The sequence below is a fragment of the Paenibacillus contaminans genome (assembly GCF_003285015.1).
Taxonomy (GTDB): Bacteria; Bacillota; Bacilli; order Paenibacillales; family NBRC-103111; genus Paenibacillus_V; species Paenibacillus_V contaminans.
Window position 1 is genome coordinate 1 of record NZ_QMFB01000039.1, and the last position, 57,671, is coordinate 57,671.

Annotated in this window: 35 protein-coding genes and 2 pseudogenes (1 of these 37 running past the window's edge); 31 read left to right on the forward strand and 6 right to left on the reverse strand. The window is 53.8% G+C overall.

Translation table 11 applies throughout. From position 1 onward, the window contains the following. Positions 1-964: 964 nt before the first annotated feature. Entirely contained in the window at positions 965-2,656 is a 1,692-nt protein-coding gene (locus tag DQG23_RS36630; protein WP_113036006.1) for an extracellular solute-binding protein, read from the forward strand. Between the two features lie 256 nt (positions 2,657-2,912). Here DQG23_RS36630 and DQG23_RS41975 read toward each other — a convergent pair whose 3' ends face one another. Beyond that, positions 2,913-3,104, reverse strand: coding sequence for a hypothetical protein (locus tag DQG23_RS41975; RefSeq protein ID WP_146762456.1), 192 nt, complete (start codon positions 3,102-3,104; stop codon positions 2,913-2,915). On the opposite strand from DQG23_RS41975, the gene DQG23_RS36635 reads away from it, so the two are divergent. The 9 genes from DQG23_RS36635 (at position 3,069) to DQG23_RS36675 (ending at position 15,087) form a co-directional block, all read left to right on the forward strand. Then, positions 3,069-3,965, forward strand: a complete 897-nt coding sequence (locus DQG23_RS36635) for an ABC transporter permease (RefSeq protein WP_113036007.1) — start codon at positions 3,069-3,071, stop codon at positions 3,963-3,965. The two genes, DQG23_RS41975 and DQG23_RS36635, sit on opposite strands and share 36 nt — an antisense overlap. A gap of 14 nt (positions 3,966-3,979) precedes the next feature. Next, positions 3,980-4,864: a carbohydrate ABC transporter permease gene (locus DQG23_RS36640; RefSeq protein ID WP_113036008.1), complete on the forward strand. Its 885-nt coding sequence runs from the start codon at positions 3,980-3,982 to the stop codon at positions 4,862-4,864. A gap of 168 nt (positions 4,865-5,032) precedes the next feature. Then, on the forward strand, positions 5,033-5,794 hold the full coding sequence (locus tag DQG23_RS36645; RefSeq protein WP_158560890.1) for an SDR family NAD(P)-dependent oxidoreductase: 762 nt from the start codon (positions 5,033-5,035) through the stop codon (positions 5,792-5,794). Positions 5,795-5,840: 46 nt separating this feature from the next. Beyond that, the gene (locus tag DQG23_RS36650) at positions 5,841-6,824 is read left to right on the forward strand and encodes a mannonate dehydratase (protein WP_113036010.1); all 984 of its coding nucleotides are present in this window, start codon (positions 5,841-5,843) and stop codon (positions 6,822-6,824) included. Between the two features lie 72 nt (positions 6,825-6,896). Next, positions 6,897-7,838, forward strand: coding sequence for a phytanoyl-CoA dioxygenase family protein (locus tag DQG23_RS36655; RefSeq protein WP_113036011.1), 942 nt, complete (start codon positions 6,897-6,899; stop codon positions 7,836-7,838). Further along, positions 7,839-10,472, forward strand: coding sequence for a glycoside hydrolase family 38 N-terminal domain-containing protein (locus tag DQG23_RS36660; RefSeq protein WP_113036012.1), 2,634 nt, complete (start codon positions 7,839-7,841; stop codon positions 10,470-10,472). Positions 10,473-10,631: 159 nt separating this feature from the next. Continuing rightward, positions 10,632-12,062 (forward strand): hypothetical protein, encoded by a 1,431-nt coding sequence (locus DQG23_RS36665; protein WP_158560891.1) that lies wholly within the window; start codon positions 10,632-10,634, stop codon positions 12,060-12,062. A gap of 117 nt (positions 12,063-12,179) precedes the next feature. After that, the gene (locus DQG23_RS36670; RefSeq protein WP_113036013.1) at positions 12,180-13,556 is read left to right on the forward strand and encodes a glycosyl hydrolase family 28-related protein; all 1,377 of its coding nucleotides are present in this window, start codon (positions 12,180-12,182) and stop codon (positions 13,554-13,556) included. Positions 13,557-14,046: 490 nt separating this feature from the next. Beyond that, positions 14,047-15,087 (forward strand): aldose 1-epimerase family protein, encoded by a 1,041-nt coding sequence (locus DQG23_RS36675; protein ID WP_113036014.1) that lies wholly within the window; start codon positions 14,047-14,049, stop codon positions 15,085-15,087. Positions 15,088-15,467: 380 nt separating this feature from the next. Here DQG23_RS36675 and DQG23_RS36680 read toward each other — a convergent pair whose 3' ends face one another. After that, entirely contained in the window at positions 15,468-15,656 is a 189-nt protein-coding gene (locus DQG23_RS36680; RefSeq protein ID WP_113036045.1) for a hypothetical protein, read from the reverse strand. A 37-nt stretch (positions 15,657-15,693) separates the two neighbouring features. On the opposite strand from DQG23_RS36680, the gene DQG23_RS42685 reads away from it, so the two are divergent. From DQG23_RS42685 to DQG23_RS43915, 9 genes and pseudogenes are all read left to right on the forward strand, one after another. Continuing rightward, on the forward strand, positions 15,694-16,068 hold the full coding sequence (locus DQG23_RS42685) for a hypothetical protein (protein WP_192894685.1): 375 nt from the start codon (positions 15,694-15,696) through the stop codon (positions 16,066-16,068). A 76-nt stretch (positions 16,069-16,144) separates the two neighbouring features. Next, entirely contained in the window at positions 16,145-20,152 is a 4,008-nt protein-coding gene (locus DQG23_RS36690) for a leucine-rich repeat protein (RefSeq protein ID WP_113036015.1), read from the forward strand. Positions 20,153-20,687: 535 nt separating this feature from the next. Beyond that, positions 20,688-21,842: an HD domain-containing protein gene (locus DQG23_RS36695; protein ID WP_146762458.1), complete on the forward strand. Its 1,155-nt coding sequence runs from the start codon at positions 20,688-20,690 to the stop codon at positions 21,840-21,842. 585 nt (positions 21,843-22,427) lie between these two features. After that, positions 22,428-24,626, forward strand: coding sequence for a helix-turn-helix domain-containing protein (locus tag DQG23_RS36700; RefSeq protein ID WP_113036017.1), 2,199 nt, complete (start codon positions 22,428-22,430; stop codon positions 24,624-24,626). Positions 24,627-24,878: 252 nt separating this feature from the next. Beyond that, positions 24,879-25,721 carry an ABC transporter permease gene (locus DQG23_RS36705; RefSeq protein ID WP_113036046.1) on the forward strand — a complete coding sequence of 281 codons (843 nt, stop codon included), beginning with the start codon at positions 24,879-24,881 and terminating at the stop codon, positions 25,719-25,721. A gap of 23 nt (positions 25,722-25,744) precedes the next feature. Then, a complete protein-coding gene (locus DQG23_RS36710) occupies positions 25,745-26,623 on the forward strand; it encodes a carbohydrate ABC transporter permease (protein WP_113036018.1) in 879 nt (292 codons plus the stop codon). Between the two features lie 78 nt (positions 26,624-26,701). Next, on the forward strand, positions 26,702-28,312 hold the full coding sequence (locus DQG23_RS36715) for an extracellular solute-binding protein (protein WP_113036019.1): 1,611 nt from the start codon (positions 26,702-26,704) through the stop codon (positions 28,310-28,312). 4,825 nt (positions 28,313-33,137) lie between these two features. Further along, a pseudogene (locus DQG23_RS43910) lies at positions 33,138-33,704 on the forward strand (Ig-like domain-containing protein); the annotation flags it as partial. Between the two features lie 231 nt (positions 33,705-33,935). Further along, positions 33,936-34,520: pseudogene (locus DQG23_RS43915) on the forward strand (chitinase N-terminal domain-containing protein); the annotation flags it as partial. A gap of 87 nt (positions 34,521-34,607) precedes the next feature. Here the strand turns inward: DQG23_RS43915 and DQG23_RS36730 are convergent. Then, positions 34,608-35,843: a BNR-4 repeat-containing protein gene (locus tag DQG23_RS36730; RefSeq protein ID WP_113036022.1), complete on the reverse strand. Its 1,236-nt coding sequence runs from the start codon at positions 35,841-35,843 to the stop codon at positions 34,608-34,610. A 349-nt stretch (positions 35,844-36,192) separates the two neighbouring features. Here DQG23_RS36730 and DQG23_RS36735 point away from each other — a divergent pair, with 349 nt between their 5' ends. From DQG23_RS36735 to DQG23_RS36745, 3 genes are all read left to right on the forward strand, one after another. Then, positions 36,193-37,203, forward strand: coding sequence for an aldo/keto reductase (locus DQG23_RS36735; RefSeq protein WP_113036023.1), 1,011 nt, complete (start codon positions 36,193-36,195; stop codon positions 37,201-37,203). After that, entirely contained in the window at positions 37,200-37,913 is a 714-nt protein-coding gene (locus DQG23_RS36740; RefSeq protein WP_113036024.1) for an SGNH/GDSL hydrolase family protein, read from the forward strand. Before DQG23_RS36735 ends, DQG23_RS36740 begins: the two co-directional genes overlap by 4 nt. Before the next feature lie 138 nt (positions 37,914-38,051). Next, complete coding sequence (locus tag DQG23_RS36745) at positions 38,052-40,895, forward strand: family 78 glycoside hydrolase catalytic domain (protein ID WP_113036025.1); 2,844 nt, start codon at positions 38,052-38,054, stop codon at positions 40,893-40,895. A 523-nt stretch (positions 40,896-41,418) separates the two neighbouring features. Here the strand turns inward: DQG23_RS36745 and DQG23_RS36750 are convergent. Then, a complete protein-coding gene (locus tag DQG23_RS36750; RefSeq protein WP_113036026.1) occupies positions 41,419-42,315 on the reverse strand; it encodes an AraC family transcriptional regulator in 897 nt (298 codons plus the stop codon). 198 nt (positions 42,316-42,513) lie between these two features. On the opposite strand from DQG23_RS36750, the gene DQG23_RS36755 reads away from it, so the two are divergent. From DQG23_RS36755 to DQG23_RS36775, 5 genes are all read left to right on the forward strand, one after another. Then, complete coding sequence (locus tag DQG23_RS36755; protein ID WP_113036027.1) at positions 42,514-43,308, forward strand: phytanoyl-CoA dioxygenase family protein; 795 nt, start codon at positions 42,514-42,516, stop codon at positions 43,306-43,308. A gap of 268 nt (positions 43,309-43,576) precedes the next feature. Further along, a complete protein-coding gene (locus tag DQG23_RS36760; protein ID WP_192894686.1) occupies positions 43,577-44,728 on the forward strand; it encodes a trans-sulfuration enzyme family protein in 1,152 nt (383 codons plus the stop codon). A gap of 156 nt (positions 44,729-44,884) precedes the next feature. Next, on the forward strand, positions 44,885-45,763 hold the full coding sequence (locus DQG23_RS36765; protein WP_158560892.1) for an AraC family transcriptional regulator: 879 nt from the start codon (positions 44,885-44,887) through the stop codon (positions 45,761-45,763). 63 nt (positions 45,764-45,826) lie between these two features. Next, positions 45,827-47,686 carry a heparinase II/III domain-containing protein gene (locus DQG23_RS36770; protein ID WP_158560893.1) on the forward strand — a complete coding sequence of 620 codons (1,860 nt, stop codon included), beginning with the start codon at positions 45,827-45,829 and terminating at the stop codon, positions 47,684-47,686. Between the two features lie 98 nt (positions 47,687-47,784). After that, positions 47,785-49,128 carry a DUF455 family protein gene (locus DQG23_RS36775; RefSeq protein ID WP_113036030.1) on the forward strand — a complete coding sequence of 448 codons (1,344 nt, stop codon included), beginning with the start codon at positions 47,785-47,787 and terminating at the stop codon, positions 49,126-49,128. Between the two features lie 210 nt (positions 49,129-49,338). On the opposite strand, the gene DQG23_RS36780 is transcribed toward DQG23_RS36775, so the two are convergent. Together DQG23_RS36780 and DQG23_RS36785 are read right to left on the reverse strand one after the other, a co-directional pair. Next, positions 49,339-50,019: a DNA-binding response regulator gene (locus DQG23_RS36780; protein ID WP_113036031.1), complete on the reverse strand. Its 681-nt coding sequence runs from the start codon at positions 50,017-50,019 to the stop codon at positions 49,339-49,341. 709 nt (positions 50,020-50,728) lie between these two features. Then, the gene (locus DQG23_RS36785) at positions 50,729-51,538 is read right to left on the reverse strand and encodes a sugar phosphate isomerase/epimerase family protein (RefSeq protein ID WP_113036032.1); all 810 of its coding nucleotides are present in this window, start codon (positions 51,536-51,538) and stop codon (positions 50,729-50,731) included. A gap of 500 nt (positions 51,539-52,038) precedes the next feature. On the opposite strand from DQG23_RS36785, the gene DQG23_RS36790 reads away from it, so the two are divergent. The 4 genes from DQG23_RS36790 to DQG23_RS36805 form a co-directional block, all read left to right on the forward strand. Next, positions 52,039-53,820, forward strand: a complete 1,782-nt coding sequence (locus DQG23_RS36790; RefSeq protein ID WP_158560894.1) for a sensor histidine kinase — start codon at positions 52,039-52,041, stop codon at positions 53,818-53,820. Beyond that, positions 53,817-55,448 (forward strand): response regulator transcription factor, encoded by a 1,632-nt coding sequence (locus DQG23_RS36795; protein WP_113036034.1) that lies wholly within the window; start codon positions 53,817-53,819, stop codon positions 55,446-55,448. Before DQG23_RS36790 ends, DQG23_RS36795 begins: the two co-directional genes overlap by 4 nt. A gap of 92 nt (positions 55,449-55,540) precedes the next feature. Next, on the forward strand, positions 55,541-56,614 hold the full coding sequence (bglB, locus tag DQG23_RS36800) for a beta-galactosidase BglB (RefSeq protein WP_238178220.1): 1,074 nt from the start codon (positions 55,541-55,543) through the stop codon (positions 56,612-56,614). Between the two features lie 316 nt (positions 56,615-56,930). Continuing rightward, positions 56,931-57,671, forward strand: the 5' end (the start) of a protein-coding gene (locus DQG23_RS36805) for an ABC transporter ATP-binding protein (RefSeq protein ID WP_113036035.1). It continues 1,035 nt past the right edge of the window; 741 of the gene's 1,776 nt are visible here — the first part of the coding sequence; its start codon is at positions 56,931-56,933; its stop codon lies off the right edge, out of view.

A 57,671-nucleotide genomic window follows, 5' to 3' on the forward strand; every position in this document is an offset into this window, starting at 1 on the left:
CTGCGAATGAGCGAGCATTCGTGAGAAAACCGCTACGAACAGAGGGAGTTGCGTTTGCCTCATTATGTCACCAGAACACGGGTTTTCGGTTAGAAATAGTGAGGTTTGCCTCACTGATAGTAAACTGTGCCTCATTATGATGATCACGATCTGTTGCACGATCAGATGCCTTACATCCCTGAAATATATAGTATAAGAGTTGAAATGCTACTAGCCGCAGTTGGACGGCGGGCAAACTACTTTACGTGGCTGAATTATTTTGAAGCGCGGCAAGGAGACAAACCAAGAGGAATTGACCGGTGAAGCGGACGTAGCTCTTTCTCGAAATCTCAGACTTCCATGCCTCTGCGCGGCACCACTGATGAATGAAATATCGTTATTTCAGGGCAGAAAGTATATCCTCCGCTGATGTTCGATTTCCCGGTAAACGCGCTTGTCCTTAGCTTATGCATATGAAGTCGCTTTCTTCGAAAGCGTTTAGGACGGCGAAGCCGTTTATCCTCGCCGAACATTTAAGAATGGGGAGTTAGCAAAGGAAAAGTAATTGTTAATGAGGCAAACGAAACGATTTCCAGCCGAACAACCGCCCATTCGAGGAAAAGTTCATTATTGCCTCTATACGCCTGAGTGAGGCGGCCATTACTGCTCGATAACCGGCAGAAGTTCTTTATGAGTCTGCGAGGAAGAGAGATATTGCCATTGTGCTCGATGCCCCCGATAAATACTCATTTCTGCACCTCGGTTCCTGCAAGAGGGGCCGTTTCGCTCCCGAACGATACTTAGGTCCTCCGTCCAACGATCATCACTTTGAACGAAAATATGCAATTTAGGCGAACCCACAGGAATCGTCCATTCTGGCCGAAACGGAAGCTATGTTTTTGCCACGGGCGGGGGTAGATTGAAATTGTTTTCAGGGCCTGCCAAGGGCAACGGACTGAAAAACATTTTTCGAGGGGGTAATACAATGCCGAGAAGAAAGACCAAGGTATACGGATTGGCTGCCATTTCGCTCATGCTGGCCGGAACCAGCTTGGCGGGGTGCAGCGGCTCGAACGAGCCGGCAGGTTCAGCGAAGCCGTCGGCGGCAGCTGCTTCCGGATCGCCGTCAGGATCGCCTTCAGTCAAACCGGACGAGAAGAAAAACGCGAAATACGATCCTCCCATCGAGGTCACTATGGTGAATCAATCGTACGGCGCCATCTCGTTCGCCGAAGGGGAGGACATGAACAACAACCGCTGGCGCACGTACATTAAAGACAATTACGGCATAACCGTCAAAACGCTTTGGGATGCGCCCGGCGACCAGCTCGATCAAAAGACGAATCTGATGATCGCCACCGGCGATATTCCGGATATTTTCCTGGTTACGCCGACGCAGCTCGTTCAATTGAACAGAGCAGGGCTAATTGAAGACTTGACCGATGTGTACAAGAACAGCGCGCCGCAGAACGTAAAAGACGTCGTCGAGCAGGCCGGCAAAGAGGTGCTGGAAGCGGCGACGATCAAAGGCAGGCTGATGGCCCTTCCGTTCACGGGCTTTCAGAAGGAAACGGTGCCGGTTGTCTGGATCCGCAACGATTGGATGAAGAAGCTGAACTTGCCGGAGCCGAAAACGATGGACGACCTGCTGGCCATTTCGAAAGCGTTTACCGAAAAAGATCCGGACGGAAACGGCAAAGCGGACACCTTCGGCTTGCCGCTCGATAAGGATCTCGGGTTTCTCGGCACGATGTTTAACGGCTATCACGCCTATAAAGATATATGGATCAAGGACCCGAGCGGCAAGCTCGTATTCGGCAGCGTGCAGCCCGAGGTGAAAACCGCACTGGCCAAGATGCAGGAATTGTATAAAAGCGGACAAATCGATAAGGAGTTCGGCGTCAAGGATGCGGTGAAAATCAATGAAAACATCGGCCAAAACCTGCTGGGCATCTATTTCGGCTCGATGACCGGCGGATATTCGCTGTCCGATTTAACGCCGGGCGTGCAGTGGACGCCTTATCCGATCCCTTCGATCGACGGCAAGCCGACCTTGCTGCAGCATGCGCTGAATATCAATTACGGATTTTGGGTGGTCAAGAAAGGCATGAAGCACCCAGAAGCGCTCTATAAGCTCGCGGACGTTTGGCTGAAGCTGTTCTATGAGAACAAAGACGATGACATCTACGTGAAATACAACAGCGATCAGAAGACCGGCTTTTTCACCCAAGCGCCCGTACTCATCTATAAATCGTTTAAAAATATGGAGATCTCCACCCATCTGGAGCCGCTGCTGAAGAGCGACAAGCCGGCCACCGCGGAGGAATTAAGCAAGCTGACGCCGGAGGAGAGACTGAACTACAGCAATATTCAAAAATACAAGCAAGGCGATCAAAGCTTCTGGAAATACGCTTCCCGGAACGGAATCGGGGGAGCCGGCGACATCATAAGAGACTACGTGAAGAACAACCAGTTTATGCCGGATCAATTTATCGGCGTTCCTACGCAGACGATGGTGCAGAAAGAAGCGATCCTCGCCAAAATGCAAAATGAAATGATGACCAAGGTCATCATGGGATCGCCGCTCGAACAGTTCGATCAATTTGTGGCGGAATGGAATAAGCTGGGCGGGGAGCAAATCACCAAGGAAGTGAACGATTGGTATAAAAGCAAATAACGGCCGGCATGGGGAGCCCTGAAGGAAGGGGGCGCTGCATGCTGCACGCGGTCGACAGCCGTCACGCGCCGAAGCTGCACTGACCAGCGGTCGACTAGCGTCACGCGTCGCCGCCGCGCGCCGTAGCTGCGCCGACATGCGGTCGACCGGCGTCACGCGCCGCCGCCGCGCGCCGTAGCTGCGCCGACATGCGATCGCTCGGCGTCACGCTCCGCCGCTGCGCGCCGGAGCTGCGCTGACCAGCGGTCGCCCAGCGTCACGCTCCGCCGCCACGCGCCGAAGCTGCACTGCCCAGCGGTCGCCCGGCGTCACGCTCCGCCGCTGCGCGCAGCAGCTGCGCCGACATGCGGTCGACCGCCGTCACGCGCGGCCCCCTTGCTCCTCCCCCCGCCGTTAACCGGGAGGACGGCTTATGCTCAAGAACATAAGGATGGAATTGCCCTTGCATTTGATGCTCTTGCCCGGACTGGCGATAGTGATCGTCTACAGCTACGGTCCGATGTTCGGCATCGTGATGGCATTCCAGGATTACTTTCCGACCCTCGGCTTTACCAAGTCTCCGTGGGTGGGACTCGACAACTTCAGTTTTTTGCTCAGCTTGCCCGATACGAAGCGGGTGTTTTGGAACACGCTGGTCATCGCCACCCTTAAAATCATCGTCGGCCTGATCGTACCGCTCGTCGTATCGCTGCTGCTGAACGAGGTAAGAAAAGAAGCGTTCAAGCGAAGCGTCCAGACGCTCGTTTACTTGCCTCATTTTTTATCGTGGGTCATTATCGGGGGCATTATGATCGATATTTTGTCTCCGTCTCAAGGGATCGTCAACAAGCTATTGGTGTTTTTCGGCATGGAGCCCGTCTATTTTCTGGGAGACAGCAGGTGGTTTCGATACGTGCTCGTCCTCTCGAACGAATGGAAGGAGTTCGGCTTCAGTACGATCATTTATTTGGCCGCCTTGGCGGGAATCAACCCTTCGCTTTACGAAGCCGCGGCTATGGACGGTGCGGGCCGGCTGCGTCAAACCTGGCATATTACGCTGCCGGGCATGCGGGCGATTATTATTCTTCTGATGACGCTTAGCTTGGGCAACGTGCTGAACGCCGGCTTCGAGCAGGTTTTCGTTTTATACAGCCCCCAAGTATACGATACCGGGGACATTATCGACACGATGGTATACCGGACCGGATTGGTGCAGGCGCAGTACAGCTTGGCCAGTGCGATCGGACTGATGAAGTCGGCAATCTCTCTCCTGCTTATTGCCGCATCTTATTTTCTTGCGTACCGGTTCGCTAATTATCGTATCTTTTGACAGGAGGAACAACGATGGTTGAGCGATCATCTTTTTCCAGAAAGCTGTTTATCGTAAGCAACTATATAGGTTTATCGTTATTGGCGCTTCTTTGCCTGCTTCCGTTAATCAACACGCTGGCGCTTTCCCTAAGCTCAAGAACGGCTGCGGAAGCGGGGCTGGTGACGCTGTGGCCGATCGGCTTCAATACGGCCTCCTATCAATACGCGCTGCAAAAGCCGGAGTTTATCCGTTCGCTCCTCGTGTCGGTGGAGAGAGTCGCACTGGGGCTGATCATCAATATGGCGCTCATTATTTTGACCGCCTATCCGCTGTCGAAGGAAGTCAAGGCGCTTCGTCTGCGCACCGTGTATGTGTGGGTATTTTTCGTCACCGTTTTGTTCGGCGGCGGGCTTATTCCTTCGTATATGATCATCCAAAAAACGGGTCTGATGGATACGATCTGGGCGCTGATCATCCCGGGGGCCGTTCCGGTTTTCAGCGTGATCCTGCTGTTGAATTTTTTCCGGGGCCTGCCCAAGGAGCTGGAGGAATCGGCTTTCATGGACGGAGCGGGGCATATCACCATTATGTGGAGAATATACGTCCCGTTATCGCTTCCGGCTTTGGCGACGCTTTCGCTTTTTTGCATCGTCGGGCATTGGAACTCGTGGTTTGACGGCATCATCTACATGCATTCGGCGGCCAAATACCCGCTGCAAAGCTATTTGCAAACGATCGTCATCGACGAGCAGCTGCTGAATTTGACGGGGAGCGAAGCGGAAACGTTCCGTAAAATTTCGGGGAGAGCGTTCCGGAACGCGCAAATATTTTTGGGTGCCCTGCCGGTACTGCTCGTTTATCCGTTCCTGCAAAAGTATTTCGTAAAAGGGATCGTTCTGGGCAGCGTCAAGGAATGAGCTTGTTCAGCAAAGCATATCGTAGAAACGGCCTTCGCCTAAGTTGCAGTTGACCGCCAACACGTATCGCCGCGCCACGAATTGAGATCTGTGCGAGGTGCAGAGGTAAACGGCATTGTCCTAGACTGGCAACGGATGAAGTGCGAGAAGCATGGGAGAGGATCGTATATGAAGCTGGCAGGAAAAATAGCGATCGTCACGGGGGCGTCACGCTCGATCGGAGCGGCGATCGCCAAACGTTACGCCATCGAAGGGGCGAAGGTTGTCGTCAATTACCGTTCGCACCCTGAGCTGGCGGAGCAGGTGGCAGATGAAATCCGCGACCGGGGAGGCGAAGCGTTCGTTTGGCGCGCAGACGTATCGCAGGAGGACGAAGTGCGGCTGATGGTGGAGGAAACCGTCCGCCGTTACGGCACAGTCGATATATTGGTCAACAACGCGGCGATGGATCCGCGCCAAGCGTGGCATGAAATATCCGCGGAGGACTGGGACCGGGTTATGAACGTTAACGTCAAATCCCAGTTTCTTTGCGCAAAGGCCGTATTTCCTTATATGAAAGCGGGCAATTACGGGAAAATCATCAACGTTTCTTCCGTCACTTTTTTTACCGGGCAAAAAAACTATGTTCACTACGTCGCCTCCAAAGGCGCGATCATCGGGTTTACGCGCGCATTGGCGCGGGAGGTCGGGGAACACGGCATCAACGTCAATTGCATCACGCCGGGAGCGGTGTATACCGAAACCGAGGCGGAGAAAATCGGTCTCGAGGCCTCCGACGCCGCAGGCGAGCTGCTCGCGGGACTTCAATGCTTGAAACGCCGCGAAACAACGGCGGATTTGGAAGGGGCTTTCGTTTTCCTCGCATCGGGGGACAGCGACTTCATTACCGGGCAAACGCTGAACGCGGACGGCGGCTGGATCATGCACTAGGCGCCAAGCGCCGCTGCCGGCTATTAAAAATAACAGGAGTGATGGTATGAAACTAGCGGAAGTTTTATCAGGATACCCGAATCGTCTTTGGACGCTGTCGAAGCAGGTCGGCGTTACGCATGCGGTTGCCCGTATGCCGGAGGAAGTGAACGGCGTGATGCCGTGGGACTATATGAGCCTGCTGTATCTGAAGCAGCGTTTTGCCGGACATGGCTTGAAGCTGGAGGTGATGGAGCCGGGGCTGGACATGCAGAAGGTCAAGCAAAGCCTGCCTGGCCGGGACGAAGAAATCGAGCAGGTGAAGCAGCTGATCCGCAATATGGGAGCGCTCGGAATCCCCGTGCTTTGCTATAACTTTATGGCGCAGTTCAATTGGATGCGGTCGTCGACAAGCATTCCGACAAGAGGCGGGGCCATGGTTACGGGTTACGATCACGAAGACATGAGGCATGCTCCGCTTACGGAAGCGGGCGTTATAAGCGAAGACCGTTTGTGGAGCGGTCTGGAGTATTTCCTCAAGCGCGTCGTTCCGGTAGCAGAGGAGGCCGGCGTGAAGCTGGCGCTTCATCCCGACGATCCGCCGCTTTCGCCGATCCGTGGCATCTCGCGGATCATTACAAGCGCCGACGCCTTGAAGCAGGCGATCGATCTGGTGCCGAGCGACTACAGCGGCATCACTTTCTGCCAAGGCACCTTGTCGACGGCGGGCGAAAACATACCGGAGCAAATTCGGCGCTTCGGAAAGCTGGATAAAATCTTTTTCGTGCACTTCAGGGACGTTCGCGGGACGCCCGAAAAATTTATCGAAACGTTCCATGACGACGGGCAAACCGACATGTTCGAAGCGATGAAAACGTACTGCGAAATCGGCTTCGACGGTCCGGTCCGGGTCGACCATGTGCCTACGATGGAAGGCGAGCGCAACGACGAGCCGGGCTACGAATCGCTGGGCAGATTGTTCGCCGTCGGTTATTTGAAGGGACTTCTGGAAGGCGCGCGCAAAACGGCGGGCTCCGGTCCGGTCGAGTAGTCTAACGTAGAGTCGAACTGCAAGCAGGCTGAACGAACGGCCCTATCCAAACTTTTATGGGAAGTGATTCTAATGTATGAGAAACGTTTATTGCCTTATCGTTATGAGTTTAATAGAGATGAGCTGGATGCGATCAAAGCGTGCAACGACGCCCACGGATTTGCCGTGGTGAAGGGCGTGCTGCCCCCAGAGCTTGTCGAAGCTTTGAAGCATTCGATCCGCGAAAACTTCGCCGCCTCCTTGCATACATCCCACGTGTTCCTGACGCCGAAGCTGACGGAAGAACTGAGCACAGCCGAAGAAGAAGAGGCCGATCCGGCCGCAGAAGAGATAACGACGCGAACGATGGTCGATTTTATCGAGAAATCGGACGCCTTGGCGAGCTTGATGACCTACGAGCCGTACATGAAAATCGTGCATGCTTTGTACGGCAATCAGCCGGTTACGCTGAACCGTTCCGCCGCCATCTACAAAAAGCCCGGCGCCGGTACCGGGCCGTGGCATACCGACTGGGAGCCGCTTGAAGGCGTATACGGCGCGAATGCGGTGCTGAACAATACCGGGGCGTGCTCGAATTGGTTTTATTTGACCGGGGTCAGTCCCGAGAGCGGAGGTCTCGCGATCGTACCGGACTCGCATACGGAGGATTGGCAGGGCTTCGAAGGCTTCGAGCTCACGGAGAACTGCAGATCATTCAAGCCCGTCGGGGGAAGCGACGGTCCTTATGACCGCTTCGATTTTGCGGAATGCCTGCCGCTTTATGCGGAACCCGGGGATTTGGTCATTTTCGCGGAACGGACGTTTCACGGCGTATTTCCGCATAACGGCAGCGAAACCCGCTTGAGTTGCGCGATCAATTTCCGGCCCGGGATAAGCGGTTTTGCCGAGTGCTGGCCGCGGTCCGAATCGACGGAGCGTTTTATCGCTTCCCAACCGCCCGAGGTTCAGCCGATCGTGCAGCATTACACGGGGCTTAGCTTTACATGGAAAAGCGATCAGGGGGAGGCGAAATAGGTGGCGAACAGTGCCCTCGATTTTAGAGGCGTCAAAGAAATTCATATCATGCCGTATTCGCATCACGACTTTGCCTGGACGAACACGAGAGAATGGCATATTCGCAGATACTTGCAGTCGTTCGGCGATATGCTCGACATCATGAGAGAGAATAAGGAATTCACGTGGATGATCGACAATGTCGCGCACAGCTTGAGCCCGTTTATACGGCACTGTCCCGAAAAAATCGAAGAGATGAAGCGGCGCGTGCAGGAAGGCAGAATTTACATCGCCAACGGCGGGGCAAGCTTGGTCAGGTCCACTTATGTAGGAGAAGAAACGTTTATCCGGAACATGGTGGAAGGCAAACGCTTTTTCCAAAAGCTGTTCGGCATCGAATCGATCGATTTTTACTATAACGCGGATGTCGGCTGCGGCCATAGCCAGCTCCCGCAAATTTTGCAGCTTGGGGGCCATCGTTACTACCGGTTCCAGCGGCCCGAGCAGGCGCTCGACTACAAAAAGGTGCCGCGCCAATTTCACTGGGAAGGGCTCGACGGCACTCGGATCGTCGTGTCCAGAGGAACGTACGGCGGGTTCATGGACGGCAGGTTCACGAACAAGGACTTCGCCGCGGAGTGGGAGGAAGCGAAGCGGGAGTTTTACGATCTAGAGCTCGTCGACAAAATCGATCCGCTGCTCCAGGCGGATATCGTCTGGCTGAATTACGGCTGCGACGACTACCTGCCATTGCGGAATTTATACGACGAGCCGATCAATATATTGGGTTTCGTAGAGGAATGGAACAAACGGGAAGACGTGAAGCTGATCTTCTCGAATCCCGGCGCGTATTTCGACCGGCTGCGGACGGACGCTCTTCCCGTTTTTACCGGCGTGCTGGATCCGTGCGAATTGTCGTATAACGCGCCGTTCCGCGGTAGCCATTCGATGTGGAGAATGCGGGGCGAGCTCGACCGGCTGATCGTAAGGGCGGAAAGCTTGGCGGCGTTCGCCGCCTTGACGGGAACGGAATATCCTTACCGGCAGCTTGAATCGCTGTGGAGCCGGTTGTTCGAGATTACCGGGCATGCCATCGAATTCGTGTACCGGGACGATTTCAACGAGCTGTATTCGATCGCATCGGGGGCTAAATCCGAAGCGGGCGCTTTGGTGAAACGGCTGTCGGAGGACATCGCAGGGAAGCTGCAGACAGCGGAAGGCTCGCAGTATGCGGCTTGTAACGTATTGAACTGGGACCGCAAGGAAATCGTCAAACTGCATATTACGAGCTCTTACGGACTCGGCGGCTTCGACCTGCTCGACAGCGCCGGCAACAAGCTGGATTACCAGATCGTAAATTTGTGCAGCGGCGACAAGCGCTACAGCAATTGCGAGTACAACGAAGTGGACGTCGTGGCCGAATTGAACGTTCCGGCCATGGGATATACGAGCGTGAGAGCGGTCAGAAACGGCGGGCTGCTTGAGGAGAAGGTCAAGGCGGACTATATCGCTCCTTTGAACCGGCCTTCCGCTCCGGATCGAGTCGTCTTGAATAACGGCGTGCTCGAGCTTGTCTTGAAAAAGGGCCGGATCGCCGAAATCAAGGAAGCTGCGACAGGCAGGACGATTCGGTCCGACCGTCCGAATGCGGCAAACGGCCTGAAATTCGTGCAAACGCCGTCGTCCGCGTACTGGGTGTCGTTCTGGGAAACGACGGCGGAATTCGGGATGGAGCCGGAGAAGTGGGAGCTGGTAGAGAACGGACCGCTGCGCTGGGTATACCGCGTAAGCGGTACGGTCGGGGCGAGCGGGTTCAGCCAGGATATCGTGCTAAACAAGTCGGAGCGCGCCGTCAGCTTCGATTTGACGCTCGATGCGGCCGGCGACGAGGGGTATTTTGCGGTCGATTTTCCCGCCGAGCCGGACACGTATTTATATGCGGACATTCCGTTCGGCGTCGAAGCGAGAGAACTTGCCGGCGAGGGCTACGGCAATATTCCGGGATCGACGATTAACTACAATGAGTTTGAACGCGCGCAGAAAGGCCAGTTTTACGCGAGGAGCTGGGCACTGTTTCAATCGGGCGAGCTGCCCGCAGCGATCGTATCGGAAAACTGCTCGATCTATTACACTCATGATACGGAGAACCACGCCGTTTCACTTATCTTGAACCGGTCGATGCCGCTTGAGGTCAAGCAGGAGGGGTGGCTGCTGCAGACGCACCCGAACATAAACGGCAAAGGCGTTCACGGCTACAAATTTTCCATGTATTTTCCGGAGGAGAAGGAGCGCTTTGCGGAAATCGCCAGATTTTCGAAAGGGAAGGCGCAGCCGATCGAAACGGTCGTCAAATATAACGGCGTGTCGGAGTATGGTTTGCCGCTTGAGCGTTCGTTCGTGAAGAGCGATTGTCCGAACGTCGTCGCAACCGCATTTTATAAGGAAAACGACAAGTATGTCCTGCGGTTGTATGAATCCGAAGGGCAAAGCTCGACGGTTAATATTGCTTTGAGCTTCCCCGTTCACCGCGCTTGCGCCGCGGATTTGCTCGGGAATGAAGCGGAATTGGCTCCGGTTTCTTACGACAAGGACAGCGGCGTCATCTCGCTTTCCGTGAAGCCGTGGCAAATCGTAACGCTGCAGTTGGAGGCGTAAAGAAGCCTCGTTGTTTGTGCGCGGGACTGCCATGCCTCTTCGCAGCACGATTGAGTGATGAATTGTCAATTTCAACGGTTAACGCAAGGCCTTCATCTTTTGTCAATCAGATGTTCTTTCGCTTTATAAAAATATGATTTTTATAAGGAGCGATATCGAATGAGCGATTATCAAAAAGACATCATGAACGACAAGCTGAGCAGGCGGAAATTGCTGGCGGCGATGGGCATGGCGGGAGCGGGAGCGGCGCTCTCCGCGATCGGAATGACGGGGCATGCAAGCGCGTCGCCGGCGACCCCGGCAACTCCGGCAACCCCCGGATCTCACGGGACACCGGCGACGCCGGCGAATCCGGCAAGTCCGGCAGGCTCCGGCGGGTCGGGAGCCATGGCAGGCATGGCGGGCTGCGGCGAATACAACGTCATGGATTACGGCGCAGTAGGCGACGGCACGACCGACGATACGGCGGCGGTCCAGAGCGCGGTTAACGCGGCGGCTGCGGCGGGGGGCGGAACCGTTTGCTTTCCGTTTACGGCGAACGGTTATTTGCTCGGCGATATTACGATAACGAAGCCGGTCAAGCTGGCTGCGGGCGGCAGGGAGGTTAAGCTGACCGCGAAAGCGGCCACAGGCAAGCTGTTTACGATCCGTTCCAGCTTTGTCGAGATCAACGGCTTTTTTATTAACATGGGGAATGCCGGCAGCTCCTCCATCGCGATTTATCTCGATACGGCGGCGCAAACGATGGAGCATATTTATTTGCGCGATCTGATCGTGTGGAACGCTTATGCGGTGCTGCGGGACGGCAAAAGCAGCAATATCATCGTCAACCTTCACGTATCCAACGTCACATGCCGAATCAATAAGGGCGTTGCGGTTCATTTGACGGATGCGTTCGCCTATACGTTTTTCAAAAATGTTAATGTCGATAACGTTCCGTCCGCTCAGATCGGAATTACGATTAATTTCGCCGGTTTTATCGTCGAGAATGCGCAGGGCTTTCATTTTGAAAATTGCGATGTGACGGGCGGTAACGGCAACGCGGGCGGCGACGGATTCGTCATCAAAAACAGCGAGGCCGTTTATTTCGATACCTGCATGGCGGATACGGTGGGCGGGGTCGGGTTTCTTTTTGAGAACGTCTGGTACTTGTATCTGGTTGCCGTCGTTTCGTCGTTATGCCATAGGGGCGGCATGACCTTGAACGGCTGCAGGTTCGTAAACGGAACGAATATCGTGATGGCGGGCAGAACTTATTTGCCGGATAAAGTTGCGAACGCGGACGGAATCAAGGCGGTCGACTCGCAGCGCATTACGATGTCCAGCCTCAGCTGCCGGTACAATACCGGGAACGGCATTACCGTCGACAGCTCCTCCTATACGATGTGGAGCACGAACGATTTATTCGAAAATACGTTAAAAGGGCTGCAGGAGAAGGGCCAAAACCTGACCGCCAACACGTTTATCGGCTGCACGTTTAATGCGAACGGCTCGAACTATCAAATCGTATCCCCGTTTACCCATGTATGCAGCGCGCTGCTGCACTCGGGAGTATTCCAGGCCAACCAAGCGGGGCCTGCAAGCTTCTGACCGTCTTTATACCGCGCGCAGCTAACGGCGCGCGGTGCGGTTTTGTATGACGGCGTTCCGCCGCATCGGACAAGAAATGGATGGGGAAGTATAATCGGGCGATAGGGAGCGATTTGGATGAGCGATGGGGCGAGCAAAACGATGAATGACCGAATGTCGAGGCGAAAAATGCTGACGGCAATGGGGATGGCCGGAGCGGGAGCGGCGATGGCCGCAATGGGAGTGCCGGCAAATACGGCGGAAGCAGCTCCTAAGAACATCGGAACGGGGATGAAAGAAGACTTCGGCATTGTTAATCCGGTCGCGTTGTTTGGCGCGAAGGGAAACGGCATCGACGACGACACGGCCGCCATTCAACAGGCGCTCGATACGGGCAAGGCCGTTTATTTGCCGCGCGGGGCGTACCGCGTGACGAACACGCTTTTTTTCAAGGGATCGGGTTCGAGGCTTTTGGGGGAAGGGACCTATTCGCTGCTGGCGCTTCCCATGATTCCGAAGGGATCGGTCATTATCTCCGAGGTGCCGAGCGGACAGCCGACGGTGAAGGTGCCGGACGGCTTGCAGCATGTAGATATATCAAAGCTGACGATCAAGCGGCTCGTTTCGTCGGTTTCGGGGAATACAGGGCTCTATTTTGAAGGAAACAGCAATTTGTGCTCCGTTCGCGACGTGGAAATTTCCGGCCATTATGTGGGGCTCTGGCTCGGATCGACGGGTTATTCGACGGTCGAGAACTTATTTTCGCATGACAACTACGCGCATGGCGTGTATATGGTCAACAGCGGCATTAACGGAGCGCTGCAATGGCAGTTCAACAACGTGCTTTCGCAGCTCAATAATGCGTGGGGCATTTGCGTGCAGTCGGCGGTCAACAGCGTCGGCTTCGTGACGATGGGGAACATGTTCAGGCTGAATACGTTCGGCAACAGATCGGGCGGGATATGCTTCCTCGGCAGGGCCGACACGCCGATCAACGGGATCCGGATCGACAATAGCTTCTTCGGGGAAGACGGCGGCGACGAGATTTATCTCGACACGTACGGAGGAGGCTCCCATAAAATACAGTCCACCTACACCGAAGCGGCGGGGACAGGCCTGACGGGCGTCGGACAGGCGACGCCTCCTTCCGGGGCGGGGCATGGGCTGAAGGTTACCGCGAACGTTTACTCGGTCACCGTATCCGATTGCTTTTTCATCAACCATTCCTACAATGGCGTGGACTGCTCGGCGGAACAATCCGTCATTACGGGCTGCGACCTTCGCATTAACGGCTGCGCCGGCGCAGCCGGAACCCAGGTTGGCATCAATATCGTCAGCGGCCAGTCGCTTATCACGGGCAATAAGTCGATGGGGCAGCAATTCGGCGTTTTCCTGAACAACGACGGATATCATATGGTCGCGCAAAACAGGCTGTCCCAAAATACCGTAGCGCCTGTCGCCGCCGCCGTGGCGATTCCGAATTCGATTATTGCGCCGAATATAACGGCGGGATAGCAGGAAGGTTTGACCGGCTAAGAGGCTGCGCACGATGCGAAAAATACCGCGCAGCTCTTGGAGCTGCGGTGCAGCTTAGCATGGCGGCATCTCGCCGCATATGCGTTAAAAAGATCCGCCGGTTCGTTGTGAATCGGCGGGTTTTTGATTTGCCGGCCGATAGTTGGAAAGCGGTTGTGAGATACCCCTCGGCAGCGTCATCAATGAAAACCGTGAAGTTAGCTGCATTAACGGTTAACCACGTTATGTTAGGGTGCGACGGGTAATTCGATGTCCCGTTAACTTCATTCTGGACATTTTTGGGTGCGGCATGGCAATATGTAAGTCATAATAACCGCTCAGTAACCCCGTAAGGCTGTGAGCGCTAAAGAAGCGGCTGAACGAAACGATACGATACGATACGAGTACGAACCGAATGCGAATCGATCAATTTACGCATCGGCGTTCACGCTTACGCTTGATACAATTAGCTTTTCTAGGAGGAGCAACTATGCAGCTATTCGGCAAGCAATGGACGCGGCGCGAGCTTGAAGCGCGGGTAGGCCGGCTGGAGCAAATCGGCGGCGTTCAAAGATTGAAACGGCTGGAGGGGCATGAAACGGATGTCGAGCTCATCCACGTCAATACCGGCGCCGGGCTTTCCTACTACGTCAGCCCGATGAAGGGATTGGACATTTCCCTCACGGAGTTTGCGGGCGTGCCGATCAGCTGGCAGGCCGCGAACGGGGATGCGCATCCGGCCTACTATGACGATCGCGGGGCCGAATGGCTGCGCACGGCTTCGGGCGGGCTGTTGATGACGTGCGGTTTAACGCAGGCGGGGGCGCCGAACGAAGATAACGGAGAAAAGCTGGGCTTGCACGGCCGCGCGCATCACCTCCCGGCCAAGCAAGTAGCGGCTAGAGGAGAATGGATCGGCGACGAGTACGAAATGTGCGTGTCCGGAATCGTTGAGGAAACCGCGATGGCCGGCAACCATTTGCGGATGACGCGCGACATTTCCAGCAAACTCGGCGATAACCGTATCCGCATCCGGGACGTTGTGGAAAATGCCGGCTTCGCACCTGCTCCGCATATGATGATGTACCATTTCAACTTCGGGTTTCCGCTGCTTGCGGAGGAAACGACGATTGAACTGCCCTCGGAGGGATATTCGATGCGCGATGCCGCTTCGCGCGCCGATGAGTACGGAACATGGCAGGCGCCGGATCCGAACGTTGCCGAGCAGGTGCTGTTTCACCGCATCGTTCCGGGCGAACGGATTACGGCGAAGATCCGGAACCCGCAGTTTCCGGTTGCAAACGGCTTGGCTTCGCTCCCGCTGGAGGCGCGCTTGAGCTGGCATACGGCCAATCTGCCGCAGCTTGTGCAGTGGCGCATGCCCGGCGCCGGCCTCCATGTGCTCGGCATCGAACCGGCTAACTGCCTGACGTTCGGACGAGCAGCCGAACGGGAGGCAGGCAGGTTAGTTATGCTCGGCCCCGGGGAGAGCGTGACCTATGAATTGGAGCTGGAGCTAAAGGTGCTTTAGAGTAAATAAGCTTCCAAAATCCACGGTTTATGGGAATGGAGGCTTATTTATTGATTTAGTGTTAAAAGAAAAATAAACCATTAGACTGAAGAATATATTTGACTCGGAAATTATAGTTGTAGACTGGGAAAATAAAGTATTAGGCTGACATGGCGGTGCTGAACGGGCAGGATAATTTAATCATTTCGCCGAATAATTATCACCAACAAACGGAATTACAAGAAAGGTGTTTAACATTTGTTTTTGATTGGAATATTCCCGACACACCCCGCGGAAAGAAAGAGGTTATGGTGAACCGGAGGCTGCTCTCCAAGGCCGGGAAAGAGTGTCGGAAGTGCCAATATGGCAGCGTCTCGTAGATTCCAGTTCAATGTCTCATATTATGAAACAACATCGAATTTCAAAGTATTTCGATGTACTACGATATGTTCACCTGTTGATTTATTCATTACTTGAGACACTTCTTCGGTATGTGTTATCTCAATCCAATCATTTTGTATATCTACCAATAATTTTACTTCCACATTATTTTCTCCGTATTTTAAACCACTATAAGATAATTTCGTCATTGTCTTCATTCCTTTCTTCATGATGAATATGTGTCGAATGCGATTTTCCATAAACAGCGTGCTGCGTCATGTGATTTATTTTCATCCTCGGCTGCTCACTATTGTTCCAACTCACTTGCCGGTAATGAACTTCCTCATGATCGACGGCTCCGGAGACCCGAACGGCGAGCCGTTCGCCCAGGCGACGGAAGCGCTGTACAGCTTTGCCTACGCGGTGAAGATGTCCTACAGAAGCGACGATGTGCCGGCCGGCTACTACGAGTACACGGTGTTGACGCTCGAGGGCGTGTGGGATTTGGTAGACTGGACGAAACTCCCGACGGACAGGACGAATCTGGACGAGGAGCCGGCCAGCTTGACGGAGTCTGCTAGGTTGAGGACGGTGCTTCGTTTTCAAGTGGAGAGACGGTAATCTTTCATAGTTCTTTCATAGCCATCTGATAGACTGGAAGCTGGTCCGTCAAGTCTAATAGGAAGGTGTGGGAATTATGTATCTCTTACGTAAATCATGCATGCTCATTCTGGCTGTGTCGCTGATGCTGTCCGGCATCTTGTCGATGGCCCCGGCACCAAGCGCCGAGGCCGCCGTGGACGGCTTCGAATATGAGGATATCGGTGGCGGAAAAGCGAGAGTCACCAGCTATACAGGAGCGGGCGGGGAGGTCGTCATTCCCGATCAATTAGGCGGATTGGACGTGACCGAGATTGGAGAGAGTGCATTCTTTAGGAAGTCGCTCACACAGGTGACCATCCCGAACACGGTGACGTCGATCGGAGCCTCTGCGTTCCGGAGCAACCAACTGATAGAGGTGTCGATTCCGAACGGGGTCACGTCCATTGGAGCAAGTGCGTTCCAACAGAATCGAATCGAGGAGCTGACGATTCCGGCCGGCGTCACGTCGATTTCCGATGAGGCATTTTACTTGAATCAGTTGTCCGAATTAGTCATTCCGGATCACGTAACAGCCATTGGCGCACGAGCGTTCCGAGAAAATACGCTGACAGAGCTGGTGATTGGCGATGGCGTGACGACGATTGGCGAAGAAGCGTTCTATCACAATCAATTGACGAATCTTACCATTCCAGACGCGGTAACGACGATCGGGAGACAAGCATTCCAGGAAAATGATCTGGAGCAGCTGACGATCGGCAATGGGGTGACAACCATCGGCATAGGAGCGTTCCATCGCAATGTACTGACAGAGCTGACGATCCCGGGGACGGTAACGACGATCGGGATGGAGGCGTTCAAAGAAAATCAGCTGACAGAGTTGACGCTCTCCAGCGGACTGACGACCATCGAGGAGGGAGTGTTCAAGAACAATCAACTGACGGAGCTGACGATCCCGGGGACGGTAACGACGATCGGGAGAGAGGCGTTCCAAGTAAATCAGCTGACCCGGCTGACGATCGAACCCGGGGTGACGAGTATTGTCGAGCGTGCCTTCGCTAACAATCAGATTGATGAGATGGTCTTGCCAAACACATTAACGTCCATCGGCAGAGAGGCATTCGCTTACAATCAACTAACGGAGCTTGCGATTCCTGCCAGCGTGACGACATTCGGAGAGGCGGCATTCCTTAGAAACCGATTGACCCGGCTGACCGTCCCGGACGCAATGACGACGATCGGCAAGGATATGTTCAAACACAATCAACTGACCGAGGTGCACTTTCCGGCCACGGTCACGGAAATCAGCGAGAGTGCGTTCGGATACAATGCGCTCGCGGAGCTCACGATTCCAGGGCACATCGCGTTGATCGGCCGGCATGCGTTCGCAAACAATCCGCTGACCAAGCTGACGATCGAGGATGGCGTGGCAAAGCGGATCGGATACTTCGCGTTCTCCTATGGTTCACTCGAGGAGCTGATCATTCCGGCGAGTGTCACACATGTGGAAAGTGGGGCATTCTGGAGCAATCGAATCGCTTACGTGATGTTTCTCCATCCGAATACCGATATTGCCGGTAACGCCTTCGCCATTAATTGGGATATTGCCATATATGGTGAGGATCCTTCTACAGCAAAGACGCTCGCCGAGAATATCGGCGTCCCGTTCATGGCGTCATCGAATGCTGAGCTGGCGAATCTGGAGCTGGATATACCGGGGCTGACCTTCGATCCGAACGAGCGAGAGTTCAGATTGTGGACGAATGCGGCTTCCGTCGTGGCGACGGCGAAGAGTGCGGTGCCATTTTCGGAAGTGAAGATCAATGGGGTGACGGTTTCGTACGGGGCGAGCGCGGCGCCTATGGTCCTCGATGTGGGGACGGAGACAATCGTGGTGGATGTGACGGCGCCGGATGCTTCCACGGCACAATACGACGTCGTGCTGCAGGTGGAACGAACGGCCCCGGCGCTCGAATTGTTGGCGAGTCCGGCGGGCGCGACGAACGGGGACGTGACCGTCACCGCTGACGTATATGATGCGGACAGCGGAATCGAGAGCTTGAAGTGGGCGGTAGGCGCGCAATCGGCGGCCTTCTTCGCGGGCGGGGGGAGCGTGTTCGAGGAGGAGTTTACGGTGGACCGCAATGGCACGTACACGGTGTACGCGCGCGATCGAGCGGGGAACGAGACGGTGGAGACGATCGCAATCGCGAACATTCACCGTGTCGGGCCAACGGTGGATGTGACGGCGAATCCGTCGGGGCCGACGAACGGGGACGTGACGGTGACGGCGGACGTGTATGACCGCGGCGTCGGGATCGCGAGTCTGCGTTGGGCGGACGGCATGCGGGCGGCAAGCTTCTTTGCCGGCGGCGGCGGGCAAGAGTTCACCGAGGAGTTTACCGTGGGCGGTAACGGGACGTATTCCGTGTACGCGCGCGACCATACGGGGAACGAGACGGTGGAGACGATAGCGATTGCAAATATCGATCGGTTGGCGCCGACGGTGCAGCTGACGGCAAGTCCGACGGGACGGACGACCGGGGCGGTGACGGTGACGGCTGCCGCCTACGGAACGGGGAGCGGGATCGTGAGTCTGAAGTGGGCGGCTGGCACGCATGCGGCGACCTTCTTCGTCGATGGCGGCACCGCGTTGACCGACCGATTCACCGTCAGCACGAACGGCACATACACCGTCTACGCGCGCGACGAGGCAGGGAACGAAGCGGTGGAGACGATCGCCATTGCCAATATCGTTCCGCCGCCAGGTCCGGACGAGCCTGATGAGCCTTCAGAGGAGCCTGCTTCCGAGCCGGAGCCCAAGACTGAGGTGAAGCTCGAGGGCGGCGTCATTGTGATCCGCGTCGGCCCTCGGGATATCAAGGAGGTTAAACAAGAGGACGGCACAATCGTGGAAAAGGTGATCCTGCCCGCAGAGGTCGAGAAGCAAATTCCGAAGCTGCTGGAACTGGCGGAGCGCCCGCTTGTCCGGATCGTGATCGACGAACGGGCGTCTGAAGTCCAGCTGAAGCTGCCTGCGGGAGCGCTGCGCGATACGCTGGCCGTCCGTTCGGACGTCGTGTTCGAGGCGCGGCTGAACGGCTCGAGCTTCCAGCTGGAAGTGAATGTGCTGGATCTGGAATGTCTGGCTACGCAGTTCGGCACAGACGTGGACGGCTTGGTGGTGAACATCGTCATCCGGGCGGTGGCGGGCGCGGAGCTGGCCGCGCTGACGCAAGCGGCGGGTGAGCAGGGCATGAAGCTTCTCAGCGATGCGATTGAGTTCCAGCTCCTCGTATCGGGCGGCGGGCAGGAGCTGGAAGTGACCGACTTCGGCGGCGTGTATATGGTGAAGTCGATTGTTCTGGATGAAGGCTTGGCCGAGCGGAATGTGATGGCAGTCTTGTATGATTCGGAGAGACGGACGTTCACCTTCGTTCCGACCGTCGCCGCGCGGCTCGGCGACGAGCGCTCGGAGATGGTGATGCGGATGCCGCACAATAGTATTTACGCGGTGATGGAAGCGGAGCCGATTCGGTTCACCGACATGTCGGCGCATTGGGCGGCCCCAGAGGTCGAGTATATGGCGTCGAAGCGGATCGTCAGCGGCGTGTCGAATACGGCGTACGCGCCGGATCGCGCCATTACGCGCGCGGAATTTACGGCGCTGCTCGTGCGGGCGCTCGGATTGCGCGTCCAGCCGGTTGCTTCGGGCGATGTGTTCGCGGACGTTACGGCAAGTGCCTGGTATGCGTCCGTGGTGGAAGCGGGTGTCCAGGCCGGGCTCGTCCGAGGGATGAGTGAGTCGAGCTTCGCGCCGGAGGAAGCCGTTACGCGGGAGCAGATGGCCGTCATGCTGGCGAACTCGCGCGCGATCGCAACCGGGGAGACGGCGCGGTCCGGCGCGGCGGCGAGCGTGCTGAGAAGGTTTGTCGATGCCGCGGAGCTCTCACCTTGGGCGGTCGATGCGATGGCTACGGCTGTTGCCGCAGGTTGGATCCAAGGCATGGGCGCCTATCGGCTCGCGTCGGCCGACATGGCGACACGCGCGCAAGCGGCGGTTATGCTGGAGCGGTTGTTGCGCGAGATCGGATTCGTGGAATAAGCGATGATCATCTTCTGAAGAGGGCCCGGGGGCCCTCTTTTACTTCTCGCGCGCCTAGCAAAGCTGGGCACAACAGGCAACTGATGGAGAGAGCCAAAGGTTGAAACCCCGTGACAAAGTAACTCCTGCGGGAGTGCGAGCAAATCAGCAGGCCGTAACTTGAAGTGAATCCTGCCGCATCGTCAAAGAAAGAGTTAAGAATTGTCGGGTGACAAGAACAATATCTCATTAAAAGCCGCGTAAATAGCGGCTTCTTGTGTTTGTGGGATAAAGTTCTTGTCAAAACCAAATGACAAGAACTTTATCCCATTCCCGAAATTGACAAGAACATTATCTCATTCCCGACAGGTCGCCTTAACGAAATAAGATGGGATATTATCAAGTATCAATTGTGTCTCCTGGGCAAGTTGATTGAAGTAACGGGCAGGATAGTTCCAATATGTGGTATTGTATAATAGTGATAAATCAACGACCCCGCCAGGTAACAATGCCTTACGGAAAGTCGTGTGGGAGTGTTAATTGGATGTAACACTGAGTGGAAGGAGCAAACATGATTTTAGATCCAGTACATGAGAATATTATTATTACGGATAATGTCATTAATGATTTGATACAAGCTTCGGCATTCCAAAGATTGAAGGGATTAAAGCAACAAGGAAATACTTATTTTTTACTTTCCAATACTACTCATAATCGTTACTCCCATTCACTAGGTGTTTATGAAAATATGCGGAAGATGATAAATCAACTTACAAAGAATGACATGTTATTCACTGACAATGAGATCGAGATAGCCTTAATATCTGCCCTAATGCACGATATAGGACATGGTCCTTATTCACACTGCTTTGAACACATTACTGACATTCACCATGAAAAATGGACAGTAAGAATAATAAGAGAGAATGCTGAGATCTCCAGTATCTTATCGGGATCTACAGGATTATTAGAAGCGGTAATCGCAGTAATTGAACGAACAGGGGAGTATCCACTAATTGAAGAATTGCTCTTCTCTCAGATTGGTGCTGATAAATTAGATTATCACCTAAGAGACTTATACTTCTCTGAAATAAGCCAAGAACCATATAGCTTAGAAGGACTTATTGGAGGGTTACACTTCCATTCGGGAAAGTTGGTATTGGACTCAAATGCTATTCAAGAAGTAGAGAAATTTATACTTATTAAAAGAAAGCTTTTCGAACAAGGATTTAATCATCCAGATGTTATCGGTAAAGACGTATTATTGAAACTCTTATTTAGAAGAGCAAAATATCTATTTGAACATAAAGAACTTGATAAGTTTCCTGCAATATTAACCTCTTTATTCGTCGGTGAATATTGGACCTTAGATAATTACCTCCAATTAAATGATCAGGTTATTTTTAATATTGTACAAGATTGGTCAGAAAACAGAGACTTAGTGATGTCGGAACTAAGTAATAAGTACATATCTAGCATAGAAGCTTCTATTAAGTGGATAGAACTAAATGATGATTTAGTAGAACATATTAAGTTAACGGATCCATATACATCTCAGCTTTTTACGCAAGATGAAAAGTATGTTTGTTACCGGGCAGGTATTTATGTTTTGGATAAATCAGGACGATTAGTTGATATTTGTGAAAAATCGCAAACTATTAAGCAGCACTCAACTTACAAACCTAAAAAATATTTTTACTATTTAGGATAGTCTCTCCAATGACAATAGGCTGCCGAAATTGACGGCAGCCTGTTCCGCTAACGGGTACATTACTTGAGTGACTACAGCGGCAGTCTAAGACTTTATTTTTCAAGTCTTGGTCCGCCGCTGCTTCTTTTAAATGGATCAGTGTAAAACTTATTTTTCAAAAGCTGACGATTAATCAATTCAAAAACCGCATTAAATCAAAGACTCCAGTCTAAAACTTTATTTTCACCGAATATTTAGCACTTTAAGTGAGGCTTTTTTTCATCAGCGCAAAATTATTATTCTTCACAATCGCGTCCATGTGCGAAATGACAATTGAGAATTAATAGGTATGTCGGCTAAACTGATTGGCGTTAGGGTCTGGGCGAAGGACTCTCCGATGATCGTTCGATTTCCCGGTAAGCGCACCAATTCTCCCTTCAGCCGTTTTTTTGCTAAAATGTCCGTTCCACGGCGGGCTAAAATTTCATCTCCGTCTGTAGCCCGACGGGCCATGGACGTTTATCCATGTTGGTGACATAAAAACATTGTAGTGATAAGATATGACATTATGAATTGCGATCGTTTTCAGCAGGAGATGAGGGCATTATGCGTTACACGTGGGAGCTGCGGAATTCTTCCTTTAAACGACGATTACTATTCATTATCGTGTTGGTAAGTATCATTCCCGTGCTTATTCTGGGCATGCTCTCCTCGTACAATGCGGCCGAGATCGTTCAGCACGAGGTGGACCGCAATCATCAGATGGTTTTGCGCCAGATTCAATTTCAATTCGACCAGTTTTTGAAGAGTATGGACAAAACCTCCATTCAACTTGCCGACAGCAGCATTATTGAAAAGTCGGTAGAAATCGGTCCGATCAGCAACGATCTGGGGCAAACTTTTATGGCGATCGATGCGATCCAGAAAATACGCGGTACGCATGAAATCCAATTCGACGTTTCCCTTATGTATTTGAAGGAAGACCAACTGTATTCGACACGTTACGGTTTTATCAATTTAACCGATTTTCCATACCGCGATCTGTTGAAGACGATCGGTGTCCAGTTTAACTCCATGGTGGTTATTCCTCCAGAAACGGGCCACCGCCAGCATGAACTGCTGGTTCTTCGTCCGATTCCGACTTTTTATACGGATCGCCCGAACGGGATACTGATTTTTCATGTAAACCCCACTTTGTTAAACGGAATGTTAGATCGCGCCCAGCTGGGTCATAAGGGGAAAATTCTAATAGCAGACGAACGGGGGACGATCGTTTTTAGCCAGAATACCGAGGAGATCGGTTCCCGTCTAACACCGGCATCGGAGCTGTACATGTTCCGGGAGGCATCCAAGGAGGATGCTACCGGCAAGGTATCCGTCAACAACGAGGACTATCATGTGGCATCGGTTAAATCCGCCTACAATGACTGGTCCTATATTGCCATTACACCGTATAAAGAATTAACCGGAAAAGCGGCGGATGTTCGCAAATATACATTGGGTGCAGCCGGTTTGCTGACCGGTCTGGCTTTGCTTTTGGCGTTATTCGGTTCAAACCGGCTATATTCCCCCATTCAACGAATGCAGCAAAAGGTGCAGGGCGAATTCCGGGAACAGCTGCCTTATTTTCGGGACTCGATATTCCTTCAACTTGTAAGAGGGGAAATGTCGGGCAATGAAATACGCGCCAAAACGGAACGTTACGGGTTTCCGCTGAACGGTTCGCGATTTTATGTTTGCCTGGTGGAAATGGACGATTTCGCGGTATTTAAGGAAAAATATAAAGAAAATGACCGTTCCTTAATGATCTATGCGCTTCGAAAAATGCTGGAGGAGCTGTGCGAAAACGAGTTCTCTTGCGCTACGGTAGCGCCGCTGCCGAATCAAGTCGCGGTTTTGATCGGAACGGACGATGCCGGCGAACGGGCGGATGAGGCTGTGCGCCGCAAGGCTGCGGAATTCCGCGGCAATATTCGCAGCTATTTTCATCTGCCGGTCACCGTGGCGCTCAGCCGTGCAATCCTGGACTATACAGGCATCAGCGAAGCTTATCAAGAGGCGGCGGAGCTTCTGGGCTACCGGCTGTTGCTCGGCAGCGATTCGCTGATCGAGCATGATTCCATCCGGATGCCGACAGGAACGTCCGAACACTCGTTCATCGAGCATAAGAAGCAAATCGTCTCCGCGATGACCAAAGGCGATCAGGAAGAAGCGAAAGTATATTTGGCCAAGCTGGTCGAAGCGATTCCGCAGTATATGCATAATGCCGAGTCCGTTCTCGGCACCTTCGCTTATTTGATCGGCGAATTCGATCGTTTGGTGCGGGAATGGAATGAAGACGGGGGACGGCTGGATACGAAGGAATTGTATAAGCAGTTGCTCGCGATGTCCTCATTGCAGCAGACGGAACGCTGGTTCGGGGAAACGGTATTTCCGCTTGTCGCGAATGCGCTGCAGGATGCCAATATCCCGAAACGGACCAAGCTGATTCAGCAGGTGCTTCAGTATATTCATCTGCATTTCGAAAGCGACTTGTCCTTGCAGCAGGTGGCCGATACGTTTCAGGTGACGCCGCCGCAATTAAGCCGGTTGTTTCGGGAGGAAAGGGGCGAATCGTTCAGCGACTACATCCTTCGTTACCGGATCGAGAAAGCGAAGGAATGGTTGTCCAACACGGAGATGCCGATCAAAGAAATCGCCGAGCGTCTGGGGTACGCTTCCGTGCAAAACTTCACCCGCGGCTTCAAGCAGATGACGAACGACGCTCCCGGCTATTACCGGAAAAAGTCTCGTAAGGAAGTGTAACCGATACCGTCAGGCAGGGGATCCCTCTGCAGAAACCCGCGAAATCGTAGCGATTGCGCGGGTTTTTCTTGTGCGCAAGATTATTTGTCTTCAAAAACGGGCGGATCGTTGAAATGAAAATTGTGATTTATTCTCTACGGCGATATGCTGAGGCGGAATCAACAAGAACGACAATGAGGAAGGAGGTGAGGGAACGTGGTTGCCAGACGTTTGCGTAAAGATTGGCTATTGCTGCTAATCGGGGTGCCGGGTATGTTGTACTTTCTAATTTACCGGTTTGCCCCCATGTTCGGACTTGTGATCGCATTTAACGATTATAGCCCGTTTCTCGGATTTTTCGACAGCCCATGGGTCGGGATGCGGCATTTTCATACGATATTCTCCGAGCCGGAAGTGTTGAAGGTGCTGTGGAATACGCTGTTGATTTCCTTTTTGCAAATCCTATTCGCTTTCCCGGTGCCGATCGTGCTGGCGCTGCTGTTGAATGAAATCCGCAATCAGGTATATAAGCGGATCATCCAATCCGTCGTTTATTTGCCGCATTTTTTATCCTGGGTCGTCGTTTCGGGTATTTTCATCTTTTTTCTGAAGGGCGACGGCTTGATCAACCAATGGTTGAAAGACAGCTTCGGCATGGCTCCGATTCCGTTCCTGACCGAGCCTGCGCTGTTTAAGCCTTTGATCGTCTTACAGGTCATCTGGAAGGAAGCGGGCTGGGGGACGATTATTTTTTTGGCGGCGCTTGCAGGGGTGAACCCGCAGTTGTACGAAGCGGCGACCATGGACGGTGCAAACCGGTGGCGTCAAGCATGGCATATTACATTGCCCGCCATTCGCAGCACGATTATCATCTTGCTCATTTTACGGTTAGGCAGCGTGCTGGATGTAGGCTTCGAGCAAATTTTTCTGATGCTTAATCCTTTCAACCGGCCGAGCGGGGAAGTGCTGGATACTTATGTGTTCTACAAAGGCATCGAGCAATCCGACTACAGCTTTGCTACGGCGGTGGGGCTCTTGAAAGGCGTTGTCGGGCTGATTCTCGTCGGCGCGGCCAATATGCTGGCGAAAAGGATGGGTGAGGAAGGGGTCTATTGATAGAAGGAGGAGAATGACCGCCGATGAGCGTACAAGTCACACGCCGCAACAAAGGTATCGATGGGTTCGACTGGTTCAATTACACGCTTTTGTTTCTGATCGCGTTTGCGATGCTGTTCCCGTTTCTATATGCTGCTTCCATATCGTTCTCGTCCTATCGGGACTTTTTGCAATTCGGGTTCAGGCTGATCCCGCGATCATTCGTTCTCGACGCTTATCATTTTGTTCTGGAATCGCCCCGGTTCGTTCGTTCGCTGTTTGTTACGGTGGAAATTACAGCAGTCGGGACGATCATCAATCTTTTTTTCACCGCGACGTTCGCGTATATGCTGTCCCGTCCGGTCGTCGCGCAGCGCGTGATGCTGTTTCTGGTTGTGTTTACGATGCTGTTCTCCGCCGGCATGATTCCGACCTATCTGGTCGTGAAAGAGACCGGGCTGCTCAACTCGATTTGGGCGCTCATTATTCCGGTTGCGATAAGTTCGTTTCATTTGATCGTGATGCGTCAATTTTTTCAAAGTATCCCGGAAGAACTCAATGAAGCGGCGATCGTCGACGGGGCGAACGATATACAGATTTTTGCCAAAATTATGCTGCCGCTCTCCAAGCCGGCGCTTGCCGCGTTCGGACTATTCTATGCGGTTGGGCATTGGAACAGCTACTTTACGGGGATCTTGTATTTGAATGATCCGGCCCAATGGCCGATTCAGGTGATACTCCGGCAAATTGTCATCGTCAGCGACCCGGTAGCCTCTTTAAACATTCCTACGGAGTATGCGCCGCCGGGTGAAACCGTGCAAATGGCGGCCACTTTACTGGCTACGCTGCCGATCTTGCTGCCGTATCCGTTTCTGCAAAAGCATTTTGTCAAGGGGGTGATGCTCGGTTCGGTCAAAGGGTAGTCGATTTCGTCCGGCATGATTCGTATCTTAAAAGCAAGAAGCGCAAGACCGAATATTTAAATATCGGAGGGGCTTAGTATGATTCGAAACAAAAAGATAGCGTTTGCATGTTTGAGCCTTATGATCGCCTTGACGGCTTGTTCGTCAGGGGGCGGTAAAAGTCCTTCCGCCAGCCCGGCGGAAGGAGGCAATTCGGCCGCTCCGTCGCCGAGCGGGACTGCGCCCGCTGCGAGCAAGAAGAAGGTTACCGTAAGCGCGATCGACTTCCGCTATGCGACATCCCTTCCCCCGGCAACGGGACGGGGACTGGATATGATTAACGAAAAATTCAATATGGACTTTAAGCCGCAATTTGTCCTCATTAACGACTATATGCAGAAATTGAGCGCCAATGTGGCGTCAGGTGAGATTCCGGATATGATGACGATGGAAACGCCGACCGCCAACTTTTACAAATGGGCCAAGCAAGGGGCGTTCTTGCCGCTCAACGACTATATCGATAAGTATCCTTCACTCAAGCTCGTACCCGATTACGTGTGGAAATCGATGATGGTCGACGGCAAAATTTACGGAATCCCGCGTTATTTCCCTTCCACCTATTTGGCGTCGCCGGTCATTCGGAAGGATTGGCTGGATAAGCTCGGATTAAAGATGCCGACCAGCTATGAGGAATTGAAGGCGGTTGCCCTGGCGTTTACCAAAAATGATCCGGACGGCAACGGCAAAGCGGATACTTACGGCATGGCGATGGCGGAAAACATTAACAATGCTTACGAGTTAGGGGGATATTGGGAGTTCCGCTCCTGGTACCACAAGGATAACGAAGGGAACTTCATGCCGAATTTCATCTCGCCGGCGCGTAAAGATCATATCGCCTGGCTGGCCGATTTGCAAAAGGAACAGGCGTTGACGCCTAATTTTGCAGTGGTGAAGGCGACGCAGACGGCGAAGGATTTCTACTCCGGCAAAGCAGGCATTTACATAAGCTCGCCTCGCGGCATGGATGAAGCCGCGATGACCGAGCTGATGAAGATAAACCCGGGTGCCGTTCTGGAGCCGATTCCGCCGTTCAAGGCGCCGGACGGTTCGCAAGGCTTCATGGCGTTCAGGGCGTACTACGGCATGACCATGCTAAGCGCGCAATTGGCCAAAGATCCCGAGAAGCTGGAGCGGATTCTCGAATTCCTCGATTTCGGCCGGAAGTTTTATTCGCTGGAAGAGCGGAACAAGAGCAACACGGATTACGATTGGATGTACGGCAACGAAGGAACGGGGTACAAGGTTCAAGACGGAAATACGCAGCCGGAAACGGCGGACAAGGGACTCGCGCCGGCCAATTTCTACATTGATGGCTTGATGTGGGCGTCGAGCGACGATGCGAACCAGTTTTCCAAAGCGTACAAAACTCCGCAAGCGCGGGAACTGGCCGAGAAGATGGAGAAGATGCATAAGGAAACGAAGCACTTTGTCAACCCGCTTTACCAGATCTACTCGGAGACATTAATCTCTAAAGGCTCGGAGCTGGATAAATATTTGATGGAAGAGCAGACGAAGATGATTTTCGGTCAGCGGCCGATCAGCGATTGGGACAAAATGGTCCAGGAGTGGAAAGACAAAGGCGGTACGCAGATTGTCAAGGAAGTTAACGAATCGATGAAGGCAAACGGCGTAAAGGGCGAATTTAAATAAGGACTCGCTCCAGTGATTGCCGTCAGAGCTTTGTGAAGCTTTGACGGCAATTTGGAGGTGTTTCGTTCTACGCACGAGGTTTTAACTGCAGTTAACTGAAACCGGAGGTGTTTGCTGTGGAAATAGGAGGCGCAAGCAAGCTTTCAGGATGGAACGGCAGGAAACGGTTTGGGACGATGCGGGTATGGGCGATTGCGATGCTAATCGCCGCGTTGTTGTTATCGCCGGGGATGACGGCAAGGGCGAACGGAGCAGGCGGGACGGAATCCGCCTCGCTGTCCGCTGGAGGGAATTTTCCCGTGCTGTTCGAAGATGCGGCGGACAATATGCAAGCGGCGGGATGGACGTTAACCCGTTCGCCGGAAGATGGCGTCTATGTCACGGATTCGGCGAATTCTCTCGGCAATCCGAATCAGATTTCGATGAAACCGGTTGAGCCGGGACAGTATTTGTTCTACGGCGATAAGGCTGCCAGCGAAGCGGCTCGTTATACGATGATGAGCAAAACGGTTCCGATCGGCAGCGGCGAGTGGACGCTGGAATTTTCCGCACGATTCGCGGATCTGATTAAGCCGAAGCAGTTCCCGGCCGAGNGGATCTGATTAAGCCGAAGCAGTTCCCGGCCGAGCGCGGGATTTTGTTCGTCGTTTATGCCAATGAGAAACGATACCAAATCTCGCTCAACGACAAAAATAAGCTTTACGGGTTAACCAGTACGAGCGGCACCACCTTTGTCCACAAGGAGATCGATATGCCGCAGGATGACGCCTTCCATCAGTGGGCAATCACGTTCGACGGATTGGAAACGATTTCAATCAAGCTTGACGGCATTAAGATTGCAGCGTTTAAAGGGATTGCCTTGCCGGCAGCAGGCAGACTCGACAGCATTGTTGTCGGCAATTTGCCTCTCAATTGGGAGGCGGGGAAGAATGAAGTTTATTTTGACCGTTTCAAGCTTGTTAAAGGGGATCCTGACGTTTACATGCAGGATGCAGCCGATAATTTGTCGCAAGCAGGCTGGACCCGCAGTTCGGCGCCGGTCAATGGCTGGTACATTACCGATGCGGGAAATTCGCTAGGCAGCCCGAACGGGGTCAGCATGAAGCCGGTTGAGCCGGGACAATATTTGTTTTATGGGGACCAGTCAGCCAGTGCTGCAGGGAAATACGGCTATATAAGCCAAAATATGACGATTGGTGCGGGGGCGTGGTCGTTGGAGTTTTCGGCGAAATTCGCGCAATTGATGACCCCCTCGCGGTATTTGGCGGAACGCGGAGTCGTCTTTGACGTTCGCGCCAATCAGAAGCGGTACAAGATCGCTTTTAATGACGGTAACCAAATCGTAGCGCAGGTCGGTTCCGGCAGCGCAGTGGACGCGCGACGCGTAACTATGCCTGACGACGGCCAGTTTCATCTGTGGAAAATATCTTACGACGGGAATCATGCCGTATCGGTAAGTGTGGATGGAACGGTAGTTGCCCGCTTCGAGCAGATTGCAGGCACGGTTAATGCGGCGGACGGTTTGTTTATTTTCAATACGCCGCTCGATTGGCAGGCCGGTGCGAACGAGGTCTATTTCGACAGCATTCGCTTCACCCAGGAAGTGCTTGGCAACCCGAACGTGCTGATTGACGATGACGGCTCGGGTTTCCCCGCGATGAACTGGCAGGCAAATGCACCCGTCGCGGGTGCGTATTTTACAGATTTTAGAAAAACGAACGGTACGGCAGCCGGTATGAAGCAGGCGGAAGCGGGAACTTATTTGACGTATGCGGAGGCAGGGGCCGGGCAGGCAACGCAATTATCCAAAAAGGTTGCGATTGGCAGCGTGCCGTGGGCGCTCGAATTCGACGCGAAAATGAAATCGCTGGCATCGCCATCCGGAACCGACTTAAGCAAAGGGCTGGGCTTTGAAGTCGCAGCCGGCGGAGTCGTCTACCGGGCTGTTTGGAACGATGGCAACAAGCTGCGGCTGCTCAAAATCGACGGCAGCTACGAAACGGTGACGCTGAACATGCCGAGCGATCAACTTTATCATACATGGGGACTCGCATACGACGGGCGGCAAGTCATCGTTACGCTGGACGGCGCGAAGCTCGGCGGTTGGCAAGGAATTGGGCTTCAGCAGGCGGGGCCGGATCAAATCCGGGTGATCAACGATACCTCCGGGGCTGCAACCGGCAATACGGAAGCTGTATTCGATCGAATTCGGCTTGCGAAACATGTTTTGCCTCCATGGAGCCAGTTTAACCCGATGATTACCGGTGTTTCCGTGCTGCCGACTTCATCGCAAGCCGGCGGAATTGATACCGTCGTTTCCTTGTTCGACGCGGACCCGCTTTCGTTCCAGGACGGAACCTTGCAAGTGGAAGCGTCTCTGCAACAAGACGGCCAAACGATTCTGACCAAGCTGCAAGCGGCAACCGGCGCGTATGTGCCGATCCATCTGGATGGCATCGGAGCTTCCGGACGGATGACGATGCTGTTGAGGTTATTGAAGGACGGCGCGGAAATCACGAAGGTCGAGCGCAATCTGGAGGTTTATCCGTCGGTTAGCGTTCTTGCGCCCGGACAGCAGGCGACGGCGGAGCCGGGCAAGGTGTACTTGTTTACCGACATGGAGGAGATGCGGGACGAGACGCTGGGCGCGCCGCTTACGCCGACAGTCTCCGGGTGGGAAAAAGCGTCGTACCGGTATGAAGGAACAAGTTCGGACGGCGTGTTTTTGGAAAATTTCGGGGATACGCATGCGCTGTCCTTGCCGGCAAGCCTTGACGGATGGTTCGGTGTTTATATCGGCTACGTGACCGGTTCGGAGCAAATCGCGGTGTCGGACGGCGTTCAGGAGCATACGGTGTCAACAGGCGAAAGCGCCGCCTTCGATCCGGGGCAGGCCTACGGCGGCAAAGCGATCGGAGAAATGTTCGCCTTCGCTTCCGATTTCCAAAATCATAAGCTTATTCTAAAACGTGTGCCTGGCAAACAGGCGCGAATCGCATACGTCAAGCTGAAAGGGCTTACTGCGGAAGAAGTTTCGCTCTATGTCCAGCCGGACGAGGGCGAGCAGGGCAAGCGGGTCATTTACAACAATGACGGCTATAGCGATTTTACGTCCGGATTATACGCGAATGAACAGCAGTTGAAGGAGAAGGCGGTCGATATTTATTCCGGTAAAGACGTCGGTTCCTTGTATTGGGCGTTAGGCACGACGATGGCGATCTTCCGCGACAGCCCGACGGCGCTCAAGCCGTACACCAATATGACCCCGGAGCAGGAAGCGTTGATGAGGACGAGCGATAAGAAGGGGCGGGATATCATTTTGCAGCTGATAAACAGCGGCAAGGATCCTCTCGAAATCGTCGCGGGAGAGGCCAAGCAAATCGGGGTGAATACGTTTGCCTCCTTGCGTATGAACGCTTTCTACAACCATGGCGAGTATCCGTATTTAAACGGCCCCCGCTATGAAGAATTCGTGCAGAAAAATTATATGCAGCTTGGCAATGACGGCTCCAAAACGTTTCGCATGAGCTATGCGTATCCCGAATTCCGCGAATTTGTCAAAAATGTGCTGCTGGAAGCCGCTTTCGTTACGAACGGACAAGGCGAACAAGTCGTGTCGGGCGTTGAACTGGATTTTGGCCGGTATCCTAACCTGTTCGGTTATGAAACGACAGCTCTGCCGAAGGCGGAAATTATGACCGGCTTTTTGCGGGAGCTGCGCTCCGCTCTGGCGGGTAAGCAAATTGCTGTACGCGTGCCGTATTACCCGGTTGGTGCTATGGATATCGAAACCTGGGTCAGCGAAGGCTTGATCGATATTTTGATACCAAGCAGCGTCGGACATGAAGAATTCAATAGCAATCTCACCTATTTCGCCAATATGGTGAAAAATACCGGCGTAAAGCTTTACGGCGGCTTTTCGGGAACGCTTTCCGGCCACGAGTTGACCAAGGTGGAGGAGGATCTTAAAAAACGCGGTATTCCGATAACCGCAGGCTTCAACTATATCTCCAAACAGCAATATTTATGGAGAACCCATCAATTTTACGAAGCGGGCTATGACGGCGTTTATATATTTAACAATTGGAGAGGCAACGCCGGCGGCCAATATATTCTGGGTGAACTGGGCGATAAAGTGAAGGTGGAGAAATGGCATACCTTTGCTTATCCGGCGGAATGGACGCAAAATATCGTCGCTACGCAAGGAACGCCGCGCAGCTTGCTGTTCTATGACGATGCTGCGAGTTTGAAGGCGGCGGGTTGGAACGTAAATGCACCGCAGACCGGTGCTTATATAACCGATTCCGCAAACACGATGGGCAATCCTTCGGGCGCATCGACGAAGCCGGTGCCGGCGGGGCAGTATCTCGTCTATGGCGACGGGACTTCGGCCGGCAAATATGTGACGATGACCAAGTCCTTCACGATCGGAGCAGGTCCTTGGAAATGGCAATTCGACGCGAAGTTCGCCGATTTGATCACACCAAGCGCCAACTTGCCGGATCGCGGCGTTATATTCAGAATGAATGCGAACGGTCAGAAATTCATATTGGCATTGAATTCGTATGACGCAGCAAATCATACGGCCAAAGTCGTATTTCGCGGCGACGCGCTGTATCGCAACATCGGCACATATAACATCCCGATGCCGGTGGACAACGCGTTTCATGCGTGGGAAATCCGGTTCGACGGGCAATCGACCGTGTCGCTCTGGATGGACGGGACGAAGCTAGCCGAGTATGCCGGGTTTAATTTCCCGAGTACGACGGCGGACAGCATCGAGATCTCTTCGGTTCCGCTCAATGTGATATCGGGAACTAACGAGATGTTTATCGAAAACATCCGCTTTTCCAAGATTGTCGCTCCGACGAGCTTAGAGCTTGACCCGGCGGCGTTTAAACTGGGGATCGGACAAAGCCGTCAGTTGACGGCAGTCTTTACACCGAACCATGCGACGGAGCGAACGGTTACGTGGAGCACGTACGATCCGGCGGTTGCAACTGTGGATGCGAATGGCCTCGTCACCGCCGTTTCGGCCGGCGTGACCCAGATCACGGCGACGACCGCAGCCGGCGGACTGACAGCTACGAGCACGGTGACGGTTGAGCAGCCGGATATTACTCCGCCTACTACCGATGCCGTTATCGCAGGAACCGCCGGAGCGGGCGGCTGGTATACGTCGGACGTAACGGTATCGCTCCAAGCATCGGATGACGGCCCCGGAGCCGCGTCGACCGAGTATGCGTTAACCGTGATCCAAAGCGTATACGGCATACAGTCGACGGACGGGTTCATTCCGTATGAATCGCCTATCGTGCTCGGCGACGGGATTTATCAAGTGCAATATCGCTCGACCGATCAAGCGGGAAATGTAGAAGCTGTCCAAAGAATGACCTTCCAAATCGATGCGACTGTGCCGACAGCCTCAGTCGAATTAAGCACAATGGCACCGACCATTCAGCCGGTCATCGCTGCGATCACGCCAAGCGAGCCTGTCACGATTATGAACAATGGAGGATTAGACAGCTTTACGTTTTTGGCAAACGGAAGCTTTACCTTCGAATTCGTCGACGAGGCGGGCAACCGGGGGACGGCGGCGGCTGTCGTGAACAACATCGTACCGAGTGCGGGCGGGGCGCCGGGCAAGCCTGTGCTGTCGGACGATAACGGCCATGATACGGGCCTCCTGGATGGTAATTACCAGGTGAAGATGAACCTTTGGTCTGGGAATAACGGTATGCTCTACAATTTGTACGAGAACGATGTCTTAATCGATACGCAAACGTTGTCCGACCGTTCGCCGAACGCCCAATCTGCAACAACGGCGATTACGTATAAGGCAAACGGGACGTACCGGTATGTCGCGGAGCTGACGAATGCGTTCGGTACGACGCGAAGCGATGTTCTGACCGTACAGGTCAAGGATGCGTCGCCGGGCAAGCCGGTGCTTTTCGACGATAACTGGGACGGTGACGGTAATTTCAACATCAGCATGAATATGTGGTGGGGAACCAACGGTACGGAGTATCGTTTGTACGAAAACGGCGTTCTCATCGATACGCAAACGCTCTCGGAGCGGACGCCGCAAGCGCAATTCGCCGTGACGGCCATCCAGGGCAGACAGCCGGGCGCATACGAATACCGAAGCGAATTGGTCAATCGTGCAGGAATCACATCTAGCGAGACAAAATTAGTGAGAGTACGATAGTGGTTAACGGCGTTTAGGGATGCAATAATACGAAAGGGCTGTCTCAACAGGTCTGAAAAGACCTCTTGAGACAGCCCTTTGCTTCATTCACACCGTCGTCATTTTCAACGCCGTCTCATACCGGGTAAAGTGCACGTAATCCCCGTGCATCCAGAGGAGGAGCGCGCCGGATTGTCCGCCGTTCTGCTCACCCGGCACACTCCGCATATCCCGAGCGAGAACCGGTCTTACATTGTTCCGGGACGAGCCGGCGGTTATCGCAGTAGACTCCCACGTCGCGCCGTGGTCGGGCGTGCGCCAATGCTCGATTTCGAACACTCCGTTCACCGGGCGAGAAAGGTAGACATTGGCCGGATCGGCATGATCCAGAATCAGGCCGCCCGAATAGAAAGGTTCGCGTTCCACGGCGCCTTTTTCGGTTTGCGGGAACCAGGAACCGCCGGCCGTTATTTCGCGGCTCTCCCAAGCTTCGCCGTTCCAACGGCTGTACCAGTAGCGGTGATCCGTATCCGAATGGAAGACGGCATACACGAGAACGGGATGGCCGCTTGCATCCAGCGCGATATCCCATATCCAAGCCTTCGCGTCGCGAGCGGCTCCGTCGAAGACGACATCGGCTTCGCGGGGCAGCATCGGCAAGCCGGAAACGGGCTTGATCTCCGTTCCGTCGGCATGAGAGACGACGCCGTCCCGGATACAGGCGCAATAAATGCTGTTATGCGGCTCGATATTGGGATGTCCGTCGGTAAAAGCAAACCAGATCGCATCGTCAACGCCGCGCTCATATTTGATATAGGGACGGGCTCCGTCTCCGAATATTAAGGTTCGAGGCTCCGACCAAGCATCGGTCCCGTCCGGACAGGTGCTGAAGTTCGGCTTGAAATTGCCGCCTCGCCAGAACAAATAAAGCTTCCGTTCCCGGCTGTCATAGACTGGATTCGGGTACGTATAACCGTGCATGCCGCTCGTATTTTCCGGAAGCTCCCGTTCGTCGCCGAAGGATGCGATGTCCTCGGCAGCCTCCATTTGACGATAATACATCGTTTTCCCGTTATGAGCCGAATAAAAAATGATCGCATGTCCATCCGCAGGAAAAAAAAGCGCAGGATTGGCATGGTCGTCCTGCTGCAAGCGCGGCTTGATCATGACGGAATCGACGGTGCCGTCCTTGTGATCGTACGTGCCGATCATGACGTCGCCCTGTCCCGTCAGCCAGCCGACATACGTACGGTCATGCCGCCCTGCATAACGGATGGCTCTAGGATCGGCGAAAAAGCACCACGCGCCGTCCTCGGTAAAACTCGCAAAACTCTCTCCTCGCATAATAAAGAATCCTCCTTTGCACGGCAGTTAAGCAAAACGCCGTCCTTTCGGCCGGCTCATCCGCGATTCGCGGGAGCGGCTTAGCTTGCAAGGCGCTATCGCGCGCCGGCTTCCAGCATCTAGAACGAGGTATGCCCGGCGCTCGCCGCCCAGCCGTTCTTAATATGCGGCGCTTCGCCGCATGACGGCCTCCGGCGATAGCCCGGGATGCCCTAAGTGCCTACATTCTACCTTAATCGACATGGACTGTGAAGCGCGATTTTGGCGTGTTTTTTCTGGCAGATCGACCAAGAAAACGCCTTTTGGCATCCCATACACTTAAGGGTGACGATGCGAAGGAGGATGTGTGATGAGATACCGGAAATTCGGCAATACGGGCTGGGACGTTTCGGAGATCGGCTTCGGAGGCTGGCAAATAGGCGGCGGAGGAGCTTTCGGGCAGGTGGACGACCGGGAGTCGGTAAACACTCTGCTTCAGGCGTGGGATAAAGGGATCAACTTGGTCGATACCGCCCAAATGTACGGAAAAGGCCATTCCGAGGAAGTGATCGGCATGGCGCTCAAGGAATGGAACGGCGGTCATATTTATATAGCTTCAAAGGTGCAGCCCGTTCAATGGCCGCATCCGAACGAGTCGGATCCGGAGATGGCGGGCCGTTATCCCAAAGATTACATCCGCAAGCAATGCGAGGACAGCTTGACTCGGCTGGGTGTGGAAACGATCGATCTGTATCAGCTGCACGGCTGGTTTCCAAAAGGGCTGGAGGATTTGGAATGGCATGAGGCGCTTACGGAGCTGCAAAAGGAAGGGAAAATTCGCGAGTTCGGCGTATCGATTCGCGATTACCGTCCGCAGGACGGCATTGCCCTTGCCGAATCCGGACTGGTCCGGGCGCAGCAGGTCGTTTATAACATTTTCGAGCAGCGGCCGGCGGAACAGCTGTTACCCGCATGTAAAAATAACGGGGTGGCTGTGCTGGCCCGGGTGCCCTTTGACGAAGGCTCGCTGATCGGCGGCTGGACGCCGGATACGTACGCGACTTTTGCGCCGGGTGACGTTAGACGCGTTTATTTCAAAGGGGAGCGGTTCCCGCGAACGCTCGAAAAGGTCGAGGAAATCAAACGCATGCTTCGCGAATACGACGATTCGATGACGCTTGCCGAGGTGGCGCTCCGTTTTTGCTTGTCCGATGAAGCGGTGAGCTGCGTCATTCCGGGTATGCGCAATGCCTGGGAGCTGGATGCGAACCTTAAGGTTTCCGACGGGAAGCCGCTGCCGGCGGAGCTGCTCGAGCGGCTGAAGCCGTTCAATTGGCCGCGCAACTACCATAATCCGGACACGGTGGTGGATCCGCTATGAGCGATTTCGCGAGATTTCGCCGGCGGCTGCAGGAGAAGGCGGACGACGTCCGGGCCCGTCCCGTTACGTATGTGGCTTTTGGCGACAGCGTGACGCAAGGCTGCATGGAGCATGCCGCGATCGAGCATGAACGGGTGTACCATCATCTGCTGAAGCAGCGGATCGTCCGAAGATGCCCGCTGACTGTACTGAATGTAATCAATGCCGGCGTATCCGGCGATACGGCCGCAAAGTCGGAGGCCAGATGGCAGCGCGATTTGATCGCTTTTCAGCCCGATTTGGTCACGATCGGCTTCGGCGTTAACGACTGCCATATGGGCGAGGCCGGATTGGCGCTTTTTATCGAAAAAATGGATGAGTTAGTGAGGACCGTGAAGCGCGAGACGGAGGCGGATCTGCTGCTGCTCACGCCGAACATGATGATGCTGGAGGATAACCCCGGCGTACACGAGAAAGAGCGCTTCGTATTGCCTCGTTTTTTGGAAACGGCGGAAAAAGGCTATTTGCAGATGTATGTCCGCGCGCTGCGGGAGTATTTGGATGATAATAAGCTGCCGTACGCGGATACGTACGCGCTCTGGGAGAAGTGGCGGCTGGAAGGCGCCGCGCCGCATGCGAGATTGTCTAACGGCATCAATCATCCGGACCGCGAAGTGCATGACAGGATGGCGGAGCTGATCGAAGCCCGGATATTCGGGGGAAACGTGTAACGCCCGACCTGACAAGCATGCATGAAAGAGGAAGCACTCAAGAGGCTTCGGGGCGCCCGTTTCACCAAGGAGCCGCCCGCTTAAGCAGCGATATCGGGAATTTACCACACCACAACACCGAAAGCGGGGAGAAGCGCCATGTTCGATAAAGCCAGCTGGATTTGGCAGCCGGGAGACCGTAGGCCGATCAATGAGCACATTTGTTTTCGCAAAACGTTCGAGTGGACGCCGTCGTCCTCCGATCATGCAAAGCTGTCCATTTCTGCGGACACCAAATTCAAGCTGTGGGTAAACGGAACGGAGCTTGGGGACGGGCCAATCCGTTCGACCGCCGACCACTGGTATTACGACGAGTTTGAAGTCGCGCATCTTTTGCAGCCGGGCGTTAATGCGATTGCCGTCAGAGTATGGCACTATGGCCATTCCAACTATCAGTATGTCGAGAACGAAGCGGGTCTCCTTGCGCAATTATCGCTGCGCGGCCCGGCCGGCGCGAGGGAAATCGGCACGGACGAAACATGGCTGCACCGCAGACATGACGCCTACGACCGCGATGTCGTCAAGCGCAACGTGAACATCGGCTGGATGGAAATATACGACGCCAATGCAATGAGCGAAGAATGGGTGCTGCCTTCCTTCGACGACGAGGGATGGTCGGCAAGCGAAATCATCGCTTCGTATGGAGGCGGAGCTTGGGGGACGCTTCATCCCCGGGAGATCGAACCGTTAACCACGCAGATCGTTAAGCCGAAGCAGATTATCGCGCTTAGCGAGATCGAGCCGATCCGCCAAGTGATTTCCGTCAATATGCGGGACAATCTTTTTCCCGAAGCGCGGGATGCGAACGCCAAAATATTCAGCGGATTTCTGGCGGTCAAGCTTGTGGCGGAGGCCGAGACTTGCGGCCGGTTAACGTTTGCGCACTCCAGATGGAACGGCGTACAAGGGCGGTTCCGGATCGACGGCCAATGGCATGTTCATAACGACGAAATCCGGTTGACTGCCGGGGAGCATCTTTTTCTGATGGAAATATGCGGCGTTCACAACGATTTGTTCTCTCATATGGAGTTCGATTTCGATACGGAGCTCCGGTTCGCCCATCCGTTCGAGCCTGACCGGGAAGCCTTCTTCGTCACAATAGGGCCTTTCGAAACGATCGAGTCTTATGCCGACGGCTTCCAGCCTGTGTACGGGGGCGTCGAAAAAAGCACGGGCTTAAATCACGAGCACCCGCTGCTGCTGGAAATCGGAGCTTGTACCGGCTTGGCTGCATTCGAGGCCTACAAAGATATGTGCAAGGACGTACATCCCCGCCATGTGTTGGTCAATAAAATGATCTACTCGTTAATGATGCGTAAAAAGACGCTCAAACAGTACCCGATTACGAACCGGCTGGAGCGGATGCTTCACGATCACTTGCTGCCGGGCGAGCTTCCGTCACCTGTGCAGGGCGGCGATATGGAAATCGTTCTCGATTTCGCGAAAATTTACGTAGGGACGCTGGAGCTCGAGATGAACGCCCCGCAAGGGACCGTGATCGACGTCTACGGGTTCGAGAATAGGGTCAACGGCGCAAATGCCTATACGTCCGGCTGCAACAACTCGTTCCGGTATATATGCCGGGAAGGACGGCAGACGTTCAAAAGCATGACCCGTATGGGCTTCCGCTATTTGATCGTCGCGATACGAGGGGCGAGCGCGCAAGTGAACATCCACCGCCTGCAGCTGCACCAGTCCAGCTACCCGGCAGCGGACAAGGCTTTGTTTCGCTGCTCGGACCCTCTGCTAAACGATATTTGGGAAATATCCAGGCATACGTCCCATATGTGCATGGAGGATACGTTCGTCGATTGTCCTACGTACGAGCAGGTATTTTGGGTAGGGGACTGCCGGGTGAGCGCGCTTGTGAACTATCAGCTGTTCGGCTCCTACGAGCTCGTCAGGCATTGCCTGGAAATGGTGCCGCGTTCGCGGAGCCAAAGCCCGCTGCTGCTCGCGCTTCTGCCGACCGACTGGCAGGCGGCCATTCCGATGTGGACCTTCAGCTGGATCATCGCCTGTAAGGAATATGCGGAATATAGCGGGGACGGGACATTTTACGCGGCGATCTACCCGGAAATCAGGCGGACGCTTGAGGCTTACAGAGGGTTTCTCAACGAGGACGGCTTGTTCGACACCTCGTCCTGGAATTTGCTCGATTGGGCGCCGATCGATATTCCTTATGTCGGCGTAGTGACGGCGCAGCAGGCACAGCTGTCCCAGTGCCACTATATTGCGGCCGATATGGCGGATTCGCTCGGCTTGGCGGGCGAAGCGGAGGAGCTGAAGCTTCACGCGGAGCGGCTGAAGGAAGCCATTCAAGCGCATTTATGGGACGAGGAAAGCCAGGCTTATCTGGACGGCATTCACCGTACGGGCAATCGTTCGAAGACGCGCAGTCTCCAGACGCATGTGCTGCTGTATTTGGCCGGCTGTCTGGGCGAACGGCAAGCGGCCGTCATCGAGCCGAAGCTGCTGGATCCGCCGGAGGACTGGGTGAAGATCGGCTCGCCGTTTTTCTCGTTTTATCTGTTCGAGGTATGGCATCGTTTCGGCGAATTGGAGCGCACGCTCTCGCAGATCAGGACGGACTGGGGCAAAATGATCCGCTACGGCGCCACGACCACTTGGGAAACGTTTAATGTATTCCCTCGCAGTCACGCTCATGCATGGTCCGCCGCTCCGGCATTCGTGCTTGGCAATCAACTGCTGGGCATAGAAAAGCTGGAGGACGGATACCGCAGCATTCGCATTGTGCCGCCGGAGACAGAGCTGCTATGGGCGGAGGGCAGCATCCCGACCGCTTGCGGGCGAATCGACGTATCGTGGTCGAAGGAAGAGGAGAAACCGGTCATGCGTTTCGCCATTCCGGCAGGCATCCGAGTGGAGGAAGCGCCGGAGCGGCAGGGGGATTGGGATATTCGGATCCAAGTCATCGAATAGCCTCGATTAGGGCGTAAGTAGAGGATGAACCGCTCGAACCAGCTTACGCCTCGAAACGCAAGGCCGGGGAATGTCCCGAAGTCCGGCACAGAAAAGCAGCGCGCCAATGGAATGTTGGCGCGCTGCCTTGGTTAGCGGGCGGCCGTTTACGGCAACCGCCCGTGCAATGATGCCGGCGGGCGTGCTAGTGTGCCGCCAGCCACGATTAGTTTCCGCTTCGGAACCGCATAATGAACGGCTAGTGGACAAAAGGAATTATTCCTCTTAAGCCCTCGTTCGCTGCAGTCCGAAATCGCCTGCTTGGAGCAAGGAATTGCGGTTCCCCTTAAACTGTAGTCCGAAATCGCCTGCTTGTAGAAGGGATTTACCGGTGTGCCGAGTTAAACTGCCGCTGTAAGCGGGCATTTTCGGACTGCAGGCGAGGCAAGGAAGCCGGACGCGATTCCAATTGGGCAAAATCGGACTCCAGCACATGCATGCACGGGGTGCGTTTTTCATCATGCAGCCCGAAGGCAATGAGCGTTTACTCCTGAGCGCTTTTCCGGCTTTTGCGAAATTGCCCGGGCGAAAGACCGGTCATTTGTTTGAATAATTTATTAAAGAAGCTTAAGTCGTCGAAGCCGACCTCTTGAGCGATCTGCAAAATGTTGCTGTTCGTCGAAAGCATCAGCTCCTTGGCCATCCGAATCCGGATTTCATTGCGGAATTCGATGAAGGTTTTGCCCATGAACTGCTTGAACTTCGATGTGAAGGCGGACTGGCTCATCCCGCACATTTGGCTGACCTGGGCCAGCGACAGCGGATTCGCGTGATGCAGCTCGATAAACTCGGCTACGCGCTCGATGATTTTATGCTCGGAGGCTTGCGCCGTCATCGGCTTATGCAGCATTTGATCGTAGCAGCGGCTGAGGAAGACGAACATTTCGATCAGCCTGGTTTTGACGAGCAGCCGGTAGCCGAGGTTCTTATCCTTGTATTCGCTTAAAATTCGGTCAAGCAGCTGCTTCATCTCGATCCTCTGGTGAGGATTGAGCTTAAGATGGGACTGGAAATGCACCGACTGGCGCAAAAAAGGCTCCACATAGAAAAAGTCGACGAACGACGTCACTTTGGAAAGCGATTGCAGCTCATGGCTCAGGATCGCAGGGGCGAACAGGATGTTATAAACGACGAGGTGCCCGTCGTCCTCGACGACATAAGCGTGCTCCACATCCGGCTCGATGACGAACACGTCGCCTTCCTGAATCCGGTACTCCGTTCCGGCATAGAAATGCTGTCCGGAGCCTTCCGCCACGTAGACGAATTCGATGAATTCATGCGAGTGCTGCTCAACGGATTTTATTTTATGGAATGAAAATTGATCGATATGAAAGGGGAAATCATGGGCTTCCAAATAGCTGTCATTCTCGTAACGGGTCATCGGGCCATACCTCCGGGAAGGAAAATAAGAGCGTCGGTCCCTTTTATCATAGTGGATTTCCAGACGGATGAAAAGCTGGTAAATCAGCTGGCAAATCACCTTTAAAACTCTGACGAATTCACCAAGTTTGCTCCTTTTGCGAAGTGATATATTGGTCTCAAGAGGTCAACAGTACCCGAACAAGAGGAGCTGATAGTCATGACGAATGCAGTTCAATCGCTTTTAACGGCAGAGCAGCGCGCGTTTTATCAGGAGAACGGTTTCGTGCAGGTGGACAACGTGCTGAGCGAGCAGGAGCTGGCCGAGCTTCGCCAATATATGGAGGAAGTGATGGTCGAGGAAACCGGAACGATGTCGCTGCAAACCGACAAAAAAGGCGGCAGCTACTACCGCGTCCTTAACCAGCGCGTCAACGTATGGCGCGACCACGGCGGCATGCATAAATATTCGTTCAACCCGCGTTTTGCGCAAATGGCGATGGAGCTTACGGGCGCAAGCGGCATCCGGCTTTTCCACGATCATGCGCTTTGGAAAATGCCGGGCGATTCCAAGCCGACGCCTTGGCATCAGGACTTCCCATACTGGCCGATGAACGAAACGGGCGCCATGTCGATATGGATCGCACTCGACGACGTGGATGAGAAGAACGGCTGCATGATGTTCGTGCCGAAATCGCAGAACGCCGGCAAGCTGAACCATATCGATCTTTCCAATCCGCAGGACTTGTTCGAGTTCGTCAAGGGCACCGATTACGAAAATGCGAAGCCGGTCAAGGTGCCGCTGAAGGCGGGAAGCTGCACGTTCCACAACGGGCTTACCTTCCACTACGCGCACTCCAATGTGACCGACAAGCCGCGCCGGGCGCTGGCGATCATTTACATGCCGGACGGCACGACCTTTAACGGGAAGAAGCATGCGATTACAATGGATTTGAATCTGCGCGAGAACGAACCGCTTGCAGGCCGGATGTTCCCGCTGCTGGCTCACATTTAAATCATAAAAAGCGGTGTCATGGAGCCCGTTCCTCTTGCAGGAGCGGCGCTCCCGCACCGGACCGATCCTCGGCGCGCCATGTGCCGCGGATTTGTCTTTTTTTTCGTTTATCAGAAGAGTTTAACGCGGATACGGCTCGAAATCTCGGTAAACACGGGCGTAACAAGACGCCGCTTAGGATTTTATTCTTGGAAATAGCGGCCGAAGGGCGCGGATCGGCATCCGATAAGCACGCAAAAAAATTCAGCAAGCCGGGAGGACGACGGAGATGGAGAAGGATTCGATGAAGAGCAAGGAAGACATTATCGCCCATTTGGGCGACGAGTATGACCGGTATTTGGGAGCGATCGTGCCGCCTATTTTTCAGAACTCGCTGTTCACGCGGAAAACGGTTAATCACGGGTACACGTATACGCGCGTAGCCAACCCGACGACCGAAATCGCCGAGATGAAAATTGCGGCCCTCGAGGGAGGGGAGGCCGCCCGCTGCTTCTCGTCGGGCATGGCGGCGATAACGGCCGCACTCGCCCACTATTTGGAGAAGGACAGCCACGTCATTTGTCCGCGGGCCGTTTATACGCCGACGAAAGGCTTTCTGGAGACGTACATGAAGAAGTTCGGCTGCGAGGTTACGCTCGTTTCGGGCGACAGCGTCGAGGAGTTCGAGCAAGCCATTCGTCCTAACACGAAGGTTATTTACTTGGAAAGCCCGCTGTCCAATATTTTTACGCTGCAGGATTTGGAGGCCATCTCTGCGCTGGCGAATTCGCGCGGGATCGCGACGATTATCGACAACACATGGGCGACGCCGCTTTATCAGAATCCGCTGGAGTACGGCATCGATCTTGTCGTGCATTCGGCTTCGAAATATTTGGGCGGACACAGCGATATTTTGGGCGGGGTCGTCGTCGGGAGCAAGGAAACGCTGGAGGCTATCACTCATAACGAAAGAAGCATGTTCGGGGCCGTCATGGATCCGCACCAGTCTTGGCTCTTGATCCGCAGCCTGCGAACGCTTCCCGTGAGGATGAAGCAGCATCAGGAAAACGGGCTGAAGGTCGCTTCATTCCTGGAGCAGCATCCCCTCGTATCCGCCGTTTGTCATCCGGGTTTGACAAGCCACCCGCAATACGAGCTGGGAAGAAAACAGATGACCGGTTATTCCGGATTGCTGAGCTTCGTGCCGAAAGGCGACAAGCAGCAGATCATGAAGATGATGAAAAGCTTGCGCTACTTCGAAGAAGGCCCGAGCTGGGGCGGCTTCGAGAGCCTCATCAACTCGCCGGGGTTATGGGTGAACGAAGAAACCTCCGTTCTTGCGGGAATTCCGGTCGGTCTTCTGCGCATTTCGGTCGGCCTGGAAAGCGCCGATTCGATCATCGACGATCTGGATCGGGCCCTGAACGAAATGACACGCTAACCGGTTGAGCGGGATCGCTGATGGAATGCTTGCTCGATCCCGACGTGCGGCCTGTTTGATAAAGTCCTAAGAACACAATAAACATGCAACTTTCTTCGCCGGCCGGTTTCGGCGGAAACGCCGCGGATAGGACTCTTTATGTGGGATGTGGTAGACATGTCAATGGAATTGCCGCAATTCGTCGATCACGGGTTTAATCAAACGCTGCAGCATTTTCCGGTGTACTGCGAATTCAAGAGCGACCGGTTCACGATGGATCGGCTGCATGCCCATAAGGGATATGAATTTCATTTTTCGTATTCCAGCGAAGTGACCTTGATCGTCGGCGACCGAACCTACGAACTGGCTCCCGGCAAGATCGCCATCATCCGTCCGCTCGTGTTCCATGCCATCAAAACGGACCGGAGCTCCGAATATCGGAGAACGGTTCTCTCGGTGGAGGAAGACTACGTGGAGTCGCTGCAAGGGATGGATACGGCGGTTGCGGACATTTTGCGGGTGTGGTTCCCGTCCGACGAAATAGCCTCGGTCCAGCTCACGTTTCATGACCGGGATCTGCAGAAGGTCCGGCAGCTGCTGCTGCAGCTGGAGGCGGAAATACGCGACCGTCCGGCGCACTTTCCCCTGATGGTGAAAGCCTCGTTCACGGAGCTGCTGGTCGTGATGTCGCGCATGACGGAGCTCACTTACAGCCGCCATGCCTTGTCGAAGGAGCTCAAAACGATCGTCGACGGGATGCTCGACTATTTGACCGAGCACTTCCGGGAGCCGATTCGGGGACCGGAGCTGGCGGAGCGCTTCCATCTGTCGCCCTCTTATTTGTACAAAATATTCAAGCTCGGCACCGGAATGACGCCGAATCAGTTTCTGGTCGCGCACCGGATCGGGGTTGCCAAAGGGTTACTGGCGGGAGGCGGACGGACGATTTCGGAAATCGTCGGCTTGGCCGGCTTCAACGATATTTCCCATTTTCACAAGACGTTCAAGGAGATGACCGGCACGACGCCGAACGCGTTTCGAGCTCAATACGCTTAGCGCCGGAGAGCCTTGCGGCCTGTGCAGTCACTAGCGAAAAGAATGGAAGGAACGGGTATTTACATGACGAGCTACGTACAGGATTGGCAGGCTGTTAAAGAGAAAATACGGACGGATGCGTGGGCGGGGCAAGTATACGACACGCTTGTGGAGACGACGGAATGGTGGATCGGGCATTATGCGGACTCGCCGGACAGGATTGCCGGGTGGGGCCATGACTTTTTTTGCGAGAGCTGCGGAACGATGATCGATTTTGTCAGGGAGGAGCCGTACGGCAACCTCTGCTCGGGCTGCGGGCATCGAAGCAAGGGCGCCCGTTTCGACCAGGCATGGAATTATTTGTACCGGGACGAGGCGCATAAGCATGTTTTTTACGCCGGGGTGTTGTACCGGATTACCGGCGACGCTCGTTACCCCGCGTTCATTCGCAAGGTGTTGTCCTTCTACTGCGACAACTACGAGCACCTTAAGGTTGACGTGAAGCCCGGATATGTCGGCAAAATAGCGGGTACCGATCTATGCGACGCGGTCGGCATGATTTGGCTGCTGCAGGGGATGGAGCTCATTAAGGAGACGTTCACCGCGGAAGAGCTTCGCCACTACAGAACGAAGCTGTTCGACCCGCAAGCCGAAATGCTGGATAGCCACTCCAAAAGCATTCATAACATTCCGTGCTGGATGAAAACGGCGGTGGGCATGACCGGGATGTTTTTCGGGGACAGCGGGTATGTGGAGCGCGCCTTGCAGGGGCCATACGGCCTTATCCGCCAATTGCAGGAGGGCGTCACCGACGAAGGCTTCTGGTATGAAGGCTCGTTCCACTATCATTTTTATTGCGTAGAGCCGTTTACGTACTTCCTGCTCTTCGCTCAAATTTACGGCGCGGATTGCGGCGGCATGGAAGAGACCGTGAAAAACATGTATGTATTCCCGGCGGAGATCGCGTTCGATAACGGGTTTTTCCCGAACCCGAACGACGGGTGGCCGAACATCGCGCTTACGCATTATGCCGGCCAATACGAATACGCGAACCGGCTGTTCCCGGATCCTGCTTTCGAATATGCGCTTTCCCGGTCGTACGGCGACTATTACCGGCAGACGCCGGCTTACGGCGGTATGGTCGAAAACACGCCGCACGGCTGGATCCAGCGGCTGCTTTTTGGCAGAGGGGAATATGCGGGAGAAACGATGCGCCGCACGACCAAAAATTACCCGGATTCGAATTTATGCTCGCTGCGCGACGGCGACACGGCGCTTTTTATCAAATACGGCCTCAATACGCCCAGCCATGCTCATCCCGACTTGATGAACATCGAGCTGTTCGACGGGGATTGCCTCTGGTCGCACGACATTTCCTCGAACGGCTACGGCTCGTTTTTGTTTTTGGAGTGGCAGCGGAAGACAATTGCCCATAATACCCTCGTCGTCGATGCCGCCGATCAGCTCTCGCGAAGCCGCGGAATCGTGCTCGATTTCGATCAGGAACGTAACCGGATCCGCGCGAAGGCCGAAGCGGTTTATCCGGGCGTGGACTATGTGCGCGATATCCGGCTGCAGGAAGGGCGCATCGAGGACATTTTCCAGGTGATCAGCGAAGACGAGCATACGACAGACTGGGTGTTCCACTGCCGCGGGCGGCTGGAAACCGATTTCGAGACACAGCCATGCGTTTCGCCAGGGAGCGAATTCGGTTATCAGCATCTGATGAACGTAAGAATGTTCACGGCAAGCGACAGCTGGTCGGTACGCTGGGTAATGCCGGGACGAACGCTGACCCTGCGGATGGAAGGCTGTGAAGGAACGGACGTTTACTTATTCGAGGGTTATGAAAATACGACCTCTCAAATTAGACCGGGCATTCTTGTAAGGAGAACCGGACGCGGGGCGGAATACCAAGCGACGTTCACCTTCGAGAAACAGTAGAGAATACCCCACTTTTTCGAGACAATGCAACAAGATTTCAGGAGAGCGCTTCCTTATAATGAGGAGCATAACTGGTTGATTAGGGGAGGTTCTCATCGATGGCCAAAAAAATCGAAGTAGACGTAACCGATTACAGCTTCCTTGAAGCGGCATCTTCCTATAGAGGCTCGCTGCTGCGGCCGATCGACACTTCCAAGCTGCTGAAGCAGTGCTTCTGGCTGGAGTTCGAGCTTTCGCGCATGACGATGGGCTGGGTCCCGTCCGTGCCGGATTGGGATTTAAAGGGCGAGCTGGTGCGCATGTCGTATTTGCATACCCAGCATATGGTGCATTTGCGGGAGCGGATCGGCGAGCTGCCCGGCGGCGATATCAACGACAAAGCGTGGACGCCGAGCGGTCTCCAGGAAGCTTGCCAGCGCATCGCGCTCGCCGGAGGGCTGATTGAATTCGCGGCGGGTTATAAGTTTATCGTCTCGAAGCTGTATGAGCAGTATACGGCTTTCCGCGAAACGCTGGATCCGATTCTCGACGGACCGACGTTCGATAAGCTGCGTTACATTGAGCTCGATAAGGAACAGCTTTTGTCCTGGGGGATTCCTTTTGTAAAGTTTGCCTATGTCGAAGACGAGGAAAAGCGGACCGCTTATCAGCGCTGGTTAACGTATATCGAGCAGGTATGGAGCATGCTTGAGCAAACGTCATCCAAAAAAGCGATCGACTGGCCCGATCATCCCGTCGCCGAGCCGGCAGGTCCGATTCCGCTTAAGCCTGCCAACGATCCGAAGTATCCGCATGTCGACTTGAACAAGTACAAAAGCGCGATGTTCGATCCGAAATCGCCGACCTACGACAGCGTAAAGCATATGATCTTCATCAATGCCAGCGAAATGTCGGCGGTGGAGAGCTTGACCTATCTGTACTACGGCGTGCAAAAAATGCCGATGGATTTCTATATCGATGTGGCCCGCCATACGTGGGATGAAGTTCGTCACAGCCAAATGGGCGTGCGCCGGCTGAAGCAGATGGGCTACCGCACGGAGGATTTTTCCTGGCATCCGTCTACGGCGCCGACTCCCGAAACGATGAACCGGGTATTTCCGGAGTTCTACTCCAGCCTGACGATGGTGATGGAGCCTTGCTCCTTCATCAAAAAGCGCAAATCGATCGGCGCGTTCATGAAGCATGGCGATCCGTTGTCGTCGATCCAATCCGAATACGATATCGCCGACGAGCGGCTCCATGTCGGATTCGGCCAGAAGTGGGGAGCGAAGCTGTTCGAGCACATGGAGGACTTCGTATCCGCCCGGAACGCGGCCGAAACCGTCAAACAAATGCATCTCCGCAAAATGGGCTACAGCCAAGAAGAGATCAACAAGGTGCTGCACAGCTTCCCCGAGTTTTGCGGTTTTGCGACGATGGATCTTCAGTACGATAAATATTAAGTTTGCGAGTGAAGCCTCTAGGCAGTTGCAGTTTGCAGCCTAGGGGCTTTTTTGCTTGTACTGGAGATGATGCAAAGAGATTTCTGAGGATGACCCGCAACAGCCGATGTTTTGTCGCGGAACGATATGGACGATCACCGGGGTTATCCTATCCCACAGTGTATGAACCAAGCAGTGAAGAAATCAAACAGTTTGGGGGGCCGACTCCCCCTATAATAAGGGCGGTTTGCGAAACGGAGCGACACGCCAAGCATGAGTCCTGGCTGTACCTTTTCCATCAGGGAATAGCCACTTTTTGTCTTCTAGCAGCTGAAGCTGTTTTCTAGCCGTGTCATAACCGCATTGGAGGAGTGTTTTCACATCAGCCAACTTTATCGGGCGATCGAGCCGAAACGCCATCCGCAAAATATCCCTTTCCCGACTGCTCAAATCGAACGGGATTGAATCATGATCGCCGAACAGGTGTCCGACCATTTGTTGACAAAGCTGCTGCCACAGCCTCGGCCGCTCCGTTACATCGTCAAGGCTGATCCGGACGATCAACCAACTATCGTTCACCAGATGCATGTGCCGCACCCATTGGTTGGAATATTGCCTGCGGTCGAGCTTGGCGTAATGAGTACCGTAAGGATCGATTTCAATCGCGATATGAATGCCCGAGCGAATATAGGCGAAATCGAGAAACCTGCTGCCATCGAAAAAATCATGCACCTCATATTCGGGGTGAAGATGCTCGAAATGGCCGAATGCAGGCCACCAGATATGCCGAAGAAACTCTTTCTCTGCGTGGGCATGACCGGTAATGAGTTTTCGTTTGGACTCACCCTTCCGATTGCTTAAGTGCTTTCCCAGCCATTCCTTGTGACTGTCGTCATATGCGGCTATGTTCATGCGATCGCTCCGATCCAAATAAAATAGCGCCGCCTCACGAATGGATCGTGAAGACGGCGCATGCTTTGCGTCGACGATATATGCGGTTTCTTGTTACTACGATTTTAGCAATTAATCGATAAGCAGGCAACAGCGAGTTTGAAAATGCAATAATTTTTGTAACAACCGCTCGCTTCCGCAATCACATGGAAAAGGAGCGGCTAAGCTCCCTTTCGCTATAGTCGAATTTGCTTGGTTAGCAAATGCAGGCGTTGTATTCCAGTCTGCTTATTTGTATCAGGCATTCGGGATACATTTTACGCTGCAGTCCGAATTTGCCGACTTAGAGCAAGGCATTGAGGTTCCTTTTACGTTGTAGTCCGATTTTGCCCACTTGGAGAAGGGATTTACCGGTATGCCTAGTGAAATTGCAGCTGCAAGCGGGCATTTTCGGACTAGAGGCGCTGGAAAGAGGCTGAACTCGATTCCAATTGGGCGAAATCGGACTGCAGCACATGCAAACGACGAGCGGGGAGGGGGGCTCAGGTGTTTGAACTGCGGATCCAATTGGATCCGCAGCTCAAGCAACTGACGGCTTCAAAGTGAAAGCTCAAAAAACGGCGTATCCCCAACTGTTCGCGCTCCTTTGAAAAGCCTGCTTTTCCTCACCGCGCGCGACTCCCGGCGCGCGGTGCTCGGTCACACGTCGGCTGTCAAACCTCGTGCGGCCTCAACCCTGCGGGTACTGCTCGTTGAAGCGGTCGGCAAACCGTTTGCCCATCCATAGGCAGACGCTCCACAGGTCGGCAAGCGGCTGCTTTGTGTAAGGCATAGTGTGCATGTAGCCCGGGGGCCCGAATTCCGGTGTGAAGGTGAAAACATCGACCCCCTGCGCCGCGCGAGTCCGGCAAATGTCGTCCCACCATGCTTCGTGCGCTTGCAGCTCAGCGGCGTATTCTGGTGCGGCCGGGTCGGGAACCTGCGGACCGTGGCGGAAGCCGACGCGGCCGTGTACATGGATCGCCCGGCTAACGGCGAGCTCGACATTCGCTTTCTGCTCCTCGAGGAACGACTCGGTGACCACGACCCAATGGCTGAAATCCGCATTGAGCTTCAGCTCGGGAAACTCGCGGAGCAGTCTTGCGGTCGTCCACGGGGTAAACATGGCGCGGCCGCGATGCGTCTCATGGGCGAACGGGATCCCGAGGCGCTGCTCGATGCCGAGCGCGTTCTCGAAAAACGACAGCTGCTCGCTCCATTCCATATAGTCTCTACCGCTGTGCGAAGTAATCAGCAGCGGCTGAAATTCGGCGGCGCGCTCGGCCCGTTCCCGGAACGATGCGATATGATCCCCATCCGAATGAATGCCGGCGATGTAGTCGAGCTTGTAGGAGTCCAGCAGACTGCGGAACAGCTTCTCGTTTTCTTTGGCGGGCGGAGGTCCTTCGATTCCCTGATAGCCGGCTTCGGCGATCTGTGCAAACTGCTGCTCGAGCGTACCCGTCATGCCCCATTGGGCCTTGAATAATTTAAGCTTCATCAATCGGCCTCCTCGGAATTTCATAAAAAACCATAGTCACGCTCACTATAAGGGGAAAATGCGGTCGAAATCTTGGGCGATTTGCCAGCAAGCATTGTGGATTTGACAGAAACGCGATTCCCCCGCACGGAACGGCGACATGCACGAACCGCGGTTCCCCCGCACCGAACGGGACAGGCCGCACGAAATGCCGTTCCCCGCACGGAACGGACAACCCGCACGAACGGGCGCCTCTTGCCCTTCGAGTAGAGGAATCCCCATATTTCTTGGCGAATTAACCAAGAATTCGTTCCCGCTCATGCCGTATAATAAACACTGCCAAAAAAAGCTGTGCGCCGGAACTTCATGACGATAGCGGAGGAATGGTTTATAATGCGAATACCGAGTGCGCGAGCGGACGGGCGGATTTATGCTTGTTCCATTACGCGGTAAACCGTCAACAGCGTTTATCTTTGCGCACTTGCCATTCCATCAGGATGCGGGTGAATCGGATGTCTGGGATGATTTCCAAATTTTTAGATTTGAAGCTGCGCACGAAATTTTTGCTGTCTTTTGCCGTTATGATCCTGCTAACCGTGTTAATGATCAGCTTCGTTAACTATTATGTGTCTGTAAGCGCCATCAAAAGAAACACGGCCGCATTCTCCGAATATTTGATCGAGCAAATCGGAATCAACCTCGAAAAGCAAACGAAGGATATCGAGGAGCATGTATTCCAGCAGTTCCGCAATTCCGCGCTCAACAAGACGCTTAGCATTCCCGAAAACAGCGGCACGAACGATCTGTTCGTCAAAAACACGGCGATCACCGAGTTTATGAGGGATCTGCTGTTTTCAAAGGATTATTATTTGTCGGTAATGGTTATAGATACCGCGGGCAACCGTTTCGACATCGAGCGAAGCACGGTACAAAATTACAATAAAGATCTGGAGAATGTCGATACCGACATGATTCAAGATAAGCGCGGCCGCGCTTCCTGGATTCCGGGGAACAGCAACGTCATTTTTATGGAGAAAGCGGTGTACGACGTCGCCTCCAGCCAATATGCAGGCATCATTATCGTCGGCGTGGACAGCAAAGTGTTCAGCGGCATCTATACGAACGTGAACGAGCTGACGCAAGGCAATATCGTTATTTTGAACGAGGAGCTCGAACCGCTTTTGTTCAATAAGCTTGTTTCCAAGCCTTCCCTCTATTTCGTCGAGAACGAAATGTATGCCAACAATCCGATTCCCACCCAGGGTTTTCAGTTTGAAGGGGAAGCGTACCTTTCCACGATCATCACGACGAATTACGACAAGTGGACGGTCGTTCAGGTGATCGCGGTGAACGAATTGACGCGCGGTACGGATGTCATCAAGGTGTGGACGATCAGCACCATACTGGTTTCCTTGCTCATTGCGTTCATTTTGGCGGCGTTCATCTCGAGGAACATTACAGGCAACGTCCGGATGCTGCTTCAGAGCATGACCCATTTTTCCATGGATTTCACTCATAAGGTGATCGTTCCGAGAGGCAGAGACGAGGTAGGCATGCTGGCGGAGAAATTCAACTCGATGGCCGAGAAAATCAGCGAGCTGATTCATACCGTCTATACGGAGAAGCTGCTTAAGCAAAAAGCCGAGTATCGTACGCTGCAATTCGAATACAAGGCGCTGCAAGCCCAGATCAATCCCCATTTTCTCTATAACACACTGGAATCGATTCATAGTTTGGCGAAGCTGCGCGGCGACGAGCAAGTCGGCGATATGATCTATTTGCTCGGAAAGCTGCTGAGAGAAAGCATCGGCAAGAAGGGAGACATCATCCGCCTGCAGGAAGAGGTCGACTACATTCGAAATTACTTGTCCATTCATAAAATCATTTACGGACACAGAATCGAGGTCAATTATTATTTCGACGAGAGCCTGATGCATCTCATGGTTCCGAAATTCATCCTTCAGCCGCTTGTGGAAAATTCAATCAAGCACGGTATCGAGGAGAAGCCGGGTAAAGGAATCGTAAGCCTCGGCTGCTGGACCATGGAGGACGATTTATACCTCGAGGTGTCCGACAACGGGGTGGGTATCGACGAAGAAACGAAGAAGCATTTGCTCAACCCTTCGGAGCATGCGAAGCTAAAACAGAAGGATAAGCACACGAATGTCGGCATTATAAGCGTGCACAAACGAATTCAAATTTTGTACGGCGAAGAATACGGGCTAAGCATCATGAGCGAAGTCGATCAGGGGACGACGATTCGGATTCGTCTGCCGATCATAACCGAGGAGGAACCCGAATGACATACAAAGTGGTGGTTATCGACGATAAGCCGTTTATCCGGCAGGCGATCGTGCAGACGATCGATTGGGATAAACTGAACTGCACGGTGGTCGGTCAAGCGGAGGACGGCATCGAGGGCAAACGGCTGATCCAAGAGCTGCAGCCGGATATTCTTGTGTCGGATATCAAAATGCCGGGCTTGAGCGGGCTCGACTTAGCCGAACTGATCGGCACCGACTATCCCATGTCCAAAACGATCCTGATTACCGGCTACCAGGACTTTGAATATGCGAAGCGGGCGGTAAGGCTTGGCGTTTTCGATTTTATCGTGAAGCCGATTAATAATGAAGAGCTGTCCAATGTGATCAGGAGAGCCGTATCGGAGCTCGACAACAGGCGTACGGAGCATGAAAATAACGCCAAAATCACGACCGCCTTCGTCGAGCTGGAGAAGCAGCACACAAGCTCGATTCCTTCGCTTAGAAGCAAGCTGATCGGCGATCTCATCGCCGGAACGGACAACGTGCAGGAGCAGGTCAGTAACCTCGAGATTTTGTTCAGCCGTTATGTGCTGCATATCGTGCGTACGAAGGAGAAGCCGGCGGCCGCCGGAACGAGCGGCACCAAGCTGCGGAAGCAAATGCAGCTTCGTCTTGCCGAGCAGGCGCATGAGCTGACGAACAAGCGCGATTTTTATTTGATCGAATCGCTGCAGAGCGACGATTTGATTTTCGTGTGCTTGTTTCCCAAGGCTCTTCCGCAAAGGGAGATTAGGATGAAGCTGCAAAGCTTCTGCAGCGAGTTTATCCAGGAGGCCAGCTCCAAGGAAAACATATCGTGCACCATCGCGGTCAGCTCCGTATACAAATCGCTTCTGGAGCTGCCGGAAGCGTTCCGGGAAGCGACTGCGACGATGGATTCGAGCTTTTTCCGGGCGGAGGAAAGCGTGCTGTTCTCGGATCACGGCCAGCAAACGAAGGAGATGGGGAAATTCTCGATCATTCAGGATCTGGAGCAGTTCAACGAGATGCTGGAGCATAAGTCGAGCGAAGAAGTAATCGGCCATTTGGAGCGGTTTCTGGAGCAAATTACAGCCTATAGCGAAGGGAATATACTCGTGGTGAAGGGGCTGCTCTCGGAGGTGTGCCTTGCGGCGGCGCGTCACTATTTCCGCGTAACCGGCGACGAGTTCGGTCTCGGCAAAAGCGTCGATCAAATCCTTGAAGAGGTATACAGGCTTTCGAGCATGAAGGAGGCTTCCGCCTATCTGGGGTCGTTTATCGGACATATCAAGAGAAAGCTGGAGGGCGGGGACAAGGTATACAGCCTCGTAGTGAAAAAGGTCGTCGACTACATCAACAGCCATTTGGCGGACAGCATCAATTTGACGTCGACGGCGGATCATTTTGGCCTAAGTCCCAGCTATTTAAGCAGGCTTCTTCGGACGGAAACCGGCATCAACTTCGTCGACCTCGTATCCAAGGCGCGGATCGAAGCCGCCAAGCGGCTGCTCATGGATCCCAAAAATAAAGTGAATGAAGTAGGCGAAATGGTAGGCTACAAGGAGTATGCCTATTTTTATCAGGTTTTCAAAAGACTGGAGGGACAATCGCCGAAGGAGTACAAGAACAGAAGTAAAGAAAACTAATAAAAGCGTAAGAATGTCGTATGTAAACTGGTTATGGCGTACGTTACATTGTTGTTACCAGCACTTACAGTGCGTACAGGGAGGTGCTTATCGTGACTCTGGCACAAATGCAGAGGCAAGATATAGAAAGCATGATTCAAAAAGTCATCAGCGGCATGAAAAATCTGGAGGTAACGATCCAGGAAGACACGCCGGTAAGCATCATTACGATGGACAAGTGGGACTGGTCGCAAGGAGTCGGGTTGTTCTCGCTGTACTTGTACTACAAGGAAACCGGCAACCGCGATATTCTTACGTATTTGACGGACTGGTTCGACAGCCGGATCCGCGAGGGGCTCCCCCCGAAAAACGTAAACACGATGTGTCCGCTGCTTACGTTAAGTTATGTTTATGAAGAAACGCGCAATCCGGAATATTTGCGGATTTGCGAGGAGTGGGCCAGCTATGCGGCCGACGAGATGCCGCGCACGCCGGAATTCGGAATTACCCATGAAACGATCGACAATGCGAACGAAGGCGAGCTGTGGGACGATACGCTTTATATGACGGTATTGTTCATGGGCCGAATGGGAATCGTGCTGGACAAGGACCATTACGTTCAGGAGAGCATCCGGCAGTTCCTCGTCCATCTTAAATATTTGACCGACAAGAAAACGGGGCTGTTCTTCCATGGCTGGAACTTCGTAGAACGCCATAATTTCGCGGAAGCGCTCTGGGGACGCGGCAATGCTTGGTATACGGCGGGTTTGGTCGATTACCTCGATATCGTCAAAATACCGCTCGGCGTGGAAGTATTCCTGCTCTCTTCCCTGGAACGACAAATCCAGAAGCTGACGGAGCTGCAGCGGCCGAGCGGCATGTGGACGACGCTGCTGGACGATCCGGCTTCGTACGAGGAAACCTCGGCAACCGCCGGGTTCGCTTACGGGATTTTGAAGGCGGTCCGCAAGGGCTACATCAGCGAGGTTTACAAGGAAGTCGGGCTGCGGGCGCTTGAGGCGGTCATCGCCAAGATTGACGCCAAAGGAGCCGTACACGGCGTATCCTACGGGACGCGGATGGGGCGTACGCTCCAGTTCTACCGCGACATTCCGGTTTGCCCGATGCCTTACGGGCAGTCGATGACGCTGCTCATGCTTGTGGAGAGTTTGCATCACGTCGATTAAGGCGCAGCGGCTTCCGAGTGTTCGGAAGCGGGCGCCATAGCTTAATGGACAATCGTCATTCATTCCGCGTTAATTGTGGGATGGATGGCGATTTTTGTTTGGCCGAAGCTTACCGGCAATCTTATTAACTCAACTGAATAAACCACACCTCTGGCCTCCTTTGAACAGGCTTTTTTACAGCGCTCCCGGCAGGTCAAGAAACCTAATAAAAAGTCAATGTAGCCGTATATAATAGACGGCTTTTTTTCATTAGAATGATCCCAAAATGAAAACATGGCGAGGAAAGCATCGTCCGCCGATGAAGGGGATAACATCCATGGAAGTGTTCAGATCGCTGAAAGAGTATTATTGGCGCGAAAGGAAGCTGCTCGTTCTTGCGATTGTCTTTCTGCTGAGCAGCACGGCGCTCGGTCTGGTATACCCGCTGCTGCTGCGCTACTTGATCGATGATGTGATTATGAAGGGGCAGTTCGAAAAGGTGCTCGGTCTGGCCGTTCTTATGATTTCGGTCGTGGCCGTCAAGGCTTCCTTCAGCTTCGCCTTCGGCCATTTCGGCGGACTTGCGGGGAATCGGATCGCCTTCAATTTGCGCAACGCGCTGTACCGGAAATTGCAAAATCTTTCGTTCTCCTATTACGACAAAGCCAAAACCGGCGATCTGATGTCGAGGGTAACGGGGGACTTGGAAACGTTTCGCCATTTTATGGGCTACGAGCTGCCGCATATGTTCAATTTTTGCGCCAGCATCCTGTTCGGCTCCGCCGTCATGTTCACGATATCGTGGAAGCTGACGCTGTTCGTGCTCGCGTCGATGCCGCTGCTTATATATTTGGCGGTGCGTTTTCAGTCGCGGGTCCAGCCTGCACTTCGGTCCATCCGGACGTCGGTAAGCCAGTTGACGGCCGTCGTTCAAGAGAATATCTCAGGCGTGCGTACGGTCAAAGCGTTCGGCCGCGAGCCTTACGAAATCGATAAGTTTGCCAGGCAGAGCGAGAGCTACAAGGACATCAGCGTCAAAACGGGCTACATCCTGTCCAACTACATTCCGGTGATGGAA

What these genes read in the sequence shown, in the direction of transcription:
- DQG23_RS36630 (WP_113036006.1), top strand. Translation starts at nt 965, where the DNA reads ATGCCGAGAAGAAAGACCAAGGTATACGGATTGGCTGCCATTTCGCTC.
- DQG23_RS36635 (WP_113036007.1), top strand. Translation starts at nt 3,069, where the DNA reads ATGCTCAAGAACATAAGGATGGAATTGCCCTTGCATTTGATGCTCTTG.
- DQG23_RS41975 (WP_146762456.1), bottom strand. Translation starts at nt 3,104, where the DNA reads ATGCAAGGGCAATTCCATCCTTATGTTCTTGAGCATAAGCCGTCCTCC.
- DQG23_RS36640 (WP_113036008.1), top strand. Translation starts at nt 3,980, where the DNA reads ATGGTTGAGCGATCATCTTTTTCCAGAAAGCTGTTTATCGTAAGCAAC.
- DQG23_RS36645 (WP_158560890.1), top strand. Translation starts at nt 5,033, where the DNA reads ATGAAGCTGGCAGGAAAAATAGCGATCGTCACGGGGGCGTCACGCTCG.
- DQG23_RS36650 (WP_113036010.1), top strand. Translation starts at nt 5,841, where the DNA reads ATGAAACTAGCGGAAGTTTTATCAGGATACCCGAATCGTCTTTGGACG.
- DQG23_RS36655 (WP_113036011.1), top strand. Translation starts at nt 6,897, where the DNA reads ATGTATGAGAAACGTTTATTGCCTTATCGTTATGAGTTTAATAGAGAT.
- DQG23_RS36665 (WP_158560891.1), top strand. Translation starts at nt 10,632, where the DNA reads ATGAGCGATTATCAAAAAGACATCATGAACGACAAGCTGAGCAGGCGG.
- DQG23_RS36670 (WP_113036013.1), top strand. Translation starts at nt 12,180, where the DNA reads ATGAGCGATGGGGCGAGCAAAACGATGAATGACCGAATGTCGAGGCGA.
- DQG23_RS36675 (WP_113036014.1), top strand. Translation starts at nt 14,047, where the DNA reads ATGCAGCTATTCGGCAAGCAATGGACGCGGCGCGAGCTTGAAGCGCGG.
- DQG23_RS36680 (WP_113036045.1), bottom strand. Translation starts at nt 15,656, where the DNA reads ATGACGAAATTATCTTATAGTGGTTTAAAATACGGAGAAAATAATGTG.
- DQG23_RS42685 (WP_192894685.1), top strand. Translation starts at nt 15,694, where the DNA reads ATGCGATTTTCCATAAACAGCGTGCTGCGTCATGTGATTTATTTTCAT.
- DQG23_RS36690 (WP_113036015.1), top strand. Translation starts at nt 16,145, where the DNA reads ATGTATCTCTTACGTAAATCATGCATGCTCATTCTGGCTGTGTCGCTG.
- DQG23_RS36700 (WP_113036017.1), top strand. Translation starts at nt 22,428, where the DNA reads ATGCGTTACACGTGGGAGCTGCGGAATTCTTCCTTTAAACGACGATTA.
- DQG23_RS36705 (WP_113036046.1), top strand. Translation starts at nt 24,879, where the DNA reads ATGTTGTACTTTCTAATTTACCGGTTTGCCCCCATGTTCGGACTTGTG.
- DQG23_RS36710 (WP_113036018.1), top strand. Translation starts at nt 25,745, where the DNA reads ATGAGCGTACAAGTCACACGCCGCAACAAAGGTATCGATGGGTTCGAC.
- DQG23_RS36715 (WP_113036019.1), top strand. Translation starts at nt 26,702, where the DNA reads ATGATTCGAAACAAAAAGATAGCGTTTGCATGTTTGAGCCTTATGATC.
- DQG23_RS36730 (WP_113036022.1), bottom strand. Translation starts at nt 35,843, where the DNA reads ATGCGAGGAGAGAGTTTTGCGAGTTTTACCGAGGACGGCGCGTGGTGC.
- DQG23_RS36735 (WP_113036023.1), top strand. Translation starts at nt 36,193, where the DNA reads ATGAGATACCGGAAATTCGGCAATACGGGCTGGGACGTTTCGGAGATC.
- DQG23_RS36740 (WP_113036024.1), top strand. Translation starts at nt 37,200, where the DNA reads ATGAGCGATTTCGCGAGATTTCGCCGGCGGCTGCAGGAGAAGGCGGAC.
- DQG23_RS36745 (WP_113036025.1), top strand. Translation starts at nt 38,052, where the DNA reads ATGTTCGATAAAGCCAGCTGGATTTGGCAGCCGGGAGACCGTAGGCCG.
- DQG23_RS36750 (WP_113036026.1), bottom strand. Translation starts at nt 42,315, where the DNA reads ATGACCCGTTACGAGAATGACAGCTATTTGGAAGCCCATGATTTCCCC.
- DQG23_RS36755 (WP_113036027.1), top strand. Translation starts at nt 42,514, where the DNA reads ATGACGAATGCAGTTCAATCGCTTTTAACGGCAGAGCAGCGCGCGTTT.
- DQG23_RS36760 (WP_192894686.1), top strand. Translation starts at nt 43,577, where the DNA reads ATGGAGAAGGATTCGATGAAGAGCAAGGAAGACATTATCGCCCATTTG.
- DQG23_RS36765 (WP_158560892.1), top strand. Translation starts at nt 44,885, where the DNA reads ATGTCAATGGAATTGCCGCAATTCGTCGATCACGGGTTTAATCAAACG.
- DQG23_RS36770 (WP_158560893.1), top strand. Translation starts at nt 45,827, where the DNA reads ATGACGAGCTACGTACAGGATTGGCAGGCTGTTAAAGAGAAAATACGG.
- DQG23_RS36775 (WP_113036030.1), top strand. Translation starts at nt 47,785, where the DNA reads ATGGCCAAAAAAATCGAAGTAGACGTAACCGATTACAGCTTCCTTGAA.
- DQG23_RS36780 (WP_113036031.1), bottom strand. Translation starts at nt 50,019, where the DNA reads ATGAACATAGCCGCATATGACGACAGTCACAAGGAATGGCTGGGAAAG.
- DQG23_RS36785 (WP_113036032.1), bottom strand. Translation starts at nt 51,538, where the DNA reads ATGAAGCTTAAATTATTCAAGGCCCAATGGGGCATGACGGGTACGCTC.
- DQG23_RS36790 (WP_158560894.1), top strand. Translation starts at nt 52,039, where the DNA reads ATGATTTCCAAATTTTTAGATTTGAAGCTGCGCACGAAATTTTTGCTG.
- DQG23_RS36795 (WP_113036034.1), top strand. Translation starts at nt 53,817, where the DNA reads ATGACATACAAAGTGGTGGTTATCGACGATAAGCCGTTTATCCGGCAG.